Annotated in this window: 61 protein-coding genes and 1 tRNA gene (1 of these 62 running past the window's edge); 50 read left to right on the forward strand and 12 right to left on the reverse strand. The window is 38.8% G+C overall.

The window, feature by feature from the left end; genetic code table 11:
- Positions 1-8: 8 nt before the first annotated feature.
- Positions 9-82, forward strand: a tRNA-Asn gene (locus E0E02_RS03040).
- A 142-nt stretch (positions 83-224) separates the two neighbouring features.
- Positions 225-701 (forward strand): sigma-70 family RNA polymerase sigma factor, encoded by a 477-nt coding sequence (locus E0E02_RS03045; RefSeq protein ID WP_133017810.1) that lies wholly within the window; start codon positions 225-227, stop codon positions 699-701.
- A 29-nt stretch (positions 702-730) separates the two neighbouring features.
- On the opposite strand, the gene E0E02_RS03050 is transcribed toward E0E02_RS03045, so the two are convergent.
- Positions 731-2089: an aspartate kinase gene (locus E0E02_RS03050; protein ID WP_133017811.1), complete on the reverse strand. Its 1359-nt coding sequence runs from the start codon at positions 2087-2089 to the stop codon at positions 731-733.
- Positions 2090-2185: 96 nt separating this feature from the next.
- Here E0E02_RS03050 and E0E02_RS03055 point away from each other — a divergent pair, with 96 nt between their 5' ends.
- The 14 genes from E0E02_RS03055 (at position 2186) to E0E02_RS03120 (ending at position 13761) form a co-directional block, all read left to right on the forward strand.
- The gene (locus E0E02_RS03055) at positions 2186-2833 is read left to right on the forward strand and encodes an HAD family phosphatase (protein WP_133017812.1); all 648 of its coding nucleotides are present in this window, start codon (positions 2186-2188) and stop codon (positions 2831-2833) included.
- Positions 2834-3023: 190 nt separating this feature from the next.
- The gene (locus tag E0E02_RS03060) at positions 3024-3812 is read left to right on the forward strand and encodes an enoyl-CoA hydratase (RefSeq protein ID WP_039695989.1); all 789 of its coding nucleotides are present in this window, start codon (positions 3024-3026) and stop codon (positions 3810-3812) included.
- Positions 3813-3927: 115 nt separating this feature from the next.
- Entirely contained in the window at positions 3928-4362 is a 435-nt protein-coding gene (locus E0E02_RS03065) for a MarR family transcriptional regulator (RefSeq protein WP_039695988.1), read from the forward strand.
- Positions 4363-4364: 2 nt separating this feature from the next.
- Entirely contained in the window at positions 4365-5339 is a 975-nt protein-coding gene (locus tag E0E02_RS03070; RefSeq protein WP_133017813.1) for a beta-ketoacyl-ACP synthase III, read from the forward strand.
- A 60-nt stretch (positions 5340-5399) separates the two neighbouring features.
- Positions 5400-5624: an acyl carrier protein gene (locus E0E02_RS03075; protein WP_006531079.1), complete on the forward strand. Its 225-nt coding sequence runs from the start codon at positions 5400-5402 to the stop codon at positions 5622-5624.
- A 164-nt stretch (positions 5625-5788) separates the two neighbouring features.
- Positions 5789-6757, forward strand: a complete 969-nt coding sequence (gene fabK, locus E0E02_RS03080; RefSeq protein ID WP_074603751.1) for an enoyl-[acyl-carrier-protein] reductase FabK — start codon at positions 5789-5791, stop codon at positions 6755-6757.
- Between the two features lie 45 nt (positions 6758-6802).
- Positions 6803-7723, forward strand: coding sequence for an ACP S-malonyltransferase (gene fabD / locus E0E02_RS03085; RefSeq protein WP_039695984.1), 921 nt, complete (start codon positions 6803-6805; stop codon positions 7721-7723).
- Positions 7724-7732: 9 nt separating this feature from the next.
- The gene (gene fabG, locus E0E02_RS03090; protein WP_074603749.1) at positions 7733-8464 is read left to right on the forward strand and encodes a 3-oxoacyl-[acyl-carrier-protein] reductase; all 732 of its coding nucleotides are present in this window, start codon (positions 7733-7735) and stop codon (positions 8462-8464) included.
- A 66-nt stretch (positions 8465-8530) separates the two neighbouring features.
- Positions 8531-9763 carry a beta-ketoacyl-ACP synthase II gene (fabF, locus tag E0E02_RS03095; protein ID WP_006531083.1) on the forward strand — a complete coding sequence of 411 codons (1233 nt, stop codon included), beginning with the start codon at positions 8531-8533 and terminating at the stop codon, positions 9761-9763.
- Positions 9764-9765: 2 nt separating this feature from the next.
- Entirely contained in the window at positions 9766-10239 is a 474-nt protein-coding gene (gene accB, locus E0E02_RS03100) for an acetyl-CoA carboxylase biotin carboxyl carrier protein (RefSeq protein WP_133017814.1), read from the forward strand.
- The gene (fabZ, locus tag E0E02_RS03105; protein ID WP_003067515.1) at positions 10236-10658 is read left to right on the forward strand and encodes a 3-hydroxyacyl-ACP dehydratase FabZ; all 423 of its coding nucleotides are present in this window, start codon (positions 10236-10238) and stop codon (positions 10656-10658) included. The genes accB and fabZ overlap by 4 nt, the downstream gene beginning before the upstream one ends.
- A gap of 87 nt (positions 10659-10745) precedes the next feature.
- Positions 10746-12116 (forward strand): acetyl-CoA carboxylase biotin carboxylase subunit, encoded by a 1371-nt coding sequence (locus E0E02_RS03110; protein WP_039695979.1) that lies wholly within the window; start codon positions 10746-10748, stop codon positions 12114-12116.
- 8 nt (positions 12117-12124) lie between these two features.
- On the forward strand, positions 12125-12991 hold the full coding sequence (gene accD / locus E0E02_RS03115; RefSeq protein ID WP_133017815.1) for an acetyl-CoA carboxylase, carboxyltransferase subunit beta: 867 nt from the start codon (positions 12125-12127) through the stop codon (positions 12989-12991).
- Positions 12988-13761: an acetyl-CoA carboxylase carboxyl transferase subunit alpha gene (locus tag E0E02_RS03120; protein WP_074565159.1), complete on the forward strand. Its 774-nt coding sequence runs from the start codon at positions 12988-12990 to the stop codon at positions 13759-13761. The genes accD and E0E02_RS03120 overlap by 4 nt, the downstream gene beginning before the upstream one ends.
- Positions 13762-13888: 127 nt before the next feature.
- Here E0E02_RS03120 and serS read toward each other — a convergent pair whose 3' ends face one another.
- The 6 genes from serS to E0E02_RS03150 all read right to left on the reverse strand — a co-directional run bounded on the left by serS (position 13889) and on the right by E0E02_RS03150 (position 19895).
- Positions 13889-15166 (reverse strand): serine--tRNA ligase, encoded by a 1278-nt coding sequence (gene serS, locus E0E02_RS03125; RefSeq protein ID WP_133017816.1) that lies wholly within the window; start codon positions 15164-15166, stop codon positions 13889-13891.
- A gap of 247 nt (positions 15167-15413) precedes the next feature.
- Entirely contained in the window at positions 15414-15785 is a 372-nt protein-coding gene (locus tag E0E02_RS03130) for a DUF956 family protein (RefSeq protein WP_074603739.1), read from the reverse strand.
- A gap of 77 nt (positions 15786-15862) precedes the next feature.
- Positions 15863-16774 (reverse strand): PTS system mannose/fructose/sorbose family transporter subunit IID, encoded by a 912-nt coding sequence (locus E0E02_RS03135; protein ID WP_074565156.1) that lies wholly within the window; start codon positions 16772-16774, stop codon positions 15863-15865.
- A gap of 14 nt (positions 16775-16788) precedes the next feature.
- Positions 16789-17592 (reverse strand): PTS mannose/fructose/sorbose transporter subunit IIC, encoded by an 804-nt coding sequence (locus E0E02_RS03140; RefSeq protein ID WP_074565154.1) that lies wholly within the window; start codon positions 17590-17592, stop codon positions 16789-16791.
- A gap of 166 nt (positions 17593-17758) precedes the next feature.
- Positions 17759-18751, reverse strand: a complete 993-nt coding sequence (locus E0E02_RS03145) for a PTS sugar transporter subunit IIB (RefSeq protein WP_133017817.1) — start codon at positions 18749-18751, stop codon at positions 17759-17761.
- 328 nt (positions 18752-19079) lie between these two features.
- On the reverse strand, positions 19080-19895 hold the full coding sequence (locus E0E02_RS03150) for an HAD family hydrolase (RefSeq protein WP_133017818.1): 816 nt from the start codon (positions 19893-19895) through the stop codon (positions 19080-19082).
- Positions 19896-19981: 86 nt separating this feature from the next.
- Here E0E02_RS03150 and E0E02_RS03155 point away from each other — a divergent pair, with 86 nt between their 5' ends.
- The 6 genes from E0E02_RS03155 to E0E02_RS03180 all read left to right on the forward strand — a co-directional run bounded on the left by E0E02_RS03155 (position 19982) and on the right by E0E02_RS03180 (position 25100).
- Positions 19982-20566: a hypothetical protein gene (locus E0E02_RS03155; RefSeq protein ID WP_039696001.1), complete on the forward strand. Its 585-nt coding sequence runs from the start codon at positions 19982-19984 to the stop codon at positions 20564-20566.
- A gap of 100 nt (positions 20567-20666) precedes the next feature.
- Complete coding sequence (locus E0E02_RS03160) at positions 20667-21266, forward strand: DUF1361 domain-containing protein (RefSeq protein WP_133017819.1); 600 nt, start codon at positions 20667-20669, stop codon at positions 21264-21266.
- A 104-nt stretch (positions 21267-21370) separates the two neighbouring features.
- Positions 21371-22792 (forward strand): NCS2 family permease, encoded by a 1422-nt coding sequence (locus E0E02_RS03165; protein ID WP_133017820.1) that lies wholly within the window; start codon positions 21371-21373, stop codon positions 22790-22792.
- Between the two features lie 176 nt (positions 22793-22968).
- Complete coding sequence (gene tsaE, locus E0E02_RS03170) at positions 22969-23412, forward strand: tRNA (adenosine(37)-N6)-threonylcarbamoyltransferase complex ATPase subunit type 1 TsaE (protein ID WP_074561333.1); 444 nt, start codon at positions 22969-22971, stop codon at positions 23410-23412.
- A complete protein-coding gene (locus E0E02_RS03175) occupies positions 23405-23917 on the forward strand; it encodes a GNAT family protein (protein WP_133017821.1) in 513 nt (170 codons plus the stop codon). Before tsaE ends, E0E02_RS03175 begins: the two co-directional genes overlap by 8 nt.
- A gap of 10 nt (positions 23918-23927) precedes the next feature.
- Positions 23928-25100, forward strand: a complete 1173-nt coding sequence (locus E0E02_RS03180) for an LCP family protein (protein ID WP_074603723.1) — start codon at positions 23928-23930, stop codon at positions 25098-25100.
- Positions 25101-25185: 85 nt separating this feature from the next.
- Here the strand turns inward: E0E02_RS03180 and E0E02_RS03185 are convergent, their stop codons facing one another.
- Both E0E02_RS03185 and E0E02_RS03190 read right to left on the reverse strand, forming a co-directional pair.
- On the reverse strand, positions 25186-25491 hold the full coding sequence (locus tag E0E02_RS03185) for a hypothetical protein (protein ID WP_133017822.1): 306 nt from the start codon (positions 25489-25491) through the stop codon (positions 25186-25188).
- Complete coding sequence (locus E0E02_RS03190) at positions 25488-25907, reverse strand: HIT family protein (RefSeq protein ID WP_074565143.1); 420 nt, start codon at positions 25905-25907, stop codon at positions 25488-25490. The genes E0E02_RS03185 and E0E02_RS03190 overlap by 4 nt, the downstream gene beginning before the upstream one ends.
- A gap of 63 nt (positions 25908-25970) precedes the next feature.
- Here E0E02_RS03190 and E0E02_RS03195 point away from each other — a divergent pair, with 63 nt between their 5' ends.
- The 21 genes from E0E02_RS03195 to E0E02_RS03295 all read left to right on the forward strand — a co-directional run bounded on the left by E0E02_RS03195 (position 25971) and on the right by E0E02_RS03295 (position 47569).
- The gene (locus tag E0E02_RS03195; protein WP_133017823.1) at positions 25971-26696 is read left to right on the forward strand and encodes an ABC transporter ATP-binding protein; all 726 of its coding nucleotides are present in this window, start codon (positions 25971-25973) and stop codon (positions 26694-26696) included.
- 2 nt (positions 26697-26698) lie between these two features.
- Positions 26699-27733: an ABC transporter permease gene (locus E0E02_RS03200; RefSeq protein WP_133017824.1), complete on the forward strand. Its 1035-nt coding sequence runs from the start codon at positions 26699-26701 to the stop codon at positions 27731-27733.
- A 52-nt stretch (positions 27734-27785) separates the two neighbouring features.
- Entirely contained in the window at positions 27786-28607 is an 822-nt protein-coding gene (locus E0E02_RS03205) for a phosphotransferase family protein (RefSeq protein ID WP_039695962.1), read from the forward strand.
- Complete coding sequence (gene trmB / locus E0E02_RS03210; protein ID WP_133017825.1) at positions 28607-29245, forward strand: tRNA (guanosine(46)-N7)-methyltransferase TrmB; 639 nt, start codon at positions 28607-28609, stop codon at positions 29243-29245. Before E0E02_RS03205 ends, trmB begins: the two co-directional genes overlap by 1 nt.
- Before the next feature lie 344 nt (positions 29246-29589).
- Entirely contained in the window at positions 29590-30615 is a 1026-nt protein-coding gene (locus E0E02_RS03215; protein ID WP_133017826.1) for a diguanylate cyclase, read from the forward strand.
- 5 nt (positions 30616-30620) lie between these two features.
- The gene (locus E0E02_RS03220; RefSeq protein ID WP_133017827.1) at positions 30621-31688 is read left to right on the forward strand and encodes a bifunctional glycosyltransferase family 2/GtrA family protein; all 1068 of its coding nucleotides are present in this window, start codon (positions 30621-30623) and stop codon (positions 31686-31688) included.
- Positions 31675-33900 carry a glycosyltransferase family 2 protein gene (locus tag E0E02_RS03225; RefSeq protein ID WP_133017828.1) on the forward strand — a complete coding sequence of 742 codons (2226 nt, stop codon included), beginning with the start codon at positions 31675-31677 and terminating at the stop codon, positions 33898-33900. Before E0E02_RS03220 ends, E0E02_RS03225 begins: the two co-directional genes overlap by 14 nt.
- Positions 33897-35840 carry a hypothetical protein gene (locus E0E02_RS03230; RefSeq protein WP_133017829.1) on the forward strand — a complete coding sequence of 648 codons (1944 nt, stop codon included), beginning with the start codon at positions 33897-33899 and terminating at the stop codon, positions 35838-35840. The genes E0E02_RS03225 and E0E02_RS03230 overlap by 4 nt, the downstream gene beginning before the upstream one ends.
- A gap of 228 nt (positions 35841-36068) precedes the next feature.
- A complete protein-coding gene (rimP, locus tag E0E02_RS03235) occupies positions 36069-36554 on the forward strand; it encodes a ribosome maturation factor RimP (protein ID WP_206282016.1) in 486 nt (161 codons plus the stop codon).
- A 90-nt stretch (positions 36555-36644) separates the two neighbouring features.
- Positions 36645-37829 carry a transcription termination factor NusA gene (gene nusA, locus E0E02_RS03240; protein WP_039695996.1) on the forward strand — a complete coding sequence of 395 codons (1185 nt, stop codon included), beginning with the start codon at positions 36645-36647 and terminating at the stop codon, positions 37827-37829.
- An 18-nt stretch (positions 37830-37847) separates the two neighbouring features.
- Positions 37848-38144 (forward strand): YlxR family protein, encoded by a 297-nt coding sequence (locus E0E02_RS03245; protein ID WP_006531117.1) that lies wholly within the window; start codon positions 37848-37850, stop codon positions 38142-38144.
- Positions 38137-38439 carry a YlxQ-related RNA-binding protein gene (locus E0E02_RS03250; RefSeq protein WP_006531118.1) on the forward strand — a complete coding sequence of 101 codons (303 nt, stop codon included), beginning with the start codon at positions 38137-38139 and terminating at the stop codon, positions 38437-38439. Before E0E02_RS03245 ends, E0E02_RS03250 begins: the two co-directional genes overlap by 8 nt.
- Before the next feature lie 19 nt (positions 38440-38458).
- Positions 38459-41182, forward strand: a complete 2724-nt coding sequence (gene infB, locus E0E02_RS03255; RefSeq protein ID WP_133017831.1) for a translation initiation factor IF-2 — start codon at positions 38459-38461, stop codon at positions 41180-41182.
- Between the two features lie 212 nt (positions 41183-41394).
- Entirely contained in the window at positions 41395-41745 is a 351-nt protein-coding gene (gene rbfA / locus E0E02_RS03260) for a 30S ribosome-binding factor RbfA (protein ID WP_003067449.1), read from the forward strand.
- Positions 41746-41846: 101 nt separating this feature from the next.
- Positions 41847-42398, forward strand: coding sequence for a TIGR00730 family Rossman fold protein (locus E0E02_RS03265; protein WP_133017832.1), 552 nt, complete (start codon positions 41847-41849; stop codon positions 42396-42398).
- Complete coding sequence (locus E0E02_RS03270) at positions 42398-42943, forward strand: nucleotidyltransferase family protein (protein ID WP_133017833.1); 546 nt, start codon at positions 42398-42400, stop codon at positions 42941-42943. Before E0E02_RS03265 ends, E0E02_RS03270 begins: the two co-directional genes overlap by 1 nt.
- A gap of 180 nt (positions 42944-43123) precedes the next feature.
- Positions 43124-43555 carry a CopY/TcrY family copper transport repressor gene (locus E0E02_RS03275; RefSeq protein ID WP_133017834.1) on the forward strand — a complete coding sequence of 144 codons (432 nt, stop codon included), beginning with the start codon at positions 43124-43126 and terminating at the stop codon, positions 43553-43555.
- A gap of 37 nt (positions 43556-43592) precedes the next feature.
- On the forward strand, positions 43593-45830 hold the full coding sequence (locus tag E0E02_RS03280) for a heavy metal translocating P-type ATPase (protein WP_133017835.1): 2238 nt from the start codon (positions 43593-43595) through the stop codon (positions 45828-45830).
- A gap of 11 nt (positions 45831-45841) precedes the next feature.
- On the forward strand, positions 45842-46048 hold the full coding sequence (locus tag E0E02_RS03285) for a heavy metal-associated domain-containing protein (RefSeq protein ID WP_133017836.1): 207 nt from the start codon (positions 45842-45844) through the stop codon (positions 46046-46048).
- An 89-nt stretch (positions 46049-46137) separates the two neighbouring features.
- Positions 46138-46764 (forward strand): trimeric intracellular cation channel family protein, encoded by a 627-nt coding sequence (locus tag E0E02_RS03290; RefSeq protein WP_039695927.1) that lies wholly within the window; start codon positions 46138-46140, stop codon positions 46762-46764.
- Positions 46757-47569, forward strand: coding sequence for a Cof-type HAD-IIB family hydrolase (locus E0E02_RS03295; RefSeq protein ID WP_039695926.1), 813 nt, complete (start codon positions 46757-46759; stop codon positions 47567-47569). Before E0E02_RS03290 ends, E0E02_RS03295 begins: the two co-directional genes overlap by 8 nt.
- Positions 47570-47605: 36 nt before the next feature.
- Here the strand turns inward: E0E02_RS03295 and E0E02_RS03300 are convergent, their stop codons facing one another.
- Positions 47606-48163, reverse strand: coding sequence for a TetR/AcrR family transcriptional regulator (locus E0E02_RS03300; RefSeq protein ID WP_039695925.1), 558 nt, complete (start codon positions 48161-48163; stop codon positions 47606-47608).
- A 132-nt stretch (positions 48164-48295) separates the two neighbouring features.
- Between E0E02_RS03300 and E0E02_RS03305 the strand changes: the two genes are divergently transcribed.
- Positions 48296-49141, forward strand: a complete 846-nt coding sequence (locus E0E02_RS03305; protein ID WP_133017837.1) for a DegV family protein — start codon at positions 48296-48298, stop codon at positions 49139-49141.
- Between the two features lie 199 nt (positions 49142-49340).
- Here the strand turns inward: E0E02_RS03305 and E0E02_RS03310 are convergent, their stop codons facing one another.
- Both E0E02_RS03310 and E0E02_RS03315 read right to left on the reverse strand, forming a co-directional pair.
- Entirely contained in the window at positions 49341-49850 is a 510-nt protein-coding gene (locus E0E02_RS03310; RefSeq protein WP_081350251.1) for a YgjV family protein, read from the reverse strand.
- A gap of 2 nt (positions 49851-49852) precedes the next feature.
- On the reverse strand, positions 49853-50452 hold the full coding sequence (locus E0E02_RS03315) for a peptidase (RefSeq protein ID WP_133017838.1): 600 nt from the start codon (positions 50450-50452) through the stop codon (positions 49853-49855).
- A gap of 363 nt (positions 50453-50815) precedes the next feature.
- Here E0E02_RS03315 and E0E02_RS03320 point away from each other — a divergent pair, with 363 nt between their 5' ends.
- The 6 genes from E0E02_RS03320 to tkt form a co-directional block, all read left to right on the forward strand.
- Positions 50816-52447, forward strand: a complete 1632-nt coding sequence (locus tag E0E02_RS03320) for a Na/Pi cotransporter family protein (RefSeq protein WP_133017839.1) — start codon at positions 50816-50818, stop codon at positions 52445-52447.
- A 139-nt stretch (positions 52448-52586) separates the two neighbouring features.
- Positions 52587-53735: an N-acetylglucosamine-6-phosphate deacetylase gene (nagA, locus tag E0E02_RS03325; protein WP_133017840.1), complete on the forward strand. Its 1149-nt coding sequence runs from the start codon at positions 52587-52589 to the stop codon at positions 53733-53735.
- A gap of 347 nt (positions 53736-54082) precedes the next feature.
- Positions 54083-55000 carry a glycine--tRNA ligase subunit alpha gene (glyQ, locus tag E0E02_RS03330; RefSeq protein ID WP_006531137.1) on the forward strand — a complete coding sequence of 306 codons (918 nt, stop codon included), beginning with the start codon at positions 54083-54085 and terminating at the stop codon, positions 54998-55000.
- Positions 55000-57039, forward strand: coding sequence for a glycine--tRNA ligase subunit beta (gene glyS / locus E0E02_RS03335; protein WP_133017841.1), 2040 nt, complete (start codon positions 55000-55002; stop codon positions 57037-57039). Before glyQ ends, glyS begins: the two co-directional genes overlap by 1 nt.
- A gap of 126 nt (positions 57040-57165) precedes the next feature.
- Positions 57166-57423 (forward strand): DUF896 family protein, encoded by a 258-nt coding sequence (locus E0E02_RS03340; protein ID WP_039695920.1) that lies wholly within the window; start codon positions 57166-57168, stop codon positions 57421-57423.
- Positions 57424-57574: 151 nt separating this feature from the next.
- Positions 57575-57671, forward strand: partial view of a transketolase gene (tkt, locus tag E0E02_RS03345; protein ID WP_133017842.1) — the start only. 1889 nt of this gene lie beyond the right edge of the window; only the first 97 of its 1986 coding nucleotides appear in the window; its start codon is at positions 57575-57577; its stop codon lies beyond the right edge, outside the window.

Genomic DNA, 57671 nt, shown 5'->3' on the forward strand with positions numbered 1-57671 from the left:
AGCATTTATCCGCCATAGCTCAGTTGGTAGTAGCGCATGACTGTTAATCATGATGTCGTAGGTTCGAGTCCTACTGGCGGAGTTTAAAAGCGGTAGACGGAGAGCAACTCATTGAGTTGCTTTTTTTCTGCATTCATTTGGACATTTTTGTCATGTTCCTTTTTCCTAATCCTTTCTATAATAAGGGTACCTTAACAATAAAAAGGAAAAAGGAGATCGTAGCAGTGGATTTTGAACGCTATTTTCAAACGGTTAAACCAATTATTTTAAAATTACGCCGTCATTATTTTGTTAAACTCTGGGACTATGAGGATTGGATTCAAGAGGGTAGAATTGTTTTCTTTCAACTCTTAGAGGAGCATCCAGACCTTTTAATTAATGAAGGCAAACGCTATAGTTACTTTAAAACAAAATTTTCTAACCATGTTAAAGATACTATCCGCCATCAGGAATCCTTTAAACGGAAATTTAATCGCATGCCTTATGAGGAAATCGGTGATATTAGTCACTGTGTGCCCCAGGTATCTTTCTTTGAAGTCGCAGATTACGTGGCTTATCAGGATAGCTTAGCTCGTCTACGAAGAACATTGGGAACAGAAGACCGACTGAAGTTGGAAAAAGTGATTCGTGGGGAACGTTTTGAAGGGAAGAAAGCCTTTTTAAAAAGCATTGAACCGTATTTCTCAGATTTTAGACCATAAGAAAAGACCAGATTATTCTGGCCTTTTGCTTACTCTTCTGATCGGAAGAAGGATTTGTATAGGGCACGAACTGCCTCTTTTTCGTGTTCTGTTTGTGTAACGAACATGACAGATACTTCGCTTGATCCTTGAGAAATCATTTCCAAGTTAATGTGTCTATCTGAAAGTGCTTTGGTTGCTGTTGCTGTGACACCAATATGGTTTTTCATATCTTCACCTACAATCATGATGATTGAAAGATTGTGTTCGATATCGACTTCATCTACGCCAAGTTCACGAGTTAAGTATGAAGTGATTTCTTGTTCTTTGATTGGTGTAAGTTCACGTTCGCGAACGATGACTGACATGTCATCGATACCTGTTGGAATGTGTTCCCAACGGATGTTTAAGTCTTCAAGAATTTGAAGGACTTTGCGACCAAAACCGACTTCGCGGTTCATAAGGTATTTAGACAAGTTGATACTTGCAAACTCGTCATCAGCAGCGATACCAATAACAGGAACTGTAGGCCCACTGTGTTTTAATGTAATACGTGTTCCTGGGTGTTCGGGGTTGTTTGTATTTTTGATGACGAGAGGAATTTTACCTCGGTAAGCAGGAATAAGTGCTTCATCGTGGAGCACTGAAAATCCAGCATAAGCAAGTTCACGCATTTCACGGTATGTTAATTCTTGGATTGTGTGAGGTTTGTGAACCACTCCTGGGTGAGCTGCAAAGATACCATCGACATCAGTAAAGTTTTCATACAAGTCTGCTTTGACACCTGCAGCAACGATAGAACCTGAAATATCTGAACCACCACGTGAGAAAGTACAGATTTGGCCATCAACTGTAACTCCAAAGAAGCCTGGGATAACAAGGATTTCTTCTGAGTCACGCAATTCTTCAAGCTTATCATAGCTTGATGGAAGAATACGAGCATTTCCTGGTTCACTTGAAACAATGATACCTGCTTCTTTAGGGTGAACATAGCGTGCATTGAGTCCATTTTTACGGAAAAATTCTGCTACAAGCTTAGCGTTATTATCTTCACCAGCTGCAAGAAATGTGTCATATAGGAATTTGTTACATTCAATTGGGAGTGTTGCAAGATTTGTAATCGCACCTGCAATTTTGCTCATAATTGATGAACTGAGTCCAAGCTCATCTGCAATGGCTTGGTAACGGTTGATAATCCATTCTTGTGCAGCAGTGACATCATCACCTGAGGTGTAGTTCTTGTAATACTTAATAAGAGCATCGGTTACCTTAGTATCTTCTGAGTTACGTTTTCCGGGTGCTGATACAACAACAAAACGTCGTTCATTATCAGATTTTACAATATTCAAAACTTTTTTTAGTTGTTCAGCCGAAGCCAGTGAACTACCACCAAATTTGATTACTTTCATGACCTTCTCCACTTTTCTAAAATTTGTATACAATTATAGCAAAATTCTGAAAATTTGTCAGTAGTTTTTCAAATAAAAAGATAGTATAATAGAGGAATGGAAAAATTTAAAGCAATTATTTTTGATATGGATGGTGTCTTATTCGATACTGAAACGTTTTATTATCGCCGTCGCGAGAAGTTCTTGGCTGACAAAGGGATTAGTATAAAGCACTTACCGCCTAGCTTTTTTATCGGTGGCAATATGAAACAAATTTGGCCAGACATTTTGCGTGACGATTTGGACAAATGGGATACTGATCAGCTACAAAAAGAGTATTCTATTTACAAAAAAACGCATCCGCTTCCTTACAAAGACTTGATTTTTGAAGATACTTTTAAAGTGGTCAAAGGACTTTTTGAGAAGGGGTACCGTTTAGGGCTTGCTTCTAGTTCAACTAAACATGATATTTTGAAAGCTCTTGAAGAAACTCAGTTGTTAGCGTATTTTTCAGTGATTTTATCAGGTGAGGAATTTGAAAAAGGAAAACCACATCCTGCGATTTATCAAGAAGCACGAAAACAACTTGGTTTTAACAATGATGAAACGCTAGTTATTGAAGACAGCGAAAAAGGTATTCAGGCTGGTGTTTCTGCCGATTTAGAGGTTTGGGCAATTGAAGATCAGTTATTTGATATGAACCAAAGTAAGGCAAGTCGTCTGGTGAATAATCTAACACAAGTTATTGAAGAATTAAGCAAATAATGTGATGAAAGTAGGGGTAATCCTACTTTTTTTGAATAATAGTTTGATAGTTTAAATATTAATAAATCAAACTAAATTAATCAAAATGTGATTTTTTTCTTGATTTATCAATGAATAATGTGCTAAAATAGCTGGTGCTAAATAGTTAAATTATCAAACTATTTTTATCACATCTGATGGAGGTAGGTAGATGTCTTTCGATAATGTGATTTATGAAAAGGGAGAAGTCGCAACTTTGACCTTGAATCGCCCAGATATTTCGAATGGTTTTAATATTCCAACTTGTCAAGAAATTCTTGAGGTTTTAGACTTAGTGAAAACAGATGATTCTGTGAAAATTTTGGTCATTCAAGCAGTTGGTAAAGTCTTTTCAATTGGTGGGGACTTGGCTGAGATGCAACGTGCGGTTGAATCTGATAACGTCGAATCACTAGTTGAAATTGCAAGTTTAGTTAATAAAATTTCCTTTGCCATGAAAAAATTACCAAAACCAGTGATTATGAGCGTAGATGGTGCGGTTGCTGGTGCAGCAGCAAATATGGCTGTTGCGGCGGATTTTGTGGTCGCAAGTGAAAAAGCCAAATTTATTCAAGCCTTTGTTGGTGTTGGTCTTGCTCCTGATGCTGGAGGACTTTTCTTGATGAGTCGCGCTATCGGAACAACACGTGCGGTTCAGTTAGCTATGACTGGTGAAGGGGTAAATGCAGAAAAAGCCTTTGAATATGGCATTGTTTATCGTCTTTGTGAATCTGAAAAACTAGAAAGAACGACAAATCAGTTAACGAAACGTCTGCTTCGCGGTTCAATTAATTCATACCGTGCCATCAAGGAAATGTCTTGGAAAGCCCAATATGAAGGCTGGGAAGACTATACAAAACTTGAATTGCAACTTCAAGAAGAATTAGCTTTTAAGGAAGATTTCAAAGAAGGTGTTCGTGCTTTTGCTGAAAAACGCCGTCCGAAATTTTCAGGAAAGTAATGTAAATAATAGTTTGATTTTCAAATTATTTTTCCAGTTTGACCCGAAATACCTTGCAAAATATTTTGATGTTTGATATACTTTGATTGTCAAAGTTTATTTAGGAGGTGAAATCTTGGATTATAATAGAATTAATGAATATTTGGTTGATATTTTTAATCGTGTTCAGGTTATCGAAGAGACTAGTTTGCGAACAAGTCAATTCAACGATGTTTCATTAAAGGAAATGCATACCATTGAGATTATTGGTAAGAATTCTAATGTGACTCCAAGTGATATTGCACGTGAGTTGATGTTGACCCTCGGTACAATAACCACTAGTTTAAATAAGCTTGAGGCAAAAGGTTATATTGAAAGACGACGTTCGAAATTGGACCGTCGTGTGGTTCATTTAACTTTGACAAAAAAAGGAAGATTATTAGATAGGCTTCATCATAAATTCCACAAAAATATGGTTTCTCATATTGCGGAAGACATGAATGAAGAAGAACTAGAAGCTCTTTTGAGAGGGCTTAAAAATCTTCACAAGTTTCTTGAGGAGTTAATGTAATAATGGTATTTGCAAGAATTGCTCAGGCAGCAGCCTATGCCCCTGAACAAGTGATTACAAACGATGATTTGTCTGAAATCATGGACACCAGCGATGAATGGATTTCATCACGTACGGGAATTAGAAGACGACATATCACTCGAGATGAAACAACTAGTGATTTAGGGACGCAAGTTGCCAAGCAACTACTTTCAAAAGCTGGTTTATCAGCTGTGGATATTGATTTCATCATTGTTGCAACAATTACCCCTGATAGTCTGATGCCGTCAACAGCAGCTCGTATTCAAGGAAATATCGGTGCTGTAAATGCTTTTGCCATGGATGTGACAGCAGCATGTAGTGGCTTTGTGTTTGCTCTTTCGACTGCGGATAAATTTATTCAATCGGGTATCTATAAGCGCGGTATCGTCATTGGTGCTGAAACATTGTCAAAAACACTGGACTGGTCTGACCGAAGCACTTCAGTTTTATTTGGTGATGGTGCTGGTGGTGTTTTGCTTGAAGCAACAGAAACAAAATATTTCCTAGCAGAATCATTAAATACTGATGGAAGTCGTGGTCTTAGCTTGACATCAGCCAAAGTTGGCTTGTCTTCACCATTTTCTGAAAAAGAAGAGGATGATAAGTTCTTGAAAATGGATGGTAGGGCTATCTTTGATTTTGCAATCAGAGATGTGGCTAAGAGTATCAAGACTCTTATTGATGCTTCTGAAGTTTCAGCTGAAGATCTTGACTATTTGCTTTTGCATCAGGCTAATATTCGCATCTTGGATAAAATGGCACGAAAAATGTCTATTGACCGAGATAAGTTTTTGGCAAATATGATGGAATATGGTAATACCAGTGCGGCGAGTATTCCAATTCTCTTATCAGAATCAGTGGATAAGGGACTTATCAAATTAGATGGTTCTCAGACAATTCTTCTATCAGGATTTGGTGGAGGTTTGACATGGGGAAGTCTAATTGTTAAAATCTAGTTACAAACTTGTGCATTATAGCATGAGATATTATATATATTTATTAAGGAGAAATTAATCATGGCAGTATTTGAAAAAGTACAAGAAATTATCGTTGAAGAACTTGGTAAAGAAGCAGAAGAAGTTAAATTGGAAACTACTTTCGATGAACTTGATGCTGACTCACTTGATGTTTTCCAAGTAATTTCTGAAATTGAAGATGCATTTGATATCCAAATCGAAACTGAAGAAGGTCTTAACACTGTAGGTGACTTGGTTGCTTACGTTGAAGAAAAAACAAAATAATGACATGGCTGGAGTTGGGATTAAAAACTAACTCCACTATATATTTAGTAGAAAGGGCTGTGGGATAGGTTGCTAGTAAGCGAAAACTTATCTTACTCCCTCTCTTCTTATTATGATAGTTTGACTATCAAATTATTGTTTGGTAAAGACTAAGAAGGTTTAACATGAAAACACGTATTACAGAATTATTAAATATCAAATATCCAATTTTTCAAGGAGGTATGGCTTGGGTTGCTGATGGTGACTTGGCTGGTGCCGTTTCAAACGCTGGTGGTTTAGGTATTATCGGTGGTGGTAATGCCCCTAAAGAAGTTGTTAAAGCAAATATTGATAAGGTTAAACAAATTACTGATAAACCTTTTGGTGTTAATATTATGCTTTTGTCACCATTTGTTGATGACATTGTTGATCTTGTGATTGAAGAAGGGGTCAAAGTTGTCACAACTGGTGCTGGTAATCCAGGTAAATACATGGAACGTTTTCACGAAGCAGGTATCACTGTCATTCCAGTTGTTCCTAGTGTTGCGCTTGCAAAACGTATGGAAAAACTTGGTGCAGATGCGGTTATCGCTGAAGGTATGGAAGCTGGTGGTCATATTGGTAAATTGACAACAATGACTCTTGTGCGTCAAGTTGTTGATGCGGTTAGTATTCCAGTTATTGGTGCTGGTGGTGTCGGTGATGGACGTGGTGCAGCAGCTGTCTTTATGCTTGGTGCTGAAGCCGTTCAAGTGGGAACTCGCTTTGCTGTTGCCAAAGAATCTAATGCTCACCAAAACTTCAAAGACAAAATTTTAAAAGCAAAAGATATTGATACGGTTATTTCTGCGTCTGTCGTTGGACATCCAGTACGTGCCGTTAAAAATAAATTGACAACATCATATGCTCACGCAGAGAAAGACTTCTTGGCAGGTCGTAAGACAAAAGAAGACATCGAAGTATTGGGAGCAGGTGCTTTGCGTAATGCTGTTGTCGATGGTGATGTTGTGACTGGTTCAGTCATGGCAGGTCAAATCGCAGGTTTGATTCGTAAAGAAGAAACATGTGAAGAAATCTTAAAAGATCTCTACTATGGAGCTCAAGAAGTTATCTTAGAAGAAGCTAAACGTTGGGCTGATATTGAGAAAGATTAAAATTTCTATTTAAATAAAAAATCAAATTCCGTTTGGGAGGATTTAATGACGAAAACTGCCTTTTTATTTGCTGGTCAAGGGGCTCAAAAACTTGGAATGGCAAGTGATTTATACGAAAAATATCCTATTGTAAGGGAGACTTTTGATCAAGCTAGTTCTATTCTTGGCTATAATCTTCGTGATTTAATTGATAAGGAAGAGGATAAATTAAATCAAACACGCTATACACAGCCAGCTATTTTGACAACTTCTGTTGCGATTTATCGTTTATTGCAAGAGAAGGGCTTTAAAGCAGATATGGTTGCAGGGCTTTCACTTGGTGAGTATTCAGCCTTGGTAGCTTCAGGAGCTTTAAACTTTGAAGATGCTGTTGCTTTGGTGGCAAAACGTGGAGAATTTATGGAAACTGCAGCTCCAGCTGGAACTGGGAAAATGGTTGCTGTCATGAATACAGAAGCGTCTCTTATTGAAGAGATTTGTCAAAAAGCTTCTATTAAAGGCGTAGTGACACCAGCTAACTATAATACACCAGCACAGATTGTGATTGGTGGTGAGACTGAAGCTGTGAATTATGCTGTGGAATTGCTTAAGCAAGCTGGTGTGAAACGCCTGATTCCTTTGAAAGTTTCAGGACCTTTCCACACTGCTTTGTTGGCACCTGCTAGCAAACGTTTATCAGAAGTACTTGATAAAGTGACTTTTTCTGATTTTGAAATTCCTTTGATTGGAAATACAGAAGCAAAAGTCATGCAGTACGGTGATATCAAAGCTTTACTTGCTAGACAAGTGAAAGAACCAGTTCGTTTTTATGATTCTATCGAGACCATGCGTAAGCTTGGCATGACAGAAGTTATTGAAATTGGTCCAGGTAAAGTTTTGAGTGGCTTCCTTCGTAAAATTGATAGAAGTATTCCAACAGCAAGTGTTGAAGACGAAGCAAGCTTAAGTGTTTTGCTAGAAAAATAGGAGATAGTCATGGATATCAAAAATAAGAATGTTTTTGTAACTGGGTCAACCCGCGGAATTGGTTTAGCTATTGCCCACCGTTTTGCAAGCCTTGGGGCTAATGTAGTGCTTAACGGTCGTTCAGAAATTTCAGCAGAATTGCTTGATAGCTTTAAAGATTATCAAGTGAAAGTTGCTGCCATTTCTGGTGATGTGTCACAATTTGATGATGCTAAACGCATGGTTGATGAAGCAATCGCGAAACTTGGTTCTGTTGATATTTTGGTTAACAATGCTGGTATCACAAATGATAAATTGATGTTGAAAATGACTGAAGCTGACTTTGAATCAGTGCTTAAAGTGAATTTGACAGGTGCTTTCAACATGACACAATCAGTCTTGAAACCGATGACGAGAGCGCGTCAGGGTGCTATTATTAATTTATCTAGCGTTGTTGGTTTGACAGGAAATGTAGGTCAAGCAAACTATGCAGCTTCAAAAGCTGGTTTGATTGGTTTTACAAAATCAGTTGCGCGTGAAGTTGCCGCACGTGGTGTTCGAGTCAATGCTATTGCTCCTGGATTTATCGAGTCAGATATGACAGATGCGATTCCTGAAAAAATGCAAGAAGCTATTTTGGCAGGTATTCCGATGAAACGTATCGGTAAAGCTGAAGAAGTGGCAACAGTAGCAAGCTTCTTAGCTGAGCAAGAATACTTGACTGGACAAGTCATTGCAATTGATGGTGGTATGGCAATGTAAACTATTGTTTGCTTTGCTGTAATAGTTTAAAATTAGAAGTATAATTTCTCTTAAAAGGAGACAAAAATGACATTAAATAGAGTTGTAGTAACAGGTTACGGTTTAACATCCCCTATCGGAAATACACCAGAAGAATTCTGGAACAATCTTCATGATGGTAAAATTGGTATCGGACCAATTACTAAATTTGATAATTCTGAAATCCCAGTTCATAATGCTGGGGAAATCCATGATTTTCCTTTTGATAAATATTTTGTTCGTAAAGATAAAAACCGCATGGATCAATATTCACTTTATGCGATTTATGCGACTTTAGAAGCTCTTGAAAATGCAAAACTTGATATGGATACAGTTGATCGTGACCGTACTGGTGTCATCGTATCATCTGGTATCGGTGGTTTGCAAGAAATGCAAGAACAAATCATTCGTATGCACGAAAAAGGTATCAAACGTATTCAACCAATGTTCATCCCTAAAGCTTTGTCAAATATGGCTGCTGGTAACATTGCTCTTCGTATTGGTGCGCGTGGTGTATGTAAATCAATCACAACTGCTTGTGCCTCATCTAACGATGCTATCGGTGAAGCATTCCGTGAAATTAAATTCGGTTACCATGACGTGATTTTAGCTGGTGGTGCTGAATCTACAATTAATGAAATTGGTATTGGTGGTTTCAATGCTTTGACTGCCCTTTCTACAACAGAAGACCCAGCTCGCTCTGCTATTCCATTTGATAAAGATCGCAATGGTTTTGTTATGGGTGAAGGTGCTGGTGTGCTTGTTCTTGAAAGTCTTGAACACGCTCAAAAACGTGGTGCAACAATTCTTGCTGAAGTTGTTGGTTATGGTAGCAACTGTGATGCTTACCACCAAACAACACCAACTCCTGATGGTTCAGGTGCTGCAAAAGCTATTGAATTGGCTATCAAAGAAGCTGGTATTTCACCAGAAGATGTTGACTATGTTAACGCACATGGTACATCAACTCAAGCTAATGAAAAAGGTGAAAGCAAAGCTATCGTAACTGTCCTTGGTAAAGATGTTCCAGTCTCTTCAACAAAATCATTCACTGGACACCTTCTTGGTGCTGCTGGTGCTGTTGAAGCTGTCGCAACTATCGAAGCAATTCGCCACAACTACATTCCAATGACTGCTGGTACTCGTGAATTGTCAGAAGACATCGAAGCAAATGTAGTTTACGGACAAGGTCAAGAAGCAGAATTAGAATATGCCATTTCAAATACATTTGGATTTGGCGGACACAATGCTGTTCTAGCATTTAAACGTTGGGAGGCTTAAGCGTGAATATTTCTGAAGTAAAAGACTTGATGGCTCAATTTGACCAGTCAAGCCTACGTGAATTTTCATTTAAAACAGGTGAGTCTGAATTAACATTTAGTAAAAATGAATACACTGCGCCTGTAGCACCAGTTGCTACAGCTGCACCTGTTTCAGCTCCTGTTGAAGTGGCTGCGACACAAGCACCACAAGCAGCACCTGCTGAGGCTGAAGTAGCAGCTGATACTGATATTTTTGCTGAAGGTGAAGAAGTACCAAGCCCACTTGTTGGGGTTGCTTACCTTGCACCAGCTCCAGATAAACCAGCCTTTGTATCAGTTGGTGATGCTGTTAAAAAAGGGCAAACATTGTTAATCATTGAAGCTATGAAAGTCATGAATGAAATTCCAGCTCCAAAAGATGGTATCGTGACAGAAGTGATGGTAAATAACGAAGACGTTGTTGAATTTGGACAAGGATTGGTACGTATTAAATGATTGATATTAAACAAATTCGTGAAGCTTTACCACACCGTTACCCAATGCTTTTGGTTGACCGTGTGCTTGAAGTGAGTGATGATGAAATTGTTGCTGTTAAAAATGTGACAATCAATGAACCATTTTTTAACGGTCACTTTCCAGAATACCCTGTTATGCCAGGGGTTCTCATCATGGAAGCTCTTGCTCAAACAGCAGGTGTTCTAGAACTTTCAAAAGAAGAAAATAAAGGGAAATTGGTCTTTTATGCTGGAATGGATAAAGTGCGTTTCAAAAAACAAGTTGTTCCAGGTGACCAATTGATTATGACAGCGAAATTTGTCAAACGCCGTGGTACGATTGCTGTGGTTGAGGCAAAAGCAGAAGTTGATGGGAAATTAGCAGCTTCTGGCACATTGACGTTTGCTATTGGTAGTTAAGAAATAGTAGTTTAACGTAAACTGTGACAAAAAAAGAATTTTGACTGGAATGCTAATACATTCCAAATAGGAGGAAAAAGCAGACGTATGTTTAAAAAAATATTAATTGCCAATCGTGGAGAAATTGCGGTGCGAATTATTCGTGCGGCACGTGAATTGGGAATCAATACGGTAGCTGTCTATTCTGAAGCTGATAAAAATTCTTTGCATACGATTTTGGCTGATGAAGCAATTTGTATCGGTCCAGCTCGTTCGACAGACTCTTATCTTAATATGAATGCCGTCTTGTCAGCTGCTATTGTAACAGGTGCTGAAGCCATTCACCCTGGATTTGGTTTTTTGAGTGAAAACTCAAAATTTGCAACCATGTGTGAAGAAATGCACATCAAATTTATCGGACCAAGTGCTGAAATCATGGATAAGATGGGAGATAAAATCAATGCCCGTGCTGAAATGATTGCAGCTAATGTTCCGGTTATTCCTGGATCAGATGGTGAAGTTTTTACGGCAGATCAAGCGCTTGAAGTTGCTGAAAAACTTGGCTATCCAGTGATGCTAAAAGCCTCAGCTGGTGGTGGCGGTAAAGGAATCCGTAAAGTTGAATCAGCTCAAGACCTTGTACCAGCTTTTGAGTCAGCTTCTCAAGAAGCTTTGGCAGCGTTTGGGAATGGTGCCATGTACATTGAAAAAGTGGTTTACCCAGCTCGCCATATCGAAGTTCAAATCTTAGGGGATTCTTACGGTAATGTGGTTCACCTTGGTGAACGTGATTGTTCGCTTCAACGTAATAACCAAAAAGTACTTGAAGAAAGTCCATCAATTGCTATCGGTAAAACCCTTCGTGGTAAGATTGGTGATGCAGCTGTACGCGCAGCAAAAGCCGTTGGCTATGAAAATGCAGGTACGATTGAATTCTTGCTCGATGAAAAGACATCACAATTCTACTTCATGGAAATGAATACGCGTGTTCAAGTTGAGCACCCTGTAACAGAATTCGTCACTGGTGTTGATATTGTCAAAGAACAAATTCGTATTGCAGCAGGGCAAGAGTTGTCTGTGACACAAGACGATATTAAAATCACAGGTCATGCTATCGAATGTCGTATCAATGCTGAAAATCCGAAATTTAACTTTGCACCAAGTCCTGGTAAAATCACTGATTTGTATTTGCCAAGCGGTGGTGTTGGCTTACGTGTGGATTCTGCGGTTTATCATGGCTATACCATTCCACCATATTACGACAGTATGATTGCAAAAATCATTGTTCATGGTGAAAATCGTTTTGATGCTTTGATGAAAATGCAACGTGCCCTTTATGAATTGGAAATTGAAGGTGTAACAACAAACGTTGAATTCCAAATGGATTTGATTTGTGATGAGCATGTGATTGCAGGGGATTATGATACTTCATTCTTGATGGAGACATTCTTACCAAACTACAATAAGGAAAATGATTAGGAGATTTCATGGCTTTATTTAGTAAAAAAGATAAGTACATCCGAATTACTCCCAATAACTCTATTAAACAAGCGGAACCTCGCGAAGTTCCTGAGGTTCCTGATGAATTATTTGCTAAGTGTCCAGCTTGTAAGCACATGATTTATCAAAAAGACTTAGGGGTTGCAAAGATTTGTCCAGCTTGTTCTTATAACTTCCGTATTTCTGCTAAAGAACGTTTGGCGATTACAGTAGATGAAGGGAGTTTTGAAGAACTCTTTACTGGGCTTGAAACAAGTGACCCACTTAAGTTTCCTGGTTATCAGGAAAAATTAGCTAAAATGCGTGAAAAGACAGGGCTTGAAGAGGCTGTCGTGACTGGTAAAGCTATGATTAAAGGGGAAAAAGTAGCGCTTGCTATCATGGATTCTAACTTTATCATGGCTTCAATGGGAACAGTCGTCGGCGAAAAAATCACGCGTTTATTTGAAATGGCGACTGCTGAAAAACTACCTGTTGTCATCTTTACAGCGTCAGGTGGTGCTCGTATGCAAGAAGGTATCATGAGTTTGATGCAAATGGCAAAAATTTCAGCTGCTGTTAAACGTCACTCTGAAGCTGGTTTATTCTATTTGACAATCTTGACTGACCCTACAACAGGAGGGGTGACAGCAAGTTTTGCCATGGAAGGTGACATTATTCTAGCAGAACCGCAAGCCTTGGTTGGTTTTGCCGGTCGTCGTGTTATTGAGACAACGGTGCGTGAAAACTTACCTGAAGATTTCCAAAGAGCTGAGTTTCTTTTGGAACATGGTTTTGTGGATGCCATTGTCAAGCGTACAGAAATGCCAGACACTATTGCTAAATTAGTTGCGTTTCATGGAGGTGCCAAATGAGTAGCGACGTATCAAGAATTTTGAAAGAAGCGCGTGATCAAGGGCGTTTGACAACCTTAGAATATGCTAATTTGATTTTTGATGACTTTATGGAACTTCATGGAGATCGTCATTTTGCTGATGACGGAGCAATCGTTGGGGGAATTGCTCGACTTGCCGGTCGTCCTGTGACAGTTATTGGTATTCAAAAAGGGAAAAATTTACAGGAGAATCTAAAACGCAATTTTGGTCAACCGAATCCAGAAGGTTACCGCAAGGCGCTTCGCTTGATGAAACAAGCTGAGAAATTCGGTCGTCCTGTCATTACTTTCATCAATACTGCTGGAGCTTATCCAGGTGTTGGTGCAGAAGAACGCGGACAAGGTGAAGCAATTGCGCGTAACTTGCTTGAGATGAGTGATCTTAAGGTGCCGATTATTGCTATTATCATTGGAGAAGGCGGCTCTGGTGGTGCTTTAGCGCTCGCTGTAGCTGATAAGGTTTGGATGCTTGAACACAGCATGTATGCGATTTTGAGCCCAGAAGGCTTTGCCTCAATCCTTTGGAAAGATGGTTCACGTGCAACCGAAGCAGCAGAACTGATGAAAATAACAGCTGGAGAACTTTACAATATGGGAGTTATCGATAAAGTGATTCCAGAACATGGTTATTTCTCAAGCGAAATCGTTGAGATGATTAAGACAAATCTTATTTCTGAACTAGAGGAGCTTAGCCAACTTCCTTTGAACCAATTACTTGAAAATCGTTATCAACGCTTTAGAAAATTTTAAAAATCCCACATTGTACTAGCCTCAAGTCATAGAAATCATTTTCTTGATTTTGAGGATGGTTCAAAGGGGATTTTTTCTTATAGAAAAACACCTGCTAATCAAGTGATTAGTAGGTGTTTTAGGTTTATTATTTAGGTGAGATAACTTCAGCTCCACCCATGTATGGACGAAGTACTTCTGGAATTGTTACAGAACCATCTTCGTTTTGGTAGTTTTCAAGGATAGCAGCAACTGTACGTCCAACCGCAAGACCTGAACCGTTAAGTGTGTGAAGAAGTTTAACTTTACCATCAGCTTCATCACGGTAACGGATTTGTGCACGACGTGCTTGGAAGTCTTCAGTATTTGAACAGCTTGAGATTTCACGGTAAGTGTTTTGAGCTGGAATCCAAACTTCTAGGTCGTAAGTTTTAGCAGCTGAGAATCCCATGTCTCCAGTACATAGTGTGATAACGCGGTATGGCAAACCAAGTTTTTGAAGAATGTTTTCAGCGTTAGCAACCATTTTTTCCAATTCATCGTATGAAGTTTCAGGTTTAGAGAATTTAACCATTTCAACTTTGTGGAATTGGTGAAGACGAATCAAACCACGTGTGTCACGACCAGCTGAACCAGCTTCTGAACGGAATGATGGGCTCATCGCTGTGAAGTAAACTGGAAGTTCTTTACCGTCAAGGATTTCACCTCGGTAGTAGTTTGTAAGTGGGACTTCAGCAGTTGGGATAAGAACATAGTCAGAATCAGCCAATTCAAATGTGTCTTCTTTGAATTTTGGATATTGACCAGTACCAAACATAGAGTCATGGTTTACCATGTATGGAGGAATAACTTCTGTGTAGCCTTCTTTTGCGTGTTCATCCAACATGAAGTTGTAGATAGCGCGTTCTAGGCGAGCTCCAAGACCTTTGTAGAATAGGAAACGAGAACCAGTAACTTTTGCACCACGTTCCCAGTCAAGGATATCAAGGTCTTCACCAAGATCCCAGTGAGCTTTGATGTCAAAGTTGAATTCACGAGGTGTACCCCAACGACGTACTTCAACGTTTTCGTCTTCGTCAGCACCGACAGGAACATCAGCAGCAGGGATGTTTGGAAGTGTGGCTGTGAATTCAGATAATTTTTCATCGATTTCAGCTAGTTCAGCGTCAGTAGCTTTGATGTCTGCTGACAATTTTTGCATTGCAGCGATTTGTTCAGAAGCGTCTTCTTTGTTGCGTTTTGCTTGAGCGATAGCTGCAGAAGCAGTGTTACGTTCAGCTTTAGCTGATTCAGATTTAACAAGCAATTCACGACGTTTGTCGTCAAGTTCTTTAAGTTCAGCAAGTTTTTCAGCAGCAACGCCACGTGTAGCTAATTTTTTAGCGACTTCGTCGAAATCGTTACGAATACGTTTGATGTCTAACATAAGTTTCCTCCAGTTTTTTTAGCGCTCATAGGGTTAGCTGTGCCCAGATGAACAAAAAGCACAGCATGTTAACTGCTGGAGCGCAATCGCGCGGTTCCATCCAGCTTCACATCCTGTGCACTTAATTTCTATTTTTAATTGATATAACGGTAGAATTTCAGACCTGTCGCTCTATCTGCTCACAGCAACCGCAGACTTTCTGAAAGAGCTCCACTCTTACTTATCCGTACTATTTATTATACTAGATTTATTTCTTTTTGACAAATCCTGTTAGTTTTTTCATAAGGACTTGAACAAGCGTAAGCATACGAACAACTTTGTCGTTTCCGATATGTTGGCGAGCCACTTTTAAGATTTTTCCTGAGTCTTTTGAAGCAAAAAGGAATTTTCCTTTGTCTGTAAAAACTTCAAAGTGACGGCTGACTTTGTTACGAGAAACGTTAGCGCCGATTTTTTCGATGTTTTCCCAAGGAATTTGGATATAATCTTCGACGTTAGCGTCGCTATAAAATTCAAGACCTTTGTTACCGAGAAGGAATTTACCTACTTTTCCTCCCATACCAAGGTAAGAAACACCAGTAGTCGTTAATTCCACGGTAGAATTAATTGATTGAGCCATGTCATCTCCTCTGATTAAGCTTTTAGTCTATTATAACATAATAAAAAAAGAAGGACCGAAATCCTTCCTTTCTTTTATTACATCCAACCGATAACGTGAAGAACGATACCGACGATGAACAATCCGATGATGATTGTGATTGGAGAAACTTTTTTCTTAAGCAACCACATACAGAAGAATGTAAGAAGCAATCCAGCAAGTCCTGGGATCAATGCGTTCAATTGACCTTGAAGTGTGTTAGCTTGTTGTTGAGTTAAGCTAAGACCTTGTGCAACTTGACCAAGGATTTCTTGAAGTTTTTCACCTGTAACAGTTCCGTTAGGGAATTCGATGTAAGCCCCTTTAGACAATTGAGTTGAAGGAAGATCAACAGTGAATTTTACGTTTACCCAACGTTCAACCAAGGCAGCCAAGATGAACATACCAAGGATTGAAGCACCTTTAGTGATTTTTTGGATGATACCACCTGAAAGGTCTTTAGTGATTTCAGAACCAGCTTTGTAACCAAGTTCTTGAGTGTACCACAAGAATGCCATACGGATGATGTTCCATCCGAAGAAGAATAGAAGTGGACCAACGATGTTACCTGATGCAGCAAGTGAAGCACCAAGGGCACCAAGGATAGGACGAACTGTAAACCAGAAGACTGGGTCACCAACACCAGCAAGAGGTCCCATCATACCGATTTTAACCCCTTGGATAGCTGTATCATCAATATCAGCACCATTTGCGCGTTCTTCTTCAAGGGCAAGAGTTACACCGATGATTGGAGCAGCAACGTATGGGTGAGTATTGAAGAATTCCAAGTGACGTTCAAGAGCAGCAGAACGGTCTTCTTTAGATGTATAAAGTTTTTTGATAGCAGGGATCAAAGCGTATGCCCAACCTAAGTTTTGCATACGTTCGTAGTTCCAAGAACCTTGTAGGAAAGTAGAACGCCACCAAACTTTTTTACGATCAGATTTTGATAATTGAAGTTTTTCAGCCATGTTTGTACCCCTTTCTAGTAGTCTTCCAAGATATCGCCGATTGGGTCACCAGAACCTGAAACAGTTCCGCCACCATTTCCACCTTTTTCTGAAAGGTTAAGGTAGATAAGAGCCATAGCAACACCAATAGCACCAAGAGCGATAAGTGTGAAGTCTGAAACAGCTGCAAATACGAAACCTAGTACGAAGAAAGGCCAAACTTCGCTTGTAGCCATCATGTTGATAACCATAGCGTAACCTACGGCAACAACCATACCACCACCAAGTGTCATACCATCTGCCAACCAGTCAGGAATAGCATTCAACATACCTTGAACTGTTGAAGTTGGAAGAGCAAGAAGAAGTGCGATAGGAAGAGCAATACGGATACCTTGAAGAAGAAGTGCAAACATGTGAGCACGTTCAACAGCAGCGATATTACCTTTTTCAGCAGCAGCGTCAGCAGTGTGAACAACCGCAACTGAGATTGTACGAACAACCATAGTAAGAGCAAGACCTGCAACGGCAAGAGGGATGGCAACGGCAGTTGCGACACCAATACCTTTAGAAGTGAAGTCTCCACCTTTAACCATGATTACTGAAGCGGCAGTCGCAGCAAGTGCGATATCTGGTGCAACAGCGGCACCAATGTTAGCCCAACCAAGAGCGATCATTTGTAGAGAACCACCAAGGATAATACCTGCAGTCAAGTGACCAGTTACAAGACCAATCATTGTACATGAAACAAGTGGTTGGTGTAATTGGAATTGGTCAAGGATACCATCGAGACCTGCAAAGAAGGCAACAACGATGACTAAGATAATAGAAATAACTGACATTATTCTAGTTCCTTTCGTTTATAAAAGTTTTCAATGTGCAATTGTAAGCCAGAAACCACGGCTTACATGTTTTGGATAAAAACAGGAAGTTTGAATCTTTCTGACAGGTGAAAGCCCTTCATAGAAACGCTTACTTTTTGTTCCTGCCTGAAGCATTATTCAAAAATTATTGAACGTTTGCTTTTTTGATTAGATCAAACAAGTCTTTTTTAGAATCATTAGGGACTTTACGAACATCGAATGTTACGCCAAGGTCACGTAATTTTTCAAATGTAGCAACGTCATTTTTGTCCATTGACAATACGTTGTTAACCATTGTTTTACCTGTTGAGTGAGCCATTGAACCAACGTTAAGTTCTTTAATTGGCACACCGCCTTCGATAGCTTCAAGAGCTTCTTGAGGTGTTTCAAACAAGATAAGTGCGTGTGTGTTACCAAAACGAGGGTCTTTAGAAGCTTCAATCAATTTCTTGATTGGAACTACGTTTGCTTTAACACCGTTTGGTGCTGCTTGTTTGATCAAGCCTTTACGCAATTCATCTTTAGATACAGTGTCAGATGCAACGATGATACGATCAGCTTTAGAAGCTGGTGTCCAGTTTGTTGCAACTTGTCCGTGAAGAAGACGTGTGTCAATACGAGCGAGGTTAATTTTAAGTTTACCATCACCGATGACAGTTCCTTCAGGGATAGCACCTTGAGGAGCAGCTTGTGCGGCAGGCGCTGCAGCAGCTGTTTCAGCTGGGTTGAGTTCTTCAGGAAGTGCTTTAACACCGTCTTTAGACTCTTTAATGATATTTGCGGCAACTTGTTCAACACCTGCATTTGCGTCCATCATACGCTCAGTGTAGGCTTGGATAAGCATTGGCAAATTAAGACCTGTAATGATAGCCATCTTGCGGTCTGGATTTTCACCCATTACGCGACTAGCTTGGTTAAATGGAGAACCACTCCAAAGGTCAGCTAGTACGAGGATTTCATCATCAGCATCAAATTGTGCGATAGCATCGTTGAAGTGTGCATATAAATCATCAGGTCCTTCGCTTGGCATGAAAGTTACAACTTGAACTTTCTCTTGGTCACCAAAGATCATAGAACCTGATTGATGAATACCTTCAGCAAATTTACCATGGCTGGCAATAATAATACCGATACCCATTCTTGTTCTTCCTCCTTATGATTATTTTTCGTTGAAACAAAAAAGAATAATCTCCTTCCGGACAAGTCCGGCAATTCTTTTCCGTTCCAAGGAAATTTTAAGAACGATATTATTGTAAAACGTTTTCACAAAAAATGCAATAGCTTTTTGAGAAAAAATAACAGAAATCATGAAAAATTTTCAGAAACCCGCAAAATAAAGCGATTAAATTGTATAAATTGCAAAATAAAGTTCGGGAAAAACGGCATGTTTTTTGAAAGAATCATGAAAAGGTTTTGAAAACAATGAAAAAAAGAAAAAACTTCCTAAAAAGAAGTTTTTCAGAAATTTATAGAAAAATTTTCGCTAATTCTTTTGCAACACCGTCTTCTTCGTTGGTGAAGTCTGTTTGTTTATCAGCAAATGGTAGGAGTACGTCGCTAGCATTTTTCATGGCGTAACCTGTACCGGCGAAGGTCAACATTTCGGTATCGTTATGTTCATCACCAAAAGCAATCAAATCTTCTCGGTTCATGTTTAGAGTTTTTAGTAAGTACTTGAGAGCATAGGCTTTGTTGATGCCCTTAGGTGAGAATTCCAAGATATTAAGCGGTCCGCCCCATGAATCAATTTCGATTTCGTGGTTGAAGTATTTGCGCATTTCATCGGCAAGAGCATATTTGTCTTCGTGATGAGTTTGCATCAAAAGACCATTTGGATTTTCGGTAATTTTTGTTACATCAAGTGTCATTTTATCGGTGATTTTATCGACACCAAAAAGTTGTGGATTGATGATGTCGTGATTATCGGCACTGATGAAGAATTTTTTACGGTATTCACTAGCGATAAAGTCTGCTTGGATACTTTTTTGGATGTCTAGGACATCAAGCAGGTATTGTTTATCGATAGTGACGCTGTGTTCAAAGTCCCATTTTTTTTCGGGAAGGTGTGTCAAGGAACCGTTAAAGGTAATCATAGGTGTTTCAAGTTGTAAGCGGCGGTAGTGCTCAAGAGCCATGCGGTATGGACGACCTGTCGCAATAACGACCTTGTGACCTTTTTCTTGTATTTTTTTAATAGTATCAACAGTATAATCTGAGATGGTATTGTCACTGCGCAGCAGTGTACCATCCAAATCAAGAGCAATCATTTTTTTCTTTGTCATAGGTGTTATTATAACAAAAAAGAGTGGCAAAGAAAAAGAAAAGTAGGTATGATATAATGGTTTTAATAAAAAATGAGGTTACGCTAATGTATAAAATTTTTTGGAGTCATGTGTTTGCTTTAGGGATTATTTTAAGCATTACTTTCTTTCATGCAGATAGCAATGGGTTGATGAATGATGTGCTATTTTCATTGTTAACAGTGGAAATGGGATTTTTCTTTTTTTATTTTAAACACATTGTTCTACGAGTGGCAGCATTTGTCTTATGGTGTTTTTTCTACCCGAATAATTTAAATGTCTTGTTCAGTGTGGCAGATAGATCATGGGCAACGTCTGTTTTATGGTCTGCTGATGGGATGACATCATTTATGATTTATTTGGCAGTGCTAGTATTTTCATTGGTTGCAGGGACACTAAGTTTGCGAATGATTTTAAAACCTTTGAAGTTAAATCAGTATATTCAAGTATTCTTTGTGATGGGAGTAGCATTCTTTGCTAGCTTGCTTTTTCAGGTACTCCGAACATTAGGAATTACGTGGAAAGTGATTATTAATCAACACTTAAATATCTTTGAAGAAGCGGCGAAAGCTTTATCGACGATTAACATGCCTTTTATTCTTGGGTTGATGGTCGTTCAAGTCATGATGTTTGTTGTTCTTGATAATGATTAGTAGAAAAATGGAGGCGAGTTATTCTCGTCTCCATTACTTGTTTTAAAGGGTAATTTAGGTGCTTTTCTGCTATAATAAGTCTTAAGAAAGGGGGAGAAATATGGTTAAAAAGAATGTTTTGATTCACATCTTTTTTGGAATCATTTCGTTTGGCATTTATTATTACCATTTGCAAGGTCCAGATCTGGTATGGAACATGTTTTTGGCGCTGCTAGCTCTTGATTTTTCACTTCTTTCCTACTGTACAAAGCAAAAAGTGGTGAGATGGTCAAGTGGTCTCTTATGGTTGTTTTTTTATCCGAACACTTTTTATATGCTAACCGATATCGTTCATATGAATTTTACAGATTCAGTGCTATGGAATAAAACTAGCTTGATTTTGTATCTGCTGTACGTATCTAGTATTTTATTTGGTGTTTTATGTGGGATTGAAAGTGTTAAGAACATTGTGGTGACTTTTAAACTAAAAAATTATTATATCCGAATGTTTTTTATTGCAATCCTATCTTTTGTTTCGAGTTTCGCGATTCATATTGGACGTTATGCAAGGTTAAATTCTTGGGATATTTTCACTAGACCTGGTCTTGTTATTGATGAAATTTTGAATGTAATTAGCTGGAATGCTATTCATTTCGTGCTTGGTTTCACTTTTTTGCAGGTTTTATGTCTTATTTTTTTAGATCGTGAAAATTTTAAATAAAGTTATTGAAAACTGAACAATCTTTTGGTAGAATATATAAGTCGTTCGGAAATAGAAGAAAAAGCGACTATTATTAACCTTATTAAAGGAGAAACCATTTAAAAATGGAAAAGTTTTTTAAACTTAAAGAACATGGTACAGATGTTCGTACAGAAGTAACTGCTGGTTTAACAACATTCTTTGCAATGTCATATGTATTGTTCGTTAACCCATCAATCCTTTCACAAGCTGGAATGCCTACACAAGGTGTGTTCCTTGCTACAATTATCGGTGCTGTTGTAGGTACATTGATGATGGCCTTCTACGCTAATCTTCCATATGCACAAGCACCAGGTATGGGACTTAACGCCTTTTTCACATATACAGTTGTCTTTTCATTGGGTTACTCTTGGCAAGAAGCTCTTGCGATGGTATTCATCTGCGGACTTATCTCACTTGTTATTACAGTAACTAAAGTTCGTAAATTGATTATTGAATCAATTCCAGCAGCATTGAAATCAGCTATTTCAGCTGGTATCGGTATTTTCCTTGCTTATGTTGGTATTAAAAATGCCGGCTTCTTGAAATTCTCTATCGATGCTGGTACTTATACGGTAGCTGGTACTGGAGCTGATAAAGGTCTTGCTTCAATTACAGCTAACGCATCAGCTACACCAGGATTGGTCGCTTTTAACACACCAGGTGTTATACTTGCTTTGATTGGTCTTGCTATCTCAATCTTCTTTATCGTTAAAGGAATTCGTGGTGGTGTTATCCTTTCGATTGCTGTAACAACAGTTGTTGGTATTTTGATTGGTGTTGTTGATCTTGGTTCAGTTAACTGGGCTGCAACTAACTTGTCTGCTTCAATCAATGATTTGAAAGAAATCTTTGGTGTAGCTCTCGGTAGTCAAGGTCTTGGTTCATTGTTCTCAGATGCTTCACGTATTCCAGGTGTCTTGATGGCAATCCTTGCTTTCTCATTGACAGATATCTTTGATACAATCGGTACACTTGTTGGTACTGGTGAAAAAGTTGGTATTATTGCTTCAACTGGTGAAAACAAAGAGTCTAAAGCACTTGATCGTGCCCTTTATTCTGACTTAGTTGGTACTACACTAGGTGCCATCGCAGGTACTTCAAACGTTACAACTTACGTTGAATCTGCTGCAGGTATTGGTGCTGGTGGTCGTACTGGTTTGACTGCTCTTACAGTAGCCGTACTATTTGCTATTTCAAGCTTCTTTAGCCCACTTGTTTCAATCGTTCCTACACAAGCAACAGCTCCAATCCTTATCATTGTTGGTGTTATGATGCTTTCAAACCTTAAAAACGTTAAATGGGATGATCTTGGTGAAGCTGTTCCAGCATTCTTCACATCAATCTTTATGGGATTCAGCTACAGCATTACTTACGGTATCGCTGCTGGATTCATCACTTACACATTAGTTAAAATTGTAAAAGGTCAAGCAAAAGAAGTTCACGCTGTTATGTGGGTTCTTGACTTCTTATTCATTCTTAATTTCGTTAGCTTGGCTATTTTATAAAAATATAGTTTTTGACAAAAAGCTGAAGGTACGTTCTCTCACCTTCGGCTTTTTTTGTATGGTGAAAGAGGTAGAAAGCTTGTCATTAGTGAATTTAATAGCCTATTGGATAAAATCTACCTATGAAAAAACTGGCGAGACTTGGAAGGTAAGCAGAATTTTGATATAATGGACTCATGTTTTATAGTCATAATGAAGATGAGTTGATGGCTTATGGTTATCGACTCGGTCGAAAATTACAAGCAGGAGATGTTCTGGTCTTGACTGGAAATCTTGGTGCCGGTAAAACGACATTAACCAAAGGAATCGCAAAGGGCCTTGATATCGATCAGATGATTAAGAGCCCAACCTATACGATTGTTCGGGAATACGAGGGGCGTTTACCGCTCTATCATTTAGATGTTTACCGTATTGGAAATGACCCAGATTCTATTGATTTGGATGATTTCTTGTATGGTGATGGTGTTGCTGTCATCGAATGGGGTGAACTTTTAGAAGAAGATTTACTTGGCGATTATTTAGAAATCATTATCACTCCTTCAGGAGATGGTCGTGACATTGAGTTACAATCTAATGGCCCACGAAGTAAGGAGCTTTCGGAGGCTATAGAACGTGGCTGAACAAGAGGTAATCGTTGAAGAAGCCCAACTCTCTGATGCCAAAGCCTTGGTTGACTTGCTTAGTCAGGTTAGTCAAGAGACAGATTTTGTGGTTGCAGAAACGATTTTGTCACAAGAAGATATGGAGATTTTCTTGGAGCGACATTTTGAGTCTGTTAATGAAATTTGCTTGGTCGTAAGAGTTGGTAAAGAGTTGGCTGGTGTTTTAAATGTATCCAGCACTAGCTCACCACAAACTAATCATATCGGCGATATTTTCATTGCTGTGCAAGAAAAATACTGGGGATATGGTCTCGGTTCGCTTCTTATGGAAGTTGCTCTTGATTGGGCTTGCCACACGCCAGTGATTCGTCGTTTGGAGTTGACGGTTCAGGCTAGAAATAGCAGAGCTGTTCACCTTTATGAAAAGTTCGGTTTTAAGATTGAAGCTACTAAAGAACGTGGCGCAAAAACTAAAGATGGAGAATTTCTTGACGTCTACTTGATGAGTAGGTTGATAGACTAAAAGTAAACAAATGAAACTCGGAAAAAAAATTCTGCTTATGATAGCAGCAATCGTTGTGACAACAGTTGTTGCATTAGGTGTTTATATTACAAGTGCTTATAATTTCTCGACAAGTGAGCTCTCAAAAACGTTTAAGGATTACAAGACGTCTGGTTCAAGTAGCAACGCTATTAAACAGACAAAACCTTTCTCGATTCTCTTGATGGGGGTTGATACAGGGGACTCTGAACGTCATTCAACTTGGGAAGGTAACAGTGACTCAATGATTTTGGTAACTGTTAACCCTAAGACAAAGACGACAACAATGACAAGTCTTGAACGTGATATTCTTATTGAATTAACAGGTCCTGAAGATAATGATATGAATGGTGCTCAAGCTAAATTGAATGCCGCTTATGCTTCAGGTGGTGCCCAAATGGCTATCATGACCATCCAAGACTTGCTTGATATCAAAATTGATTACTATATGCAAATCAACATGCAAGGTTTGGTCGACTTGGTTGATGCTGTAGGTGGTATCACAGTCACAAATGATTTTGATTTCCCAATCTCAATTGAAGAGACAGAGCCAGAATACACGTCATCAATTGAACCTGGAACTCACAAGATTAATGGTGACCAAGCTTTGGTATACGCACGTATGCGTCACCAAGATCCAAAAGGAGACTACGGTCGTCAACAACGTCAACGTGAAGTTATCCAAAAAGTGCTTAAGAAAATCTTAGCTCTTGATAGTGTGTCATCTTACAAGAAAATTCTATCTGCTGTAAGTAAGAACATGCAAACAAACGTTGAAATTTCATCAAGTACAATTCCAAGTCTTCTTGGTTATGCGGACTCTCTAAAAAATATTGAAACGTATCAGTTAGAGGGTGAAGGACAAACGATTAATGAAATTTCTTACCAAATCGTAAGTTCTGATCATTTGCTTGAAGTGCAAAACCGTATTAAGAAACAACTTGGTTTAGAAGAAAGCACGGAATTAAAAACAACAGCAGTTCTTTCTGAGAATCTTTACGGTACTTCATCTTATTATAGTAGTGATTACAGTAGCGATTATAGCAGTTATGATAGTGGCTATAGCACAGGTTATGACACCGGTTATAGTGATTATAGCAACAGTGGCTACAGTGATTACTCAACCGATACTTATTCACAAGATGCAAGTGCTTATGCATATTAACATAAAAAAGTCGACTATTTGGTCGGCTTTTCATTTTAGATTTGAGAGGCATACAAAAAGTACTGGAATTTTCCAGTACTTTTTGTTATTGTTCTAATTCTTGGTATTTTGAAAGTGTCGTTTTGATTTGTTCAAGTCGGCTATTGCTTTCTTGTTCAAATAAGCGACGTTTGTAGTCCAATTCTTGGCTAATGCTTTCAAGTTTTGGTAATTGTTGGTTGATATTATCAATCGCTTGGTTGATTTTGGTAATATCTGCAGCAATTTTGTCACTGATATCGTTAGCATCAGTGATATCGTCTTTAATCTCTTCGCGTTTTTGGTAAGCTTGGTAAGCTGTAAATCCAGCGCATCCAGCTAGGCCTAAGGCGATAAAAGAGCTTAATTTCATGCTTCTACCTCTTTAGCAATTTGCTCTGCTAATTTTCCAAGAGCTTCAAAATCTGGTTCATGTTCTGTGAAGTTAAGTGAGAATTCGTCGTCGTTAGCATAACGTGGAATGAGATGAACATGAGCGTGGAAAACGGTTTGTCCAGCGACTTCTTCGTTATTGTTGACGATGTTCATGCCAACAGCTCCAGTCGCTTTTTGAACAGCACGCGCAACTTTTGGCAAGCGCGCAAAGAGTTCTTGTGATGTTTCTTCAGACATAGCAAGGACGTTACGAACGTGTTCTTTTGGAATGAGGAGAGTGTGTCCTTTAGTTGTTTGTGAAATGTCTAAGAAAGCTAAGACTTTATCGTCTTCATAAACTTTTGATGACGGAATGTCACCTGCGATAATTTTACAAAAGATGCAATTTTCCATTTGAATCACCTATAATCCTTTGATTTTGTTATAATTATTATATCAAAAAAATGTGGGTAGCTTATGTTAAAAATTGAAAATGTCACAGGTGGATACATTAATATCCCTGTTTTAAAAAATATTTCTTTTGAAGTTGGTGACGGTGAGTTGGTCGGCTTGATTGGGCTAAATGGTGCTGGGAAATCAACGACGATTAATGAAGTTATCGGACTTTTGACACCTTATCAAGGAAAGATTACGCTTGACGGCTTGACTTTGGTTGATAACCAAGCAGAGTATCGCAAAAAGATTGGCTTTATTCCTGAAACGCCAAGCTTGTATGAAGAGTTAACTTTACGTGAGCATTTAGAGACGGTTGCTATGGCTTATGACTTTGATTTTGATGAGGCGATGGCGCGTGCCAAGGAATTGCTAAAACTTTTCCGTTTGTCTGATAAGCTTGAGTGGTTCCCGATTAATTTTTCAAAAGGGATGAAGCAAAAGGTTATGATTGTCTGCGCCTTTATGATTGATCCTCATTTGTTTATCGTTGATGAGCCATTTTTGGGGCTAGATCCTTTGGCGATTTCTGATTTGACAGATTTGCTAGCGCAGGAAAAATCAAAAGGCAAAGCTATTTTGATGTCAACGCACGTGCTAGATGCTGCTGAAAAAATGTGTGATCGATTTGTGATTTTGCATCATGGTCAAGTGCGTGCAATGGGAAATCTAGCTGAATTGCGTCAAGCTTTTGGAAAAGAAGATGCTAGTTTGAACGATATTTACATGGCTTTAACTAAAGAGGGATAGAAATGAAAGAAGTTTTTCGAAAACGACGCAGCCTCTTTTTAGGGCAATGTCTGAAATACTTGCGTTATGTCTTAAATGATCATTTTGTCTTGGTCTTGCTTTTCTTATCAGGCTTTTTGATGGTCCAATACGGTGAGTTATTAAAGCATTTTCCAAAGCAACATTGGTGGCTTGATGTCATTTTGGTCATTGTGACGCTTGCTCTTCTTAGTCTTGGTAGCATTGCAACTTATATTGAGGCACCAGATAAGCTATTTTATTTGCCAAAGGAAGAAGAAGTGGTGGCTTGGATTCACCAAGCAAGAGTCCGTTCTTTTGGTGTTTGGGCAGTGCTACAAACAGCTGTTTTCTTGTTGCTAGCACCTATTTTCTTTAAATTAGGTTTCTCAGTTCCTGTTTTTGTGGTCTGTTTACTTGCTTTACTTGCTATTAAGTGGGTGATTATGGCGAGAAAGGAACAAGTCTTTTTTAGAGCTGGGCATTTTTCTTGGGAAGCTGCCATTACTTATGAAACCAAGCGCCGTCAATCTATTTTGAAATTCTTTGCCCTCTTTACAACGGTTAAAGGAATTTCGGCAAGTGTCAAACGTCGTGTTTACTTAGATAAGATACTCGGTTTGGTTAAGAAACGTCACGATAAAACGTGGTCGAACCTTTATCTCAGGGCCTTTCTTCGTAGTTCGGATTATCTGGCTTTAACTTTGCGTCTGGTTTTATTAGGTGTTCTTGCTTTGTTGTTTATTCCAAATCATCTAGTAGCAGCTGGACTTGCTTTAATTTTTAATTATCTTTTACTGTTTCAGTTGTTAGGACTTGCTCAACATTTTGAGTATCAATATTTAACACGCTTATACCCCATTTCAGAAGCGCAGAAAATGGCGAATTTAAAGGCTTTGCTACGAACTTTATCTTATATGATTTGCTTGCTTGATGTGTTATTATGTTTTTCTTTGAAGGCTGCAGGGCTTTTGATTTTGATTACTGTAATTGTTACAGAATGGTATCTTCCTTACAAAATTGCGAAGATGATTGACTAGGGGCTGTAAAACAAGTAAAATAAAAGTGAAGAAAAGTATTAACGTATTATATATGAAAGAAAAGGAGGGCAGACAGGTGACAACAGTATCAGATCAGGAATTGACAATGACACCACTTCGAGGAAAAAGTGGGAAAGCCTTTATTGGTCAATATCCGAATGGTGAAAAAATCTTTATCAAGTTTAACACGACACCAATTTTACCAGCTCTTGCTAAAGAGCAGATTGCGCCACAATTGTTGTGGGTGCGTCGCACTGGTAATGGCGATACAATGAGTGCACAAGAATGGCTTGATGGAAGAATTTTGACTAAAGAGGATATGGGTAGTAAACAGATTGTCCATATTCTTTTGCGTTTACACAAGTCACGACCATTGGTTAACCAATTGTTACAGTTAAACTATAAGATTGAAAATCCATATGATTTGTTGGTTGACTGGGAAAAAAATGCACCGTTGCAAATTCGTGAAAATACGTATTTGCAAGGTATTGTAAAAGAACTAAAACGTAGCTTACCAGAATTTCGTTCTGAAGTTGCGACCATTGTACATGGGGACATCAAACACAGTAACTGGGTTATCACAACAAGTGGTATGATTTACCTTGTTGACTGGGATTCTGTTCGTTTGACAGATCGAATGTACGACGTAGCCTTTCTTTTGAGTCACTACATTCCTTACACACGTTGGGGTGAGTGGTTGAATTATTATGGCTATAAAGACAATGAAAAAGTACGCAGTAAAGTTGCTTGGTATGGACAATTTTCATATCTATCACAGATTTTGAAATGTTTTGACAAACGTGATATGGAACACGTCAATCAAGAAATTTACGGCTTACGAAAATTTAGGGAGTTAGTTAGTAAAAAGAAATAATGCGAGTTAGAAGACGTAAGGGTGCTGAGGAGCACTTAGAAAATAACCCACACTATGTTATCTTAAATCCAGAAGAAGCAAAAGGACATTGGCGTGAAGTCTTTGGTAATGATAACCCAATCCACATCGAAGTTGGTTCAGGAAAAGGAGCATTCATTACAGGAATGGCTTTGCAAAATCCAGATATTAACTATATCGGAATTGACATTCAAGTATCAGTACTTAGCTATGCTTTGGACAAAGTTCTAGATAGTCAAGCACCAAATGTACGTTTGTTGCTAGTTGATGGCTCTGATTTGACAAATTATTTTGCGGATGGCGAAATTGATTTGATGTATTTGAATTTCTCAGATCCATGGCCTAAGAAACGTCACGAAAAACGTCGTTTGACTTACAAAACATTCTTAGATACTTACCGTCAAATTTTACCTGAACACGGTGAAATCCACTTTAAAACTGATAACCGTGGCTTGTTTGAATACAGCTTGGCAAGCTTCTCACAATACGGCATGATTTTAAAACAAGTTTGGCTTGATTTGCATGCTAGTGATTTTGAAGGAAATGTCATGACTGAATATGAAGAAAAATTCTCTAAAAAAGGTCAAGTCATTTATCGTGTGGAAGCACAGTTTCAGTAAATAGCTAATGTTAGCAAAAAGAAGTTAGGAGACTAATCTTCTTTTGGAGAGGTTACTTAGTGGAGAAGCGTAAATGAATTTTAGGTTTCGAGGGTTCAAGTCCCTTCCTCTCCTTACACAATTGAATAGAAAAAGAAACGTCCTTTGATTTTTTAAACAAATCTGAATGTTTGGGGCGTTTTTTGCTTCTTTAATGGTTTTAGCGATTAAATAAGAAAAAAGGGGATAAGATTATGAAAAGAAAAACTCACTGGAGTTAATGGCGGTATATCCTTATAAATCGTTATTTAGGTGATGCGGCAAGTGCTTAATGTGGGAAAACTTGCTTAGAATAGTGAGGCTGTATGCTTTTAGGTAGAATAAAAGAATTATTATATAAGTATCAAGGCTGGTTGACCTATCTTGGGGCTTTGGTAGCATTTAATTTGATGTTGAAGCTGGCTTATGATGAGATTGTTATTAATCATAAGAATCCTGTGGAACTACTCATTTCAATTATTATATTAGGTGTGAGTTTATTGGCATCTTATCTCAATCGAAGACGTCACATGTTATCCTACTTTATCCTTGAAAGTTCTGATTACATTAATATGTATGCCCTTGATTTGAATTATCGTTTTATGGCTATCAATCGAAATGATATTCGTCTCATGCAAGAAATTTTTAAATTCACTCCAAAGATTGGTGATTGTCCGCTACGGCATTTGGATGCTGAAAGGGCTGCAGAGTTAAAAGCTAATGTCGATAGAGCACTGAAAGGTGAGACTTTTACGTCCTTAGATACTATCGAATATGATGGTAAGACACTTTATTGGCAGAATATGTTTTCACCGATTTATAATCGTCGCAAGAAAATTATTGGAGCTTTTTCGATTGTTGTTGATGTGACGGAGCAACGAAAACAAGAACTCGAAATGCAGAGATTGGCGTATGAAGATGTCTTAACTCAGGTTCATAATCGTCGCTATATTGAGCTGGCCTTTGATGAATGTGTGTTAAATAAGACAAATCCAATTACGGTTATCATGTCTGATTTGAATAAATTTAAGGAAGCTAATGATACTTATGGTCATTCTTGTGGTGACCAGATATTGATTGAGTATGGTGATTTGCTAATAAAAATTATGCCAAAGAATGCTGTTGTCGCAAGACTTGGTGGTGATGAATTTGCTATATTGTTGCCGAATGTTTCGGAACGGCAAGCTAAGATTTTGGTTGACCTTATCAAACTTGAGATGAAGGTTAAAGCAATGCCAGTTACAGCTTCACTAGGCTATTACACTGATAGTTATGAATCACGTAAAACATTTGCCGATTTCTGTGCCCTTGCCGATAAAAAAATGTATCAAGATAAAAATCAGAAAGGATAAAGCTTATGATCTATCAAGATGTTGTTATTGTTATTCCTGCCTTTGAACCTGATCAACGCATGCTAGAATTGTTAAGAGATATTCGAGCGCGTGAAAGTAAGCCTTTTGAAATTGTCCTTGTTGATGATGGTAGTGGTCCTGCTTATGAAGCTTTGTTTACTGAAGCTAAGGAAAAATACGCTTGTCATTTATTGACTCACGCTGAAAATAAAGGTAAAGGGCGTGCTTTAAAAACAGCCATTTCTTACATTCTTGAGCATTTATCACAAGCTAAAGGGATTGTTACCATTGATTCTGATGGTCAGCACACCTATGAAGATACACTTAAATGTTTGGATGAATTTCTAAAATATCCAGATAGCTTGATACTTGGTGTGAGAAAATTTGAAAATTCTGTTCCGCTCCGCAGCCGATTTGGTAACCTTTTGACGCGTGATGTTTTGGATGCTTTTACGGGTATGAAAGTCTCTGATACGCAAACGGGTCTTCGTGTTTTGCCAATGACTTGGTTAAAAAGAATGCTTGACGTAGAAGGAGAACGTTATGAATTTGAGATGAACATGCTTTTAGCAGCTAAGGAAGATGGTATCCCAATTCGTGAAGTTGGTATTGCAACGATTTATCTCGATGAAAATCAATCGTCACACTTTGATGTTATTCGAGATTCGCTTCGCATTTACAAGGTCTTCTTTAAGTACATCTTCTCATCACTTTTCTCATTCTTAGTGGATATTGTTGCTTTTACGATTTTGATTTCACTCTTTAATGGCTTAAGTCTTAGTGCTGTTACCCTTGCTTCGGTTTTGGCACGCGCCATTTCATCAGTGGTGAATTATTTCTTGAATCACAAGGTTGTTTTCAAGAAAGGTAAAGCCAGCAGCGCCATTAAGTACTTTATCCTTGTCATTGTGCAAATCATGGTATCAAGTCTTTTGGTAACCATAGTCGGAAATGCCTTGACAGCTGTTCCGATTTCAATCGTGAAAATTGTTGTTGATGGTTTGCTCTTCTTTGTGAGCTACTTTATTCAAAAACATTTAGTCTTTAGTGGAGGTGGAAATGAAGAAGCTTAAAAACTTACTATATATTGCCGCCTTTGCCACCACGGTCTTTTACTTGACTTGGCGTTTATTTGCGACGATTCCATGGCACGATTCTTGGTTTGCTTTGATTTTTGGGATTTTGTTATGGCTTAGTGAAGTGGTCTCAGCCATTACGGGATACATTCTTATTTTGAATAAGCAGAAGAACTTCGAGCTGAAAAAACCAGAGATTTCTTATGACCGTTATCCTGATGTTGATGTCTTGATTGCCACGCATAATGAAGACCCTGATTTACTTTATAAGACAATTAATGCCTGTACTTACTTAGATTATCCTGATAAATCAAAGGTTCGCATCTTTGTCTGTGATGATACCAATCGTCCAGCAGTTGCTAAAATCGCAGAAGAACTTGGTGTTGGGTATTTTGGTTTATCTGATAATAAAGATGCTAAATCAGGAAACTACAATAATGCGCTTAGTAAAACATCAGCTCCGCTTGTGGCAACTTTTGATGCGGATATGATTCCATACCGTGAATTTTTGATGGAAGCTGTGCCATATTTCATTGAGCAAGTTGAGGCTTATGAAAGAGGTGACAAGTATGACAAACCAAAAATTGGCTTGATTCAAACTCCACAAAGCTTTTACAATGCGGACATTTTCCAATACAATCTGTTCTCAGAAGAAACTTTGCCTAATGAACAAGATTTCTTTTCAAAAGAAATCAATGTTTTCAACAATGCGCGTGGTGCAGCGGTTTACACCGGTTCAAACACGGTTATTTTCCGCAAGGCTATTGAAGATGTTGGTGGCTTTCCGACAGATACTATCACTGAGGATTTTGAACTTGGGGTTCGAATGAATGCGGCAGGTTATGTCAATTATTCAACGAAACGTCCAATGGCTAGTGGTTTAACACCGACAGACTTAAAGAGTGTTATCAAGCAGCGTGTTCGTTGGGGACGTGGGGTTATTAAGAGTAGTTATAACATGAACGTCTTCTTCAATAAAAACTTGACCAAGGGACAACGTTTGGTTTACATCAATGGTTATCTGTACTGGTGGTCATTCTTTAGACGTTTGCTGTACATTTTAGCTCCGATTTTGTACACGGTCTTTCATGTGCGTGTAGTAGTGTCAAATATTTGGTTGCTCTTCTTTTTCTGGTTACCAAGTTACGCTTTGACGCGTCTATCCATGCGGGAAGTTTCCAAAGAATATCGTACGCAAGTTTGGGGTGAAATTGTTGAAACCATTTTTGCGCCTTATTTAGTGATTCCTTTGATGATGGAGTCTTTCGGGATTAGTGAAAAGAAATTTAAGGTTACCAGAAAAGGAAACGACTCCTCATGGACCTTATATCTGTATGCTATCCCTTATGCGGTTCTTTGGCTGCTAGCTATGTATGGTTTGGTAACCTTTAACTATGGTAAATTTGGTTCAGAACTTTTCTATGGTAGTATCATTAGTTTCTGGCTCTTTTATCACATTGTTAACTTGACCTTTGCTATTTTCTGTGCGATTGGTCGTCCTCTTTATCGAGGCAGTGAACGTTTCCCTGTTGATGAACCGATGACTATCGAGGTTGATAATGATTCTTACCAAGTGAGGGTCTGTGATATTTCAGAAACAGGTATTTCCTTTAGTTCTAACTTGCCACTTTATTTGCCAAAAACGAAAGAAATAACGCTTCACTTGCAATCACGCGATTATCGTGCGAGAGCTAAAGGTCATGTGGTTCGTGTTGCGGTTGGTGAAAAATGCTGGCGCTACGGTGTGCAATTTACGGAAGTTAATCCAGCTGATATTCGTGAATTTTATCAATACATTTACGACCGTATCAATCACAATTTACCAACGCATAAGGATTCTTGGATGACAACTTGGGATGATTTGCTTGAAAACTTTAACCGACGTTTCCAAAGTAATGAACGTCCAGTTTCAGCATACGACCAAATTGCCTTACCAAAAGTGCGTCTAAATGAGGATGTTGAATACAACGGTACAAAACGTCAACTTAGAAAGACGAATTATTACTACATGACTTTTTCTGGGCAACTAGAAAAACCACGAAGAAAGCCGATTGTCGACTTTATCTATCATGACATGTTCTTCAAGCTTGCCTTTGTCTCTTACGATATTGATAGAGATGAGTCACTGTACCAAGTGGTGAATCTTCCAGCTCTAGAAAAATTACCTGCTTTTAAAGCTTTAGCAAATGAATGGAGGGAAAAAGTATGATAACGATTTTGAGATTACTTTTGTTCTTTGCTATTACTATGGGGTATGATGCCTTTTTCCGTAATGGGTTGAAGATGAATCGTCGATTGACTTGGGTCTTTACTTTTGCATTTATTACCTTGGTCTTGCATCTTGGTAGTTTAGTTGGTGAGATGCTTGAGACGGTTTATGTCTTATCTGCTATAGGCTGTCTATTAAGTCTTTACTATTTGTGGTCGGTTTGGAAGAAAAGGGTTAAGGTTTGTAGGTTGGATTACATCTCTATTGGCATGTTTTTTTACCTGCTTTTATTTGGGATGACACTTTGGAACTCTCCAATCTTGCACTACGACAATTTTACTCACTGGGCAACTATCGTAAAATTTTTCCATATCAACAACGCTCTTCCAACGCAGTATGATACGATTATCAGTTATTATACTTATCCTGTTGGTAGCTCACTCTTTATTTATTTCTTTACGACTATTGTTGGTTTTTCGGAAGGCAGTATGCTAGTTGGACAATTCTTCCTCATTGCATCCTGTCTATACGCTATGTTTGGCGCTTTGCGTGATGAACGTCGCGTTCTGATGGTTGCTATGGTATTTGCTTCATTTGCAGTCTTTAATACCTTTAATGTCGCCATTCGATTAAATAATTTGCTGGTTGATTTCTTGTTACCAGCACTTGCCTTGGCGGCTATAGCAGGTTGCTTTGCTTATCGCAATCGTTTCTGGATGATGTCGCTTCATACGGCAGTTGTTCTTGGACTGCTTAGCATTGTCAAAGTTAGCGGACTCTTCTTTGTTCTGTTAGCTTTGGTTGTTTATATTGCTTGCGTTGTACGTTTGTTGGTCCGTAAAAGAGCACGTCTAAAAGCGCTTATCATGATGGTGACAACTATTTTGGCAAGTTTCTTGCCGTTTATCATCTGGCAAAAACATGTGTCTAATAATTTTCCTAATGCAGCAAGTGCTAAACACGCGGTGTCAATGGCTGACTTGGGTAAAATCTTGACTGGTCATGTTTCAGGAGGGGTGCCAGAAAAAATCATCAAGCTCTTTATTAAATCAGTCTTTGATGTGACTAGTCTATCAACTCAAGGTATTATCATCATCAATGTGATTTTGTTAGTCGCCTTTATCATTCTTGGCATTCGTTTGAAACATAAAAAAGATGTTTTGTTGACCTGGCTTTTCATTGATATTTCCATTGTGACTTATTACATTAGTATTTTGTTGATGTATTTGACAGCAATGCCGACAGACGAAGCTCTTCAACTAGCTGGTTTTGAACGCTATGCGTCAAGTATGGTTATCTTTGCTTTTGGTTACATGGTCATGGCGCTTGCTTGGGTAATGGATGAGTGCCTTTATGAGCAAATCCTCAGCAAGCGTAACGCCAAGTCTTATAAGACTTTGTTAAATAAACGGCTTTACCAATACGCAACGCTTGTATTAGCGATTTATGCGGTGGGAATGCTATTATCTGAAAACAACAGCATTGTCTTTAACAACAACCAAGAAACCAATAAAGTTTCTAAAGAGCTCCATAAATTAACAGGTAACAATATGGATTCGTCTAAAAAACGAATTCTTGTGGTAACAGCAGATAAAGAACATGTGGATAGTTTCTTTGTGCAATATGCTAGTCGTTACTATCTTTGGGATGTTAACGTTGATGCCAGGGAAAACTTTGTCCAAGCAGATAAGGAATTTCTTGAATTGATGAAGTCTTACAGTAACAACGCAACAAGTTATTACCTTTGGAATGAAAATATTGAAGCAAGGGATGATTTCACCTTTACGGATAAAGATTTTATTGCCATGCTAAAAACTTATGATGAGGTTGTTATTTTGGATGATCACTACACCTTCAATGCTTTGACGAAGAAACTTTTCGGACGTACCTATGCTCCAGGAGTTTACAAGACATCTGATATTCTTGCGGGAAAAGGATGATATTTCCCATTCTATCAAGCTTTTGACTTGTCAAAGACCTTAAATTATGTTACTATAATATAAAATAAGTAGAAGGAGGCGGAGTTTGTGACTTCGCCTCTTGTGTGTGCTTAAAGTCATTTTGCTGACGGATAAGCTTTTAACGCATACTACTAATACCGTTGGTTTTACGACAAGTGAGCCAATGTGATGAACTTTCTATTTTGATATTGATAGAAGAAGGAGGGGATTCTTATCGCAAACGCAAATACAATCATTGAATTGGTTACAAAAGCAGTTGCGCCTGCTATTAAAGATCCGTTCGAATTGGTTGATGTTGAGTATGGAAAAATGGGCAGCGACTATGTCCTTAGTATCTTGATTGACAAACCAGGAGGGATCACCGTAAATGATACAGCTGATTTGACTGAAATCATTAGTCCTCTACTTGATGCCATCAAACCAGACCCATTCCCAGAACAATACATGTTGGAAGTGTCTAGCCCTGGTTTGGAGCGTCCATTGAAGACTAAAGAAGCTCTTGAAAAAGCTGTAGGTTCTTATGTCAATGTTAGTCTTTACAAAGCTATTGATAAAGTTAAGGTATTCCAAGGAGACCTTGTAGCTTTTGATGGTGAAACATTGATTATTGATTATTTGGACAAAACACGCAAGAAAACCGTTGAAATTCCATATTCAACAGTTGCAAAGGCGCGTTTGGCAGTGAAATTGTAGTCAAACTACTATAACAAACTACAATCTGATTTTACTTAGATATAAACGAAAGGATTACGTCCTGCTTAGCCATGCAGGGCAATGAAAAAAATGAGCAAAGAAATGCTAGAAGCCTTCCGTATTTTGGAAGAAGAAAAACACATTAACAAAGACGATATCATCGACGCTGTCAAAGAATCTTTGAAATCAGCTTATAAACGTCGTTATGGTCAATCTGAATCATGTGTTATTGAATTCGACGACAAAAAAGGTGACTTTAAAGTCTACACAGTTCGTGAAGTTGTTGAAGAAGTTTTTGATAGCCGTCTAGAAATCAGCTTGTCAGATGCATTGAAAATTAGCTCAGCTTACGAACTAGGTGACAAAATTCGCTTTGAAGAATCTGTTGCTGAATTTGGTCGTGTGGCTGCTCAATCAGCTAAACAAACAATCATGGAAAAAATGCGTCGTCAAATTCGTGAAGTGACTTACAATGAGTACAAACAACACGAAGGCGAAATCATGACTGGTACTGTTGAACGCTTCGACCAACGTTTCATCTATGTTAACCTTGGTTCTCTTGAAGCACAATTGTCACACCAAGACCAAATTCCTGGTGAAACATGGAAATCACATGACCGTATCGAAGTTTACGTTTACAAAGTTGAAAACAATCCAAAAGGTGTTAACGTCTTTGTAAGCCGTAGCCACCCTCAATTTATCAAACGTATCATGGAACAAGAAATTCCTGAAGTATTTGACGGAACTGTTGAAATCATGAGCGTTTCACGTGAGGCTGGAGATCGTACAAAAGTTGCTGTTCGTAGCCACAATCCAAACGTTGATGCTATCGGTACAATCGTTGGTCGTGGTGGAAGCAACATCAAAAAAGTTATCAGCAAATTCCATCCAAAACGTTACGATGCTAAAGCTGGCGTAGAAGTTCCTGTTGAAGAAAACATTGACGTTATCCAATGGGTTGAAGATCCAGCAGAATTCATCTATAACGCTATTGCACCAGCTGAAGTTGATATGGTTCTTTTCGACGAAGAAGACAGTAAACGTGCAACTGTTGTTGTTCCTGACAACAAATTGTCACTTGCTATCGGTCGTCGTGGACAAAACGTTCGTTTGGCCGCACACTTGACTGGCTACCGTATCGACATCAAATCTGCTTCAGAATACGAAGCTCTTGAAGCTGAACGTGAAGCTAAAGCAGCTGAAGCACAAGAAGCACCAGCTGAGGAAGTTGTTGAATCTGCTGATACAGAAGTTGTAGCAAACGACGCAGAATAAGAAAGATAGAGGTGTTTCATGGCTAAAACACGTAAAATACCTTTAAGAAAATCAGTTGTTTCAGGTGAAGTGATTGATAAACGTGATTTACTTCGCATTGTTAAAAATAAGGAAGGTGAGATTTTTATCGATCCAACTGGTAAGCAAAACGGACGTGGCGCTTACATCAAACTTGATAATGCAGAAGCTCTTCAAGCCAAAGAAAAACGCGTCTTTAACCGTAGCTTTTCAATGGAAGTTCCTGAATCATTTTATGATGAATTGATTGCTTACGTAGATCACAAAGTCAAAAGAAGAGAGTTAGGTCTTGAATAACCACCAAAGATTGTCAAATTTAATTGGACTAGCACAGCGTGCAGGAAAAGTCATTTCTGGAGAAGAATTGGTCATTAAGGCCATCCAATCTGGCAAAGCAAAACTTGTTTTTCTGGCAAATGATGCTGGTGATAATTTGACAAAGAAAACAACTGATAAAAGTCATTATTACAAAGTAGAAGTCTCCACAGTGTTTAACACACTGGAATTAAGTGCTGCGCTTGGTAAACCACGTAAAGTGGTTGCCATAGCAGACGCTGGATTTTCAAAGAAAATGAGGACTCTTATGAACTAACAGAATAGGAGGACATCAATTGTCAAAGAAAAGATTATATGAAATCGCTAAAGAATTGGGCAAATCAAGCAAAGAAGTTGTTGACTATGCTCAAGAGCTAGGACTTGATGTGAAAAGCCATTCTTCTAGCGTTGACGAATCTGATGCCAAACGAATTGCGGCGAAATTCTCAGGAAATGCCAAACCAGCTGCGGCAAAAGCCAAAGTTGAAAAAGCAGCCGAGAAAACAGTTGCAGAAGCTCCTAAAGCAGCTCCTGCTAAACCTCAGAGCCGTAATTTTAAGGCAGAACGTGAAGCGCGTGCTAAAGCCGAAGCTGAAAAACGAGCTAAAGGTGGCGATAAAAAGCGCAATAACAATCAAGGACGCGACAATCGTTCTAATCGTGACAGACAAGAGAATGCCCAAAATAATCGCAAACAACGCGATCGCAATTCTCAAAATCATAATCGAAGAGATCAACAGCGTGATAATCACCAAAGAGATCAACGAAACGATCGCAATCAAGCAGCAAAACCACGTATCGATTTCAAGGCACGTGCAGCTGCATTGAAAGCAGAACAAAATGCTGAGTATTCTCGCCAAAGTGAAAATCGCATTCACGAAAAAGAAGCCGCTAAGCGTAAAGCAAAAGCAGCTAAAGAACAAGAGCACAAAGCTCGTGTGGAAGCTAAAACTAAGGCTGAAGAACACAAAGCAAAAGCAGCAAAACCTGCAGCGCCTGCCCCTAAACATGTGGTAGCAGAACAAGCAGCACCTGCTGTAGATAAACGTCGTAAGAAACAAGCTCGTCCTGAAAAATCACGTGATTATGAACGTGATAATGAAGATGGACCACGCAAGAATAGAAAAAACTGGAATAATCATAACCAAGTGAGAAATCAAAGAAATAGTAACTGGAATAATAACAAGAAAAACAAAAAAGGTAAACATAACAATCGTAACAACGCTCCAAAACCTGTAACAGAGCGTAAGTTCCACGAATTACCTAAAGAATTTGAATACACTGAAGGCATGACTGTTGCTGAAATCGCAAAACGTATCAAACGCGAACCAGCAGAGATCGTTAAGAAACTCTTCTTGATGGGTGTTATGGCCACTCAAAACCAATCCCTCGACAGCGATACAATTGAATTGTTGATGGTTGATTATGGTATTGAAGCACACAAAAAAGTCGAAGTTGACGAAGCTGATATCGAACGCTTCTTTGCTGACGAAGGCTACCTCAACCCAGACGAAATGGTTGAACGTGCTCCTGTCGTAACTATCATGGGACACGTTGACCACGGTAAAACAACCCTTCTTGATACCCTTCGTAATTCACGTGTCGCTACAGGTGAAGCTGGTGGTATCACTCAACACATCGGTGCTTACCAAATCGTTGAAAATGGTAAGAAAATCACCTTCCTTGATACACCAGGTCACGCGGCCTTTACATCAATGCGTGCGCGTGGTGCCTCAATCACAGATATCACTATCTTGATTGTTGCCGCTGATGACGGTGTTATGCCTCAAACAGTCGAAGCCATTAACCACTCTAAAGCTGCTGGTGTCCCAATCATCGTTGCCATCAACAAGATTGATAAACCAGGTGCTAACCCAGAACGTGTTATCGGTGAATTGGCAGAACACGGAATCATCTCAACTGCTTGGGGTGGTGACTGTGAATTCGTTGAAATTTCAGCCAAATTTGGTAAAAACATTGATGAATTGCTAGAAACAGTTCTTCTTGTTGCTGAAATGGAAGAATTGAAAGCTGACCCAACAGTTCGCGCTATCGGTACTGTTATCGAAGCTCGTCTTGATAAAGGTAAAGGACCTGTGGCAACCCTTCTTGTCCAACAAGGTACTCTTCATGTTCAAGACCCAATCGTTGTTGGTAACACATTCGGTCGTGTTCGTGCCATGGTTAATGACCTTGGACGCCGTGTTAAAGTGGCAGAACCATCAACACCAGTATCAATCACTGGTTTGAACGATGTGCCTATGGCAGGTGACCACTTCGCGGTTTACGAAGATGAAAAAGCTGCGCGTGCAGCCGGTGAAGAACGTGCTAAACGTGCTTTGATGAAACAACGTCAAGTCACTCAACGTGTTAGCCTTGAAAACCTCTTTGATACCCTTAAAGCAGGTGAAGTTAAGACTGTTAACGTCATCATCAAAGCCGACGTACAAGGTTCTGTTGAAGCCCTAGCAGCCTCACTTCTTAAGATTGATGTTGAAGGTGTTAAAGTCTCAGTTGTTCACTCAGCCGTAGGTGCTATCAACGAATCAGACGTTACGCTTGCTGAAGCATCAAATGCCTTCATCATTGGATTTAACGTCCGCCCTACACCACAAGCTCGCGAACAAGCAGAAGCTGATGAAGTAGATATTCGTCTTCACTCAATCATCTACAAAGTTATCGAAGAAGTTGAAGATGCTATGAAAGGTATGCTTGACCCTGAATACAAAGAAAAAATCATCGGTGAAGCTCTTATCCGTGAAACATTCAAAGTATCTAAAGTTGGTACAATCGGTGGATTCATGGTTACAAATGGTAAAATTACGCGTGATGCTAGCGCTCGTGTCATCCGTGACGGTGTCGTTATCTTCGACGGTAAACTTGCCAGCCTTAAACACTTCAAAGATGACGTTAAAGAAATCGGTAACGGTCAAGAAGGTGGTTTGATGATTGAAAACTACAACGATATTAAAGTTGATGACGTTATCGAAGCTTACGTTATGGAAGAAATTAAACGTTAATTCCCATTGAGACTGAAGTCTCTAATGGGAATACGGCAAGCACTATGGTGCCTTGCCTAGACGTCGAAACGCTCCATTTTCTAAGAGACTAAAATCTCTAATGAGAATATGGCAATCCCTATGTAGCTTTTCTTAAACGTTATAGTTATAAATGAATAAAAGCTAGGCTTGCTTAGCCTAGCTTTTTCAAAAAGATTAGAAAGGAAATGATTATGGCTAATCATCGTGTTGATCGTGTTGGTATGGAAATCAAACGCGAAGTCAATGAAATTTTACACAAAAAAGTTCGTGACCCACGTGTTCAAGATGTGACAATTACTGATGTTCAAATGCTTGGAGACCTTTCAATGGCTAAAGTGTATTACACAATACACTCTGAACTTGCATCAGATAACCAAAAAGCCCAAATTGGTCTTGAAAAAGCTAAAGGTACAATCAAACGCGAACTCGGTCGCAACTTGACAATGTACAAAATTCCAGATTTGACATTCATCAAAGATGAATCAATCGAATACGGAAATAAAATCGATCAAATGCTTCGTGATTTGGAAGCTAAAAAATAAATTTTAGTTAACTAGAATTTTATATGAGAAAGGTCTGCCACTTGGCAGGCCTTTTTTTAGTGTGATATAATGAAAGTGTTTTAGCGAGGAATATTGAGAAGATGAAAATTACGGTTTATTTGGGGTCAAGTTTTGGGAATGACCCGATTTATAAGGAAAATATCATTGAATTAGGTCATTGGTTAGCCAAACAGAAGCATCAATTAATCTATGGTGGCAGTAAAGATGGTCTAATGGGCATTTTGGCAGATACGGTTTTAGCTGATGGCGGAGAGGTTTATGGCATTATTCCGCTTGATTTTAAAAAGCGTGAAAAAGCTCATTTGCATTTAACAGAGCTAACTTTGGTGGCTGATATGGATGAGCGTAAGCGACTCTTAATGGATAATGGGGAGCTTTTTTTGGCTTTTCCAGGTGGTCCCGGAACCCTTGAGGAAATTGTCCAAGCTTTTTCTTGGGCACGCATTGGGCTCCATCATAAACCGTGTCTTTTTCTTAATTTGAATGGTTATTATAACCCTCTCAAAGACCTTTTTGACCAAATGGTGACTACGGGATTTTTGAGACAAGAAGACCGCGATAAGGCCATTTTTGTAGATGATTTAAAGGCTCTGCAAGAATTTGTAAAAGCTTATCAAAGCGAGGAAAAATAATGAATCTTAAAGCTTTATTTGCAAGCGATAAAGAGTTGATAGCGATTTTAACCATAATAGCTGAGCTTGAGCTGCCAGATGCTTGGTTAGCTGCGGGGACACTTCGTAATTACGTTTGGAATGCCTTATCAGGAAAGCCGGGTTTGTCGGATGCAAGTGATTTGGATCTTGTTTTTTTTGACCCTGAGACAACTTATGAGAAGACTCAAGCTATTCAAGAACAGCTTCAAGCAGCTTACCCTAGTTATCAATGGGAAGTCAAAAATCAGGTCTTTATGCATGGTCATAGTCCGCACACAGCCCCTTATCAAAATGCTAGAGATGCTATCAGTAAATATCCAGAACGCTGTACAGCTATAGCAGCACGTTTAAAAGATGGTGATTTAGAATTATTTTTGCCTTACGGTGATGATGATATTGTTAATTTTGTCGTCCAACCCACTCCACATTTTTTAGCTGATAAAGAACGTATGACAGTTTACCATGACCGCTTGAAAAAGAAAGATTGGCAAAAGAAATGGCCGCGCTTGCAAATTCTAGCGTAAAGAACTAGAATGAAGGTGTAAAGTCTCTTCTAAATTACTCAGAACACAAGCTTATTTGTGTTTAAAGTCCGAAATGTTAGGTTTCGGGCTATTTTTTGCAGTTATGGTTGACAAATGTAGACGATAGAAATATAATTAATTTACAAATGTAAACCAAAAAGATATTTAGAAAGGAATGCTATGTCAATTTCAAAATCAGAATGGGAGATCATGCGCGTGATTTGGGCCAAAGATGCGGCAACGAGTGGTCAGATTCTTGATATTCTAGGTGAAAAAAATAGCTGGACAGCCTCAACGGTTAAGACTTTTTTGAAACGTCTAGTTGATAAAGGTTATTTGACAAGAAAAAGGTCTGGTAAAGCTTTTCTCTACTCAAGTCTCTTGTCTGAGCAAGAAGCCATGAACCAGCAAGCTGATGATTTATTTGATAAATTTTGTCAGCGCAAGCACAAGACTATTCTTGAACATTTGCTAAAAGAAACGCCAATGACACTTTCTGACATTGCTGATTTACAAGCTTTGCTATCATCCAAAGAAAAAGAAGCTTTGGATGAAGTACCGTGTAATTGTATTCCTGGACAATGTCGTTGTAAAGAACACCTTGGTCTTTAATGGTTGATTTGTGAGATTTCTGATAGAAAGGTATCTTATGGAAAAAGAAGAAGTCTTTGTCATTGACGGTATGACTTGTGCGGCTTGTGCTTTAACCGTCGAGAATGCTGTCAATAAAATAGATCATGTCGATTCAGCGGTTGTTAATCTGACAACAGAGAAGATGACTGTACGCTATAATCCTGACTTAGTCAGTGAAGCTGAGATTGAAAAGGCTGTTGTGGATGCTGGGTATGGCGCTTGTGTCTTTGACCCAACAACAGCTAAAAGCCAATCAGAACGCCAGAGCGAAGCCACTCATAATATGTGGCATAAGTTTTTGTGGTCAGCGGCTTTTGCGATTCCCTTGCTTTATCTCTCGATGGGCAGCATGATGGGATTGTGGGTGCCGAAGGCTATTGGCATGAGTGAGCATCCTTTGATTTTTGCGCTGGTTCAGCTTGCATTGACTTTACCAGTCATGTACTTTGGACGCCGTTTTTATGTTAATGGTTTTCGTGCTTTGTTAAAAGCGCATCCTAATATGGATTCTTTAGTCGCTCTGGCAACGAGCGCAGCATTTCTTTATAGTCTTTACAGCACTTACCACATCATTCTTGGGCATGTTCACCACGTGCATATGCTGTACTTTGAATCCGTTGCTGTGATTTTGACCTTGATTACCTTGGGAAAATATTTTGAAACTCTTTCAAAAGGACGTACTTCAGATGCTATTCAAAAGTTATTAACGCTGTCAGCCAAAGAAGCAACAATTATTCGTGGTGGTATTGAGCAAACTGTACCAATTGATCAAGTACTTGTTGGTGACTTTATCTTGGTTAAACCAGGTGAAAAAATTCCTGTTGATGGCATTGTGGTGTCAGGACATTCGGCTATCGATGAATCAATGTTGACGGGTGAAAGTATCCCAGTAGAGAAAGCGGCAGATGATAAGGTATTTGGTGCTTCAATCAATGGACAAGGTTCCCTAACCATTTGTGCTGAAAAAGTCGGTGATGAGACCCTCTTAGCTCAAATCATTAAATTGGTCGAAGATGCCCAACAAACCAAAGCACCGATTGCTAAGATTGCCGATAAGGTTGCTGGTGTTTTTGTGCCAGCAGTTATGACTATTGCTTTGGTCACTTTCTTATTCTGGTATTTTGCCAAGGGTGAAAGTTTCGTCTTTGCCCTCCAAGTCGCTATCGCCGTTTTGGTGATTGCTTGTCCATGTGCTCTTGGACTTGCCACACCAACAGCCATCATGGTCGGAACTGGTCGAGGCGCTGAAAATGGGATTCTTTACAAACGTGGTGATGTCCTTGAAAATGCTCATCACATTGATACTATGGTCTTTGATAAGACAGGAACCATCACGCAAGGAAAACCACAAGTTGTTGATATTATTGCCTATCACGGTGACGAAAGTAAGCTACTTGGCCAGGTTGCATCTATTGAAAAATATTCAGAACACCCACTTAGTCAGGCGATTGTGGAAAAAGCTAGCGCTGAAAAACTTGTTTTAGCAGAAGTTGAAAATTTCACTTCTCTAACAGGACGAGGTTTACAAGCTGATCTTGCTGGGCAGACCATTTACGTTGGTAACCGCAGGTTGATGGAAGAGTTACAAGTTGACTTGACAGCAAGTGAAACAGCGGTGCTGGCTGCGACCCAAAAAGGTCAAACTCCGATTTACATCTCGGCTAATGAGCAACTGCTAGGGGTGATTACCGTAGCAGATTTATTAAAAGCAGACAGCAAGGAGACCGTCGCCAAATTGCAAAGTCAAGGCATTGATGTTGTTTTATTAACAGGAGACAACAGCAAAACTGCGCAAGCTATTGCCAAACAAGCCGGCATTAAGACTGTGATTAGCGAAGTCTTGCCTGACCAAAAAACACAAGCTATTAAGGATTTGCAGAGCCAAGGAAAAATGGTCGCTATGGTCGGTGATGGTATTAACGATGCACCAGCGCTAGCTAGTGCTGACATTGGGATTGCAGTAGGTTCAGGAACTGATATTGCTATCGAGTCAGCAGATATTATTCTGATGAAACCAGAAATTTCTGATGTTCTAAGAGCTTTAAGCATCAGTCGTTTGACGATTAAAGTGGTTAAGGAAAATCTCTTCTGGGCATTCATCTACAATATTCTAGCGATTCCAGTTGCGATGGGAGTTTTGTATCTCTTTGGTGGGCCTTTGCTTAATCCAATGATTGCAGGACTTGCTATGGGCTTTAGTTCAGTGTCAGTGGTTCTAAATGCCCTTCGCTTAAAATACATGACATTAAAATAAAGGAGTTTCTCATGGAAAAAACATATGAAGTAACAGGCATGAAATGCCAAGGTTGTGTCACAAAAGTGACTGAAAAATTATCAGCTGTTCCTGGCGTGAAAGCAGTTAATGTTGATTTAGAGAAAAAACAAGCCACTATCACAGGACGTCCATTTAAGTTCTTTTTAAAACGTGCGCTTAAAGGAACAAAATTTAGCCTCGGAAAAGAAATTAAGTAAAATTTAGAAAAACAGAGCTTGCTCTGTTTTTTTACTTCTTTAAAAATGATAAACTAGTCTAGTAAGAAAAAATATAGTTTGGAATCAAAATGACGATGAATGTTTGGGATTTATTAAGTATCATTGGTTCTATCGCCTTTGCTTTATCTGGAGCAATCGTCGCGATGGAAGAAGATTTTGACATACTTGGGATTTTTATCCTTGGTTTTGTGACTGCCTTTGGTGGCGGAGCTATTCGTAATCTTTTGATTGGTTTGCCGATTAGCGCCCTCTGGTCTCAGAGTCAGTGTTTTTATTTTGCCTTGGCAGCCATGTTATTTATCATGGTATTTCCAAATATCATTACTCACAAAGGTTGGCGAAAAGCAGAAGTCTTGACGGATGCTATTGGTCTTGCGGCTTTTAGTGTTCAAGGGGCCATGTATGCTGTTAAACTTCATCAACCTTTAAGCGCTGTGATTGTCGCAGCTGTTTTGACTGGTGCAGGTGGCGGGATTGTCCGAGATATCTTAGCTGGTCGAAAACCAAGTGTGCTTAGAAGTGAAGTATACGCTGGTTGGGCAATTTTAGCGGCGCTTGCGATTTATTTTAAAATCGTTCATAATGATCCAGGCTATTATGTATTAGTTTTAATTCTGACAATCTTACGTATGATAGGCTACTGGCGTCAGTGGCATTTGCCAAAAATTAAACGGAAGGTCACTAAAAATGATTAAATTAATTGCAATCGATTTAGATGGAACATTACTTAATTCAGATAAAAAAATTCCTGAAGAAAATGTCAAAGCAATCCAAAAAGCTGCACAAGCAGGGGTAAAAATTGTTCTTTGTACAGGACGTCCAAAGTCAGGAATTCTTCCATTTTTTGAAAAATTGGGCTTGGATGATGAAGAATATATCATCATGAATAATGGTTGCACCATTTACAATACCAAAAATTGGGAACTTGTTTTTCATGCTCAAGTCACAAATGAAGAGCTAGATAAATTGAATGAAGCTGTTGCTAATTACCCAGATGTTTGCTTAACCTTGACAGGTGAAAAACATTATTACGCTGTAGGTGAAGAAGTTCCAGAACTTGTCCAATACGATGCTGGTCTTGTCTTTGATACCGCTCATGCAGTCACACTTGATGAGATGAAGGCGACAGACGAAATCATCTTCCAAGCTATGTACATGGCAAAAGCGCCACAATTAAATCCATTTCAAGAAGCAAAAGAAACAGCTTTGGCTAAAGAATTTAGTGTGGTTCGTAGCCAAGAATATATCTTTGAAGCTATGCCAAAAGGCTACACTAAAGCAACAGCTCTTAAAGCTTTGTCAGAAAAACTTGGCTTCTCACCAGAGCAAGTCATGGCACTTGGTGATGCTGCTAACGACCTTGAAATGCTTGAATTTGCTTATCATAGCGTTGCTATGGGAAATGCGACAGACGAAGTCAAATCTATTTGTCGCTACGAAACAACAACTAATGACAATGCCGGAGTAGCTCAGGCTATTTACGATTACGTCTTGAAATAATAAAAATACCGACCAAATATGGTCGGTATTTTCTTCTTATAAGAAAAGCGGCAAACCGATTGCAGCTACTTCCTCAGCAGGGATACGCATGTCATCAGCTACCCAGTTTGAAAGAACTGAGATGATGGCGTTACTCCAGAAAGAATTCGTGTAGCGTGAATCATGTTTTTTCTTGAACCTTTGGTAAGCTTTTAATCGTTTAGAGACGATGCCCGTCAAGAGTTTTTCAAGGTGCTGTTCAAAAATTAAACCAAGAACTTGTGCCTCTTTTTTGGCTTCATTCAGAATGAAAAGCCAAGCTTGGGAGAGCTGACTTTTCAAATCAAATGCTTTGAGACCACGAAAAATGCGACGAACGATTTGGGTTAGAATAGACTCTAAAATAGCTTCTTTAGACTTATAATTACGGTAGAAAGCGTTGCGTGAGACACCAGCTTTAGCAACGAGTTCTGAAATCGTAATTTGGCTCAAGGTTTTCTTTTCAAGAAGGAGCAAAAGTGCAGTTTCTAGCGCTTCACGTGTCAATTTTCGTGATTCTTTATTAGAAACTTTCAAATTTTGCAAGGACTTTTTTGAAATTGTCTTTTCCGTCATGACAAAACCCTCTTACTTGTGACATCTGATTGTTTTTAATACTAAGATAAAGGCATTAATGATATAATTTTAGGTGAAAATAGTTTGTTTGTCAAATGAATTTAAATCTTGAATGGATTGGAGGAAATAGATATGACTTGGAAAATTGTGACTGATTCAGGTTGTGACCTTCGACGTATTGAAGGGCTTGCAGAACACACAGAATTTCAAAATGTCCCACTAACAATTCAAATTGGTTCAGAAATTTTTGTGGATGATGAAGGATTAGACGTTGCTAATATGATGACAACCATGTACGCAAGTCCAGTTTCATCAAAATCAAGTTGCCCTAGCCCAGATGCTTTCTTACAAGCTTACCAAGGTGCTGAAAATGTTATTGCCATCACGATTACAGGTAATCTTTCAGGAAGTCACAATAGTGCGCAGGTTGCAAAACACATGCTTTTGGAGGAACATCCAAATGTCAACGTTCACGTTATTGATTCTTTGTCTGCAGGTGGTGAGATTGATTTAATCGTCGAAGAATTAAATCGTTTGATTGCTAAAGGCTTAAGTTTTGATGAAGTGGTCGAAGCTATCACAGCTTATCAAGAAAAGACAAAATTGCTCTTCGTTTTGGCGCGTGTGGATAACCTTGTTAAAAATGGACGTTTGAGCAAGCTAGTCGGGAAAGTTGTTGGACTTTTGAACATTCGCATGGTTGGTAAAGCGAGCGACGAAGGAAAATTGGAACTCCTTCACAAAGCGCGTGGTCAAAAGAAAGCTGTTCAAGCAACCGTTGAGGAAATGTTTAAAGAAGGTTACCAAGGTGGCAAGGTTATGATTGCTCACGCAAATAACGAAAAAGCTTGTCAACAATTGAGTGACAAAATCAAAGAAAAATACCCACAAGCTGATGTTCGCTTTATCTCAGCATCAGGTCTTTGCAGCTTTTACGGTGAAGATGGCGGTATTTTATTAGGATACGAAACAGTGTAAGTCAATATAAAACTGCATGAGTATAACTCATGCAGTTTTTGCATACTAATGAAAAAAGTCTTAAATAAAATCAATTTCAAGCCATTATTGTCGCAATTTGATTTTAGGACTGTTTGCGAGTGAAATGAGCAACAAAAAAGATACTTTCACACGGCAGAAAGTATCAGAAAATGAGTTTATTTCTAGTCTTGATGAAAAATCAAGACTTATTTTTCTTATGATTAAGTGAACTGTATTTTGAAATGGCTATTAAGGTCGTTAGTGTGATGACAACATCCATAACTAAAGCAGGATAAGCTTTGATGGTGAAATCGTAAAAAGACCACAGTAGCATATTTTCAACAGTAACCCAGCGCAGCCATTGAACTTTGCTAGTCATAAAGGTAATGATGGTATAAGACACAGATGAAATCAAGGGAAGAAAGCCAATCAAACCAAGGTTGTTAAAATAAGTCCCCGCAGAAACTTGGATAATCACTAAAATAATGGTTGTGTAGATTGAATCCCAGTGTTTAATCATTAACGTGTTACGAATAATAGACACGCTGATAGAGATGGCGCCAGTGTAACCACCGAGTAAAAAATTAGCAATCATCGTAAAGAAATAATCCGATAATTGCCAAGTTAACATAGTTTTTTTCGTTTTAGCAAATGATGAAATGGCTAAGCAAGTTGCACCAATTGCTGAGAAGATAAATCCAATTGAAATCATTAATAGCTATAATAAGTGTAAGTACCATCAGTTGTAACCGATGAAGGAGTGCGAGAGGTGTTGTTTTGGTCAACGGTAGCATTAGATGATGCCGCAGTGTCTTGTTCTGTGCTTTGTGCTGTATTGGCAGCAATAGCGTTAGAAACAGCGTCAAGACGTGCTTGAAGTTGATCTTTAGTAGCTTGGTTAGTTAGCACATCAATCGCAGCTTGAGCAGCCGCAACATTGTCGCTTGTTTGATTGTCTTCAGCAGTTTTTACGGCATTTTCAGCATTTGTTTGATTTGTCACTTCAGCAGAAACAGCATCTAATTGAGATTGGAAATCTGTTTTCTTTGCTTCATCAGAGATTTTGTTGATAGCCGCTTGTGCATTTGTCACAGCTTCAGCAGATGGATTGGCTTGAGCAGCTGATAACAATTCTTGAGCTTTAGCTTCTAGGTCAGCTTGACTAGAAGAGGAAGAACTGATTGAGCTTTTTGGTTGTGAACTTGACGTATTAGTTTTGGTATTTCCAAAGAAAAGGTAAATACCACCAGCAAAGGCAATTAAAATGATACTTAGAATAAAATAAGTAACTTCACTTTTTGAGACTTTCATGAAAACTCCTTCTATAATAAAATAAATGCGATGTGATAAAGAAGTTGTTATCACATTTTTGATAATAAACGTATTTAGTAGTATTCTGTGGCAAGCACAGCGTCCTTAACTATTATAACATATAAATGACAGCGCATTAATTTTTTTCTAAAAAGCTCCCTCAAATTTTAGTATTTTTATCATTTATGTTTAGAAATGGCTGCTAAAAAGGGGAAAATGACCGCTTATCTTAAAAGAGTAGTATTTTTCAGTTAGTTATCAATTTAGAAAAAGCTTAAAAAACACTTGTTTGTTTTCTTTGAATACATTAAAATGGAAGTATCGGGTTTTTCCGGTAAAATTATAATATTTGAGGATAAGACTGTGTCAGTAAATTGGCAAGAAATTGCTTTTGGTTTTTTTGGAGGTCTAGGACTCTTTCTCTTCAGTATTAAATATATGGGAGACGGTCTACAACAGGCTGCAGGAGACAGACTTCGTTTTTATATCGACAAATATACGAGTAATCCTTTCTTAGGAATTCTTGTTGGTTTAGCCATGTCAGCTCTAATCCAATCAAGTTCAGGGGTAACAGTTATCACTGTTGGTCTTGTGTCAGCAGGACTTTTAACCTTGCGACAAGCGATTGGTATTGTCATGGGAGCCAATATCGGGACGACTGTAACGTCCTTTCTGATTGGTTTTAATTTGGGTGACTATGCACTCCCAATGATTTTTATTGGTGCCGCTTTGTTATTCTTCACGTCAAACCGACGCTTGAATAATATCGGACGTATCATCTTTGGTGTTGGAGGAATTTTCTTCTCACTTAACATCATGGGAGACGCCATGGGACCATTAAAAACTGTTCCAGCCTTTCAGGATTATTTAGCAACCTTAGGTGACAAACCGATTATGGGTGTTTTGATTGGGACTGGCTTGACCATGCTTATCCAATCATCAGCTGCCATTATTGGTATTTTGCAAGGGTTATATGCAGGTCATTTACTTGACCTTCAAGGCTCAATTCCTATTCTTTTAGGAAGTAATATCGGTACTTGTATCACAGCCGTGCTAGCAGCGATTGGTTCAAATATCGCAGCCAAACGTGTGGCTGGGGCTCATGTTCTCTTCAACGTTGTCGGAACAGTGCTCTTTATGATTCTTTTGGTGCCATTTACTAGCTTGATGCAATGGATGGAAGTTCATTTCAAATTGACGCCAGCCATGACGGTTGCCTTTGCCCACGGAACCTTTAACATTACAAATACCATCTTGCTCTTCCCATTCATTGGAACATTGGCATTTGTTGTGACAAAATTAATTCCTGGTGAAGATGAAGCTGCTAAATACAAAGCTGTTTACCTTGATAAGATTATTCTAAAACAAGCGCCAGCTATTGCCCTTGGTAATGCTAAAAAACAATTGATTCACTTGGGTGCCTTTGCCACACAAGCCTTTGAAGCAGCATTCTTGTTTGTTGAAACATGTAATGAAAAATACGCTGATAAGACACAAAAATTTGAAGATACTATCAATAATGTCGATGAAGAATTGACTAAATATTTGATTGACCTTTCAAGTGAACAATTGAATCAACACGAAAGTGAAATTTTATCAAGTATCTTAGATTCATCACGTGATTTGGAACGTATCGGTGACCACAGTATCAGCTTGGTGCATTTGATGGAGCATAATATTTCAAAAGATATTACTTTCTCTCCAGTTGCTGTTCAAGAAATCGATCAACTTTACCATGAAACACATCGTATGATTTTGGATTCATTGAAAGTTGTTATTGATAACGATCTGCCTTTAGCAAATGAGTTGGTAGATCGTCACAAAGATATCGCTCATTTGGAACGTCGCATCCGTAAGAATCACATCAAACGCATGAACAACGGTGAGTGTACACCACTTGCAGGGGTTAACTTCATTGATTTGATTACACCATGTACACGTATCACAGATCACGCACTTAACTTGGTTGAAAAAGTACTTGAAAATCAAATTTAATCATACATTTAATACCTTTGAACCTTTTTGGGTTTGAAGGTATTTTTTTGAATACCAATTTAGAATTGGTCTAATTTTGGTATATACCATTTACAAAAAAGCGCTTTTATTTTATAATATAAGCATGGAGGCGATTCAAATGACAAAATATATCAAAGCAGATGAATTTTACTATCCTTATCATGTTAAAGGTGCAGGTTACCTTGCTATCGAAGGCGATTCTTTTGGTGATTGGCAAGCAGAAGCACCGCATGGCGCAGACATTATAGATTATACAGGTTTTAGTGTGGCACCTGGTTTAGTAGACACACATATCCATGGCTTTGCTGGTGTTGATGTCATGGACAATCATCAAGAGGTTTTTGAAACAATGAGTAAGGCTCTTTTGGGAGCTGGTGTTACAAGCTTTTTACCAACAGCTTTGACAGCATCATTTGAGACATTAGATGATATTTGTCGTACGGCAGCTGATTTTGCTGGTAAAGAAAGCGGTGCGCGTATCCAAGGACTTTTCTTTGAAGGACCTTATTTTACAGAAAAATACAAAGGGGCTCAAAACCCGTCTTATATGAAAAATCCTTCAACAGCAGAACTTGATCAATGGCTTGAAAGTTCAAAAGGATTATTGAAAAAAATTGCTTTAGCACCTGAACGAGACGAAGTCGAAGACTTTATCGATTATGCGACTCGTAAAAATGTGATTGTAGCTCTAGGACATTCAGATGCTACTTACCAGCAAGCAGCGCAAGCAGTCGAAGCAGGGGCATCTGTTTGGGTTCATGCTTATAATGGAATGCGTGGTCTTAATCATCGTGAGCCAGGTATGGTCGGTGCAGTTTATGAACTACCAAATACCTATGCTGAGTTGATTTGTGATGGGCATCATGTGCATCCATCAGCATGTGATATTTTGATGCATCAAAAAAGCCACGAACATGTTGTTTTGATTACGGATTGCATGAGTGCTGGTGGTCTTGAAGATGGCGATTATATGCTTGGAGAATTTCCTGTTATCGTTGAAAAAGGAACAGCACGTTTGAAATCAAACGGTGCCCTTGCAGGCTCTATTCTTCAGTTGAAGGATGCTGTTAAAAATGTGGTTAATTGGGGAATTGCCTCAAAAGCGCAAGCTATTAGCATGGCAAGTCTCACAGCAGCAATCTCAGTTGGCATTGACGATAAATGCGGTCAAATCAAAAAAGGACACAAAGCTGATTTTATCGTTCTAGACAAAGACCTTGATTTACGAGCAACATACCTAGGCGGACAAGAAGCCTGGAAAGCGTAATAGACTAAAAGTTGAATTTACAGTAGTAGATTCAGCTTTTTTGATATTTACTAGACACCCAATTACATTTGTGCTAAAATAGCTGGTAAAGAGAGAAAGCCTCATGGTGTTTCTTAGCGAGTCCGAGGTGGTGGAAGTCGGATGAAACTGAAGTGAGTCGCTGGCGCTTTCGCTTAGCTAGGCTAAGTTAAAATCAGATAAATGAAGTAATAAAATAGGGTGGAACCGCGTTTTAACGCCCCTTATGAGGTATCATATGGGTGTGTTGGCGGTTTTTTATATTGTAAAAAAGCTGATTTCCTTAGATACTTCGCAAAAACTAAGTTAACAAAATAAGGAGTAGATGTATGTCTAAAAAATTGACTTTCCAAGAAATTATTTTGACTTTGCAACAATTTTGGAACGACCAAGGTTGTATGTTAATGCAAGCTTACGATAATGAAAAAGGTGCTGGTACAATGAGCCCTTACACATTCCTTCGTGCCATCGGTCCAGAACCATGGAATGCAGCTTATGTAGAACCATCACGTCGTCCTGCAGATGGTCGTTACGGTGAAAACCCTAACCGTCTTTACCAACACCACCAATTCCAAGTTGTTATGAAACCATCTCCATCTAACATTCAAGAACTTTACCTTGAATCATTGGAACGTTTGGGAATCAACACTTTGGAACACGATATTCGTTTCGTTGAAGATAACTGGGAAAACCCATCAACTGGTTCAGCTGGTCTTGGATGGGAAGTTTGGCTTGACGGTATGGAAATCACTCAATTTACTTACTTCCAACAAGTTGGTGGTTTGCAAACTGGTCCTGTAACTTCAGAAGTTACTTACGGTCTTGAACGTTTGGCATCATACATCCAAGAAGTGGATTCAGTTTATGATATCGAATGGGCTCCAGGTGTAAAATACGGTGAAATCTTCCTTCAACCAGAATTTGAACACTCAAAATACTCATTTGAAATTTCTAACCAAGACATGCTTCTTGAAAACTTTGAAAAATTTGAAACAGAAGCAAAACGTTGCTTGGAAGAAAACTTGGTTCACCCAGCTTACGATTACGTTTTGAAATGTTCACACACATTCAACTTGCTTGATGCGCGTGGAGCTGTTTCAGTAACAGAACGTGCTGGTTACATCGCTCGTATCCGTAACTTGGCTCGTGTCGTTGCTAAAACATTTGTTGCTGAACGTAAACGCCTTGGTTACCCATTGCTTGATGAAGCAACACGTGAAAAACTTTTGAAGGAGGATGCTGAATAATGGCTAAAAATTTACTTGTAGAACTTGGTTTAGAAGAATTACCAGCTTACGTTGTTACTCCAAGTGAAAAACAACTTGGCGACCGCATGGCAGCATTTTTGAAAGAAAAACGTTTGGCTTTTGAAGGCATTCAAACCTTCTCAACACCACGTCGTTTGGCTGTTCGTGTTCTTGGACTTGCAGATGCTCAAACTGATTTGACAGAAGACTTCAAAGGTCCTTCTAAAAAAATCGCTTTGGATGCTGATGGTAACTTTACAAAAGCTGCTCAAGGCTTTGTTCGTGGTAAAGGTTTGACAACTGATGACATCGAATTCCGCGAAGTCAAAGGTGAAGAATATGTCTACGTTACAAAACACGAAGCAGGAAAAGCTGCTAAAGAAGTCCTTGTTGACATTCCAGAAATCTTGTCAGCTATGACTTTCCCAGTAAACATGCACTGGGCAAACAACACATTCGAATACATTCGCCCAGTTCACACATTGACTGTACTTCTTGATGACGAAGCTCTTGACCTTGACTTCTTGGATATCCACTCAGGTCGCGTGAGCCGTGGTCACCGTTTCCTTGGTCACGAAACAGAAATCGCAACTGCTGATTCATACGAAGAAGATTTGCGTAAAGTCTTTGTTATCGCTGACGCAAAAGAACGTCAAGACATGATTGTTAACCAAATCAAAGCTATCGAAAAAGCTCAAAACGTTCGTGTTGAAATCGATGACGAATTGCTTAACGAAGTGCTTAACTTGGTTGAATACCCAACAGCCTTCATGGGAAGCTTCGATACTAAATACCTTGAAGTTCCAGAAGAAGTGCTTGTGACATCAATGAAAAACCACCAACGTTACTTCGTTGTTCGTGACCTTGATGGCAACTTGATGCCAAACTTCATCTCAGTTCGTAATGGTAACGAAAACCACATCGAAAACGTTATTAAAGGTAACGAAAAAGTGCTTGTTGCTCGTTTGGAAGATGGTGAATTCTTCTGGCGTGAAGACCAAAAACTTAACATTGCTGACCTTGTTGCTAAACTTGATAACGTAACATTCCACGAAAAAATTGGTTCACTTTCAGAACACATGAAACGTAGCAAAGTGATTGCTGCTTACCTTGCTGAAAAAGCTGGCGCTTCTGCCGAAGAAAGTAAAGCTCTTGCACGCGCTGCTGAAATCTACAAATTTGACCTATTGACAGGTATGGTTGGTGAATTTGATGAATTGCAAGGTATCATGGGTGAAAAATATGCTCTTCTTGCTGGTGAAGATGCCGCAGTAGCAGCAGCTATTCGTGAACACTACCTTCCAAACTCAGCTGACGGTGACCTTCCAGAAACTAAAGTTGGTGCACTTTTGGCACTTGCTGATAAATTGGATACAATCTTGTCATTCTTCTCAGTTGGTTTGATTCCATCTGGTTCAAACGACCCATACGCTCTTCGTCGTGCGACAGCTGGTGTGGTTCGTATCATGGATGCCTTTGGTTTGAAAATTCCAATGGATGAATTGGTTGACAACCTTTATGCTTTGTCATTTGATAGCTTGACTTACGAACACAAAGCAGAAGTGATGGACTTCATTCGTGCACGTGTTGAAAAAATGATGAACAAATCAGTTTCTAAAGACATTAAAGAAGCTGTTCTTGCTGGTTCAAACTTTGTTGTGGCTGAAATGCTTGAAGCTGCTGACGCTCTTGTTGAAGCAAGCAAAGCAGAAGGTTACAAAGCTGCTGTTGAAAGTCTTTCACGTGTCTTCAACCTTGCTGAAAAAGCACAAGCAGGTGTAGCAGTTGATGCTAACTTGTTTGAAAATGACGAAGAAAAAGCTTTGGCACAAGCCGCAGCTGACTTAAACTTGGCTGGTTCTGCTAGCGATAAATTGGCACAATTGTTTGCTCTAAGCTCAGTTATCGACAAATTCTTTGACAATACAATGGTTATGGTAGATAATGAAGCTGTTAAAAATAACCGCTTAGCTATTCTTGCTGAATTGACAGCAAAAGCAAGCAGCGTTGCCGCATTTAACAAATTGAATACCAAATAAGCTTAAGAAATCTACTCTTTGAGTAGATTTCTGGCGTATATCAGACTTCTTAGACGAGAAGTTTTGGTAAATTATAGAAAGGAAATAACGTTTAAATATAATTTAGACGTTAGGTGAGTCTTACTCATGAATGAAAAAAAGATTCAACGTATTAATGAACTTGCACGTAAGAAAAAAACAGTTGGTTTGACTGGTCCAGAAAAAGTTGAACAAGCTAAATTGCGTAAAGAGTATATTGAAGGTTACCGTCATTCATTGCTTCACCACATCGCTGGTATTAAAATCGTCGATGAAGATGGAAATGATGTGACACCAGAAAAACTTCGTCAATTGCAACGTGAACGTGGTTTGCACGGTCGTAGCCTTGACGATCCAAATTCATAAGAAAATCGCTCAGCTATGTTTAGCTGGGCTTTTTTAGAAACTGCTTACAAGAAAGCAAATGACAATTTAATTTAAAAAGTCAAGTTTTTTATGATATAATAGAATCCGAACAATAATACTTTAAGTCCTTAAAAACAGAAAGGTTTCACTCATGACATTTGATGCTATTGATCAGTTGGCAGTAAACACTGTCCGTACGCTCTCAATTGATGCCATTCAGGCAGCCAATTCAGGTCACCCAGGCCTTC

It is taken from the genome of Streptococcus sp. KCJ4932, assembly GCF_004352745.1.
Taxonomy (GTDB): Bacteria; Bacillota; Bacilli; order Lactobacillales; family Streptococcaceae; genus Streptococcus; species Streptococcus ruminicola.

Coding starts and splice junctions, on each gene's coding strand:
- E0E02_RS03050 (WP_133017811.1), bottom strand. CDS start 2,089: ATGAAAGTAATCAAATTTGGTGGTAGTTCACTGGCTTCGGCTGAACAA.
- E0E02_RS03055 (WP_133017812.1), top strand. CDS start 2,186: ATGGAAAAATTTAAAGCAATTATTTTTGATATGGATGGTGTCTTATTC.
- E0E02_RS03060 (WP_039695989.1), top strand. CDS start 3,024: ATGTCTTTCGATAATGTGATTTATGAAAAGGGAGAAGTCGCAACTTTG.
- E0E02_RS03070 (WP_133017813.1), top strand. CDS start 4,365: ATGGTATTTGCAAGAATTGCTCAGGCAGCAGCCTATGCCCCTGAACAA.
- E0E02_RS03075 (WP_006531079.1), top strand. CDS start 5,400: ATGGCAGTATTTGAAAAAGTACAAGAAATTATCGTTGAAGAACTTGGT.
- fabK (WP_074603751.1), top strand. CDS start 5,789: ATGAAAACACGTATTACAGAATTATTAAATATCAAATATCCAATTTTT.
- fabD (WP_039695984.1), top strand. CDS start 6,803: ATGACGAAAACTGCCTTTTTATTTGCTGGTCAAGGGGCTCAAAAACTT.
- fabG (WP_074603749.1), top strand. CDS start 7,733: ATGGATATCAAAAATAAGAATGTTTTTGTAACTGGGTCAACCCGCGGA.
- fabF (WP_006531083.1), top strand. CDS start 8,531: ATGACATTAAATAGAGTTGTAGTAACAGGTTACGGTTTAACATCCCCT.
- fabZ (WP_003067515.1), top strand. CDS start 10,236: ATGATTGATATTAAACAAATTCGTGAAGCTTTACCACACCGTTACCCA.
- E0E02_RS03110 (WP_039695979.1), top strand. CDS start 10,746: ATGTTTAAAAAAATATTAATTGCCAATCGTGGAGAAATTGCGGTGCGA.
- accD (WP_133017815.1), top strand. CDS start 12,125: ATGGCTTTATTTAGTAAAAAAGATAAGTACATCCGAATTACTCCCAAT.
- E0E02_RS03120 (WP_074565159.1), top strand. CDS start 12,988: ATGAGTAGCGACGTATCAAGAATTTTGAAAGAAGCGCGTGATCAAGGG.
- serS (WP_133017816.1), bottom strand. CDS start 15,166: ATGTTAGACATCAAACGTATTCGTAACGATTTCGACGAAGTCGCTAAA.
- E0E02_RS03130 (WP_074603739.1), bottom strand. CDS start 15,785: ATGGCTCAATCAATTAATTCTACCGTGGAATTAACGACTACTGGTGTT.
- E0E02_RS03135 (WP_074565156.1), bottom strand. CDS start 16,774: ATGGCTGAAAAACTTCAATTATCAAAATCTGATCGTAAAAAAGTTTGG.
- E0E02_RS03140 (WP_074565154.1), bottom strand. CDS start 17,592: ATGTCAGTTATTTCTATTATCTTAGTCATCGTTGTTGCCTTCTTTGCA.
- E0E02_RS03145 (WP_133017817.1), bottom strand. CDS start 18,751: ATGGGTATCGGTATTATTATTGCCAGCCATGGTAAATTTGCTGAAGGT.
- E0E02_RS03150 (WP_133017818.1), bottom strand. CDS start 19,895: ATGACAAAGAAAAAAATGATTGCTCTTGATTTGGATGGTACACTGCTG.
- E0E02_RS03155 (WP_039696001.1), top strand. CDS start 19,982: ATGTATAAAATTTTTTGGAGTCATGTGTTTGCTTTAGGGATTATTTTA.
- E0E02_RS03160 (WP_133017819.1), top strand. CDS start 20,667: ATGGTTAAAAAGAATGTTTTGATTCACATCTTTTTTGGAATCATTTCG.
- E0E02_RS03165 (WP_133017820.1), top strand. CDS start 21,371: ATGGAAAAGTTTTTTAAACTTAAAGAACATGGTACAGATGTTCGTACA.
- tsaE (WP_074561333.1), top strand. CDS start 22,969: ATGTTTTATAGTCATAATGAAGATGAGTTGATGGCTTATGGTTATCGA.
- E0E02_RS03180 (WP_074603723.1), top strand. CDS start 23,928: ATGAAACTCGGAAAAAAAATTCTGCTTATGATAGCAGCAATCGTTGTG.
- E0E02_RS03185 (WP_133017822.1), bottom strand. CDS start 25,491: ATGAAATTAAGCTCTTTTATCGCCTTAGGCCTAGCTGGATGCGCTGGA.
- E0E02_RS03190 (WP_074565143.1), bottom strand. CDS start 25,907: ATGGAAAATTGCATCTTTTGTAAAATTATCGCAGGTGACATTCCGTCA.
- E0E02_RS03195 (WP_133017823.1), top strand. CDS start 25,971: ATGTTAAAAATTGAAAATGTCACAGGTGGATACATTAATATCCCTGTT.
- E0E02_RS03200 (WP_133017824.1), top strand. CDS start 26,699: ATGAAAGAAGTTTTTCGAAAACGACGCAGCCTCTTTTTAGGGCAATGT.
- E0E02_RS03205 (WP_039695962.1), top strand. CDS start 27,786: ATGAAAGAAAAGGAGGGCAGACAGGTGACAACAGTATCAGATCAGGAA.
- trmB (WP_133017825.1), top strand. CDS start 28,607: ATGCGAGTTAGAAGACGTAAGGGTGCTGAGGAGCACTTAGAAAATAAC.
- E0E02_RS03215 (WP_133017826.1), top strand. CDS start 29,590: ATGCTTTTAGGTAGAATAAAAGAATTATTATATAAGTATCAAGGCTGG.
- E0E02_RS03220 (WP_133017827.1), top strand. CDS start 30,621: ATGATCTATCAAGATGTTGTTATTGTTATTCCTGCCTTTGAACCTGAT.
- E0E02_RS03225 (WP_133017828.1), top strand. CDS start 31,675: ATGAAGAAGCTTAAAAACTTACTATATATTGCCGCCTTTGCCACCACG.
- E0E02_RS03230 (WP_133017829.1), top strand. CDS start 33,897: ATGATAACGATTTTGAGATTACTTTTGTTCTTTGCTATTACTATGGGG.
- nusA (WP_039695996.1), top strand. CDS start 36,645: ATGAGCAAAGAAATGCTAGAAGCCTTCCGTATTTTGGAAGAAGAAAAA.
- E0E02_RS03245 (WP_006531117.1), top strand. CDS start 37,848: ATGGCTAAAACACGTAAAATACCTTTAAGAAAATCAGTTGTTTCAGGT.
- rbfA (WP_003067449.1), top strand. CDS start 41,395: ATGGCTAATCATCGTGTTGATCGTGTTGGTATGGAAATCAAACGCGAA.
- E0E02_RS03265 (WP_133017832.1), top strand. CDS start 41,847: ATGAAAATTACGGTTTATTTGGGGTCAAGTTTTGGGAATGACCCGATT.
- E0E02_RS03270 (WP_133017833.1), top strand. CDS start 42,398: ATGAATCTTAAAGCTTTATTTGCAAGCGATAAAGAGTTGATAGCGATT.
- E0E02_RS03275 (WP_133017834.1), top strand. CDS start 43,124: ATGTCAATTTCAAAATCAGAATGGGAGATCATGCGCGTGATTTGGGCC.
- E0E02_RS03280 (WP_133017835.1), top strand. CDS start 43,593: ATGGAAAAAGAAGAAGTCTTTGTCATTGACGGTATGACTTGTGCGGCT.
- E0E02_RS03285 (WP_133017836.1), top strand. CDS start 45,842: ATGGAAAAAACATATGAAGTAACAGGCATGAAATGCCAAGGTTGTGTC.
- E0E02_RS03290 (WP_039695927.1), top strand. CDS start 46,138: ATGACGATGAATGTTTGGGATTTATTAAGTATCATTGGTTCTATCGCC.
- E0E02_RS03295 (WP_039695926.1), top strand. CDS start 46,757: ATGATTAAATTAATTGCAATCGATTTAGATGGAACATTACTTAATTCA.
- E0E02_RS03300 (WP_039695925.1), bottom strand. CDS start 48,163: ATGACGGAAAAGACAATTTCAAAAAAGTCCTTGCAAAATTTGAAAGTT.
- E0E02_RS03305 (WP_133017837.1), top strand. CDS start 48,296: ATGACTTGGAAAATTGTGACTGATTCAGGTTGTGACCTTCGACGTATT.
- E0E02_RS03315 (WP_133017838.1), bottom strand. CDS start 50,452: ATGAAAGTCTCAAAAAGTGAAGTTACTTATTTTATTCTAAGTATCATT.
- nagA (WP_133017840.1), top strand. CDS start 52,587: ATGACAAAATATATCAAAGCAGATGAATTTTACTATCCTTATCATGTT.
- glyQ (WP_006531137.1), top strand. CDS start 54,083: ATGTCTAAAAAATTGACTTTCCAAGAAATTATTTTGACTTTGCAACAA.
- glyS (WP_133017841.1), top strand. CDS start 55,000: ATGGCTAAAAATTTACTTGTAGAACTTGGTTTAGAAGAATTACCAGCT.
- E0E02_RS03340 (WP_039695920.1), top strand. CDS start 57,166: ATGAATGAAAAAAAGATTCAACGTATTAATGAACTTGCACGTAAGAAA.